Genomic DNA, 57,671 nt, shown 5'->3' on the forward strand with positions numbered 1-57,671 from the left:
TCTGAGTCACCCCTTGTTTGATTAAAATTTCGATTTGGTACCTTTGCTCTGGGCTGAGATGATTGAATTTCTGCATGACAACACTAATTTAATTCTTCAGCCTAAGGAAGGAAGCCTAGGCTTCCTTCCTTAAACCTTTAGTGTTGCACTTATTACTTGAATCTGGGAATCCTTTTACGAGGCAGAAAAACCCAAATTACCCTTTTTGCACTCATTTTATTTTTGGGGGTTGGGTGTTCTCCTTATTATTACCAGCCTTTCCAGCAGAGGGATGCTAGATTGGGGCCAGAGACTCCTATGAAGAGCGAGCTTTTGGAGCTTCCTCCTCCATCAGATCCCATTTATGTCGCGGTCTACAAGTTTAGAGATCAAACCGGACAGTACAAAGAATCCAATATCGGTGCGAGCTGGTCAACTGCAGTCACGCAAGGGGCTACCAACATCTTGATCAGAGCACTGGAAGAGTCGGGCTGGTTTATTCCTATTGAGCGGGAGAACATCAGCAATCTACTCAATGAAAGAAAGATAATTCGATCCAGTAGGGAGCAGTACGAGGGGACAACAGATATTCTTCTCCCTCCCTTACTCTTTGCTGGAGTTCTTCTCGAAGGTGGAATCATTTCCTATGAGACCAATATCTATACAGGTGGGGCAGGAGTAAGGTATTTCGGCGCAGATGCTTCTGCACGATATCGAGAGGATAGGGTCAGTATTTATCTGCGGGCTGTTTCTACCAATAACGGAAAGATTCTCAAGACCATATACACCACCAAATCGATTCTTTCTCAAGAGGTTTCCGCAGGGTTTTTCAGATATGTAAAATTCAAACGCTTATTGGAAGCAGAGACCGGTTATACTTATAGCGAGCCCACGGAAATGGCCATAACTGAGGCAGTGGAGAAAGCGGTCTACAGTATGATTATAGAAGGGGTGGAAGACCAACTTTGGAATTTTAAAGATACTTCTGATGCCACCCAAAAGGTAGTAGCCGATTACAATGAAGAGAAAAAAGCGAACATTCAAATTGATTATATCGGAAGAATGTACGACTCTAACCTGAGATCCAATTTTTTTATCGGGGGACTCGGAACACTTCAAACGTATGAAGGAGATTATTCTTCAAGTCCATTCACTCCGGGCTTCAGAGGAGAATTCGGTTTTGGATTTACTAAATCCTTATTCCTAAAAGGTGGGCTAGGATTTCAACAGATAGAAGTAACAGATATCTTCCGGTCCTCTGATGCTTTTGCAGATGTAGGCTTAACCTACCTAGGAAATCCTGATGGAAAGATTTCGCCGTATTTGGGCGTATCAGGAGGTTCTTATTTTGATTTGCAGCGAGAGGGGGTAGGGCTTTCAGGCCGTAGTTGGATGCCCTACGTCCGATACAATGCCGGAGTGGAATTTATGGTTTCCAACAAAACTGCCCTTGTGGTCGATGGATTTCTCAATCAATTGCTGAATGATTCTTACGATGAAGTTGTCTCTGGGTCATTTAACGATATGTTTTGGGGGGTTGGAGTAGGTTTAAAATTTTACATAGGCAATCAATCAAATAATGAATAAACTTAATTTTATCCTGATCTTTTTTTTGGCACTGGCCCTTTCCTCCTGTGAAGAGGAAAGATTTGATGTTAAAAAGTATGGTTCGGTTTCAGGAATTGTGGTGGATGGAAGTGATTACTCCGGGCTTTCTGGTGTTTTAATTACTACCACTCCTCCAAGTACAGCTATCCTTACCGATGAAAACGGAGCTTTTCAATTCGATAAAGTACAGGAAGGACCCGTAATTATTACAGCCCGAAAGGAGGATTATTTAACCGGGACAGTAAGTATAGCTGTCTTTGAAAATGAAAACACCAATCTTACGTTTTTCTTGAGTAAGGATGAAAATGACGTCGGAAATGTAGTTTTGTTTGATCCTGTACCAGGCAATGGAGCAGTCAATCAAAATTTGGATTTGACTTTAGGATGGAGAACAGATCAAAGCCAAGCCGATCGAACTTTGACTTACACTGTATTTTTGTTTGAATCCAACAGTACGAATCAAGAAATAATAGGTCAAAATCTCACCACAACCCAAGTTATTGCTTCAAACTTGAAGCCCAATACTACCTACTATTGGTATGTCTTGGCCAAGTTTGAAGGAAGAAATGTAGCCAATAGCCCAACTTGGACATTTAGGACAGGAACTGGATCGTAATTTTTATGCTGAGCTGCCTTTACATATCTTCTGCTGAACATGATCGAGAGGAAATCCTGTCCTTTTTGATTCAGTTAGGTAATGAGGTAGAATATACTTCGGACTTGTTTGGGGCTTTTGAGAAAATAGATTCAGGATCGGTAGATTTAGTTATTGTCAAATTCTTTTCGGAAAAGAATCCCATTCTTGATCTTTTCTTTGCCTTAAAGTCCAGAATGAGTCTTCGGGGAGTGTACTATTTTTTGCTGGTTCCCAGGGAGATACGAAAGGATCAGCTGATGGTTTACCTAGAAATGGGCTTTGATAATCTGTTTTTTTATCCCTACAATTTTGAATCCATCCAAGCAAAAATTCAAAATCTAATCAACAGAAAAAAAAACTATGATTGGTTTGAAAGTGAGGATTTTCATCAATGGATAAAATCCAGCCATAGACCAGTGGCATTTATTAGGAAAAACCTGATTTCATTTGCAAATGAGATTTTCCTTGAGCATTTGGCCATTTCAAATGGCAAATTAAGTCATCCGTTTTCAGAGTTGGTTAACTTTTCTTCAAATGAGGCTAACGAGATCGAAATCTCCAGATTTTTCAAGAATTTGACCCAGTCGGTTTTGCTCAGGCATGTACCCCTTTCATCCATAAAGACAGTGGATTTCCTTCTTTACAGAGGAAGAAATTCTCCAAATCATTCTTATTTGGCAGAAGTGGTCTGTCAGAGGTTTAATGAGTTTGAGATGGGCTTTGAAAAATATCTCAATTCCTCCTTGAAGGAGTTTACTGCCAGAGAAAAGGAGGTGTTGTTGCTTTCTGAAAAAGGCCTTCCAATGAAGGAAATTGCAGATAAGCTCTCCCTATCTGCGCGAACTGTCGAAAGACATCGGGCAAACATTCTAAAGAAGACCAATTCTTCAAATATTCTGGAGGCCATATCCAAGGTCAATCGGTAGTCGATTTTTACTTCCTAACCCATCAATCTTACAAGTCAGGGGAAAAGAACAAAAGTAAATAGATGAATTCCGGACATTGAAAAAATGTAATAAATGCTCCGATAAATAGGATTTTAACTCCCTTCCGACTGAATCAATTCAGCTAGCCTGTGTTCTATGCTTTTCCAAAAATTCCGATTCTGCAAAATTTCAATAAAGGCAGTTTGTCAATTGCTTATTTCAAGCGATTAGGGTTTGATTTGTTGCTCCTTTAGAAAAAGGGCATGTTTCTGTGCAGTTTCTAACTTTATCTCCCACCACTAGTGGAAGCCCATTCAGGGTAATTCCGACTTGAAGGGTAAGAAAATTGACGCAGAGATTCCTTTTTGTTTTTTTAAAGAATAAAAGGAAATATTGCCAATTTCGGGATAGAACTGAACGGGATGCCTACTCCTGTACGAAAAAAGAATAAAGCCCCTTTGAGAACAAAGAGGCTTTGGAATTTACTTCTTTGGAGGAAAATATCTCGGAAGATTTTTCAAAATATCCTCTGTCATTGCATTCAAATTAAAGTCCGGTTTCCATCCCCAATCTTCTTGTGCACGACTATCGTCTATGCTGTCTGGCCAAGAGTCCGCGATGGCTTGACGGAAATCAGGATTGTACTCAATCTGGAAGTCCGGTAGGTGATTTTTGATGCTTTCGAAGATTTCTTTAGGGGAAAAACTCATCCCTGCGAGATTATAGCTGGATCGGATTTTCACCGATTCCCGAGGAGCATTCATCAGGTCCAGCGTGGCCTTGATCGCATCGGGCATGTACATCATCGGTAAGTAGCTGTCTTCGCGAAGGAAGCAGTTGAATTTTTCGTCTGCGATTGCCCTGTGGTAGATGTCCACCGCGTAGTCGGTGGTGCCACCTCCCGGTAGGGATTTGTAGCCAATCAGGCCAGGATAGCGAAGACTTCTCACGTCCACGCCATGCTTTTCAAAATAGTATTCACACCATCGTTCTCCTGCCTGCTTGCTGATGCCATAGACAGTGTTGGGTTCTTTGACACAAAATTGAGGGGTATTGACTTTTGGCGTATTGGGTCCAAATACTGCGATGGAAGAGGGCCAATACAACTTATCCAACTTGAGGTCTTTGGCCAATTCAAGCACATAGAGTAGGCTGTCCATATTCAGGTGCCAGGCAAAAAGTGGGTTCTTTTCTCCGGTGGCGGAAAGTACCGCTGCTAGATGATAGATCTGAGTGATTTTTTCTTCTTTTATCAGATCGCGAACGCCTTCTTTGTTCAAAACATCCAACACTTCAAAACGACAATAATCAAACTCAGATTTAGCCGAGTCTCTAAGGTCTGTGGCAATGACTTGATCTCCGCCAAATTGGTCTGCCAAGGCTCGGGTAAGTTCTGAACCAAGCTGTCCTGCGGCACCGATAACCAAGATTTTTTCCATAGAAAGGTCTTTCGAAAAACCCCAAAAGTCGCCTTGAGGGTTTTTGTTTATATTTGGGTTTGTTAGCGCAAAAGTAGCAAAAAACCCTTCCCGTAATCGAAAAATTAAACGCATAGCTGGGGATTTTGACCAGCGGAATATCAATAATCCATTCACTAATTACATTCTCATGTACGATCAGTTTAAACCCAAATTAGAACAAGAACTTCAATCCATTCAGGATGCTGGACTTTTCAAAAAAGAACGCATCATAACCTCTCCACAGGCAGCTGAGATCACCATAGCTGGTGGGCAGAAAGTTCTGAATTTCTGCGCCAATAATTACCTGGGGCTTTCCTCTCATCCCAAGGTGGTCGAGGCAGCCAAGGCTGCCATTGATTCCCATGGGTTTGGAATGTCTTCCGTACGCTTTATTTGTGGTACACAGGATATCCATAAGGAATTGGAGCGAAAAATATCCGAATTTTTAGGCACAGAAGATACCATTCTTTATGCAGCTGCTTTTGATGCAAACGGAGGTGTATTTGAGCCGCTTTTGGGTCCTGAGGATGCGATCATTTCTGATGCACTTAATCACGCCTCCATCATCGACGGGGTGAGATTGTGTAAGGCGATGCGGTATCGTTACGAACACAACAATATGGGCGATTTGGAAAAGCAGCTTCAAGACGCCATCGCTGCCGGAGCAAAGCAGAAGATAATCGTGACCGATGGGGTATTTTCTATGGATGGGACGATCGCACAGCTGGACAAAATCGTGGAATTGGCTGAGAAATACGAAGCCTTGGTCATGTCTGATGAGTGTCACTCCACTGGATTTATGGGAAAGACAGGCCGTGGGGTCCATGAGCATTGTGGTGTGATGGGGAAGATTGACATTATTACCGGTACATTAGGGAAAGCTCTGGGTGGTGCATCAGGAGGGTTTACTTCCGGAAGAAAGGAAATCGTGGAGTTGCTTCGGCAACGGTCTAGGCCTTATTTGTTTTCCAATACTTTGGCACCATCGATTACAGGTGCATCTATTGCCGTATTTGATCTCCTTTCTGAGACCACAGAGCTTAGGGATAAATTGGAGGAAAATACCCAATACTTCAGAGCCAAGATGACGCAAGCTGGATTTGATATCAAGCCAGGGGAGCATGCCATAGTACCCATCATGCTATATGATGCAGTTCTTTCGCAAAAGATGGCTGAAAAGCTGTTGGAAAAAGGAATTTACGTGATTGGATTTTATTATCCGGTTGTTCCGAAAGGGCAGGCTAGAATCCGTGTTCAGATTTCAGCAGGTCACGAGCGGCATCATCTCGATCAGGCGATTGCAGCCTTTATTGAGGCAGGAAAGGAATTGGAAGTAATCTAATCAGGCAAAGGCCGGAGACAAATCTCCGGTCCTTTTTTAGGATTTGCTGGTCATGGCCAGTTTTTTCTTTTTGTTCAGATCGTATTCGGAAAGACTTTCGAATCGATCGTCCAAATCTTCATTATTGAGGAAATCATTCAGAATCTCTCGTACCTCCTGAAAGGAAAGGTTGTGAAGTACTTTTCCGTTCTTCATCATGGAGACTTGGCCGGTTTCTTCGGAAATGACCAAAATCAGGGCGTCGGTAGCCTCAGACATTCCTATTCCCGCCCTATGTCTCAGTCCAAACTGAGCGGGTACTTCTCTTTCTGTGACAGGGAGAATGCATCTTGCAGCTTTGATGCGACCGTTGTGGATGATGACTGCCCCGTCGTGAAGGGGACTATATTTGTTGAATATCGAGATCAATAGTCTTTTGGATAGTTCAGCGTCCAATATGTCTCCGGATTCTGCATAGAATTTGAGTTCAGAACTGCTGGTAATGACCATCAAAGCTCCGGTGTTACTTCCTGCCAAGGTTTTGGAAGCATCAATAATGGGGGAAATATTGAATGCGGAATTTTCTTTTTTTCTCCAAAAGAAAAGAATATCCCGCCAAATGGTATCATTGGATAAAAATGAGGATCTTCCCACCAAGAGAAGGAATTTTCGGATTTCAGGGGCAAATATGATGATAGCTGCAATCACCCCTACACCCATAAACTGACCAAGAATAGAAGAAAGCAATTCCATTCGTACGGCTCTCACCAAAAGGTAAATAAGGTAGATGGAGAGGAATCCCAAAAAAATCTTTATTGCTACACTTCCTTTAAGAAGTTTGTAGATTTGATACAAAAGAGCAGCTACCAACGCAATATCGATCATATTGACGATGGAAATATCTAAAAATCCAATTTTAAAAAGAATACTCAAGGGTATAGTTTTTCGTATAGTTTAATTGTTTCCTTTGCTTCTTTAACGTCATGCACTCTAAGTATGTTCACTCCTTGCATCAAGGCAGCCATGTGAAGTGCAGTGGTTCCATTCAAAGCTTCGGATGCGGTAATCTCAAGTGTCTTGTAAATCATAGATTTTCTTGAAATACCTGCCAGAATCGGTAATCCCAACGAACGAAATTGACTTAAATTTCTCAAAAGTTGGAATCCCTGTTCAGGGGTTTTGGCAAATCCAAATCCAGGATCTAAGATTACATCTTTGATGCCAAGTTTTTTAAAAAGATCTACTTTTTCAGCAAAATAGTACAAAATATCCGGAATCAGCTCGGAATAATCCGACAAACCCTTCATGGTTTGAGGGGTTCCGCGCATGTGCATGGCAATGTAAGGTATCCCCGACTGAGCCACCACAGAGAGGATTTCGGGATCGAGACTTCCAGCAGATACATCATTGATCAAATCTGCCCCAGCTTCTACCCCTATACGGGCCACTTGGCTTCTGAATGTATCCAAAGAAATAAGGGCTTCAGGAAAGGCTTCTTTGATCCATTGGATGGCCGGTATGACTCGGCTCATTTCCTCAGCACTTGAAATGTCAGCTGCACCGGGTCGCGTGCTGTAGCCACCAAGGTCAAGGATATCCGCACCTTCTGAAATCATTTGACCAGCTTTGGCCAAGATATGATCTCTTTCCATAGATACTCTGCTTCCTTCGAAGAAAGAATCAGGAGTAAGATTGAGTATACCCATAACTTTGGGCTTTTTTAATGGCAAAAGTCGTCCCTTGATTTGTAATGTATATTTTTGGAGAAATAATTTATCTTCGGTCCGATAAGGAGGATATCCCTGTAGCATTAAATAAAAAGATTTTGGAGACGAGAACCAGCAACGAATATAGCCAAGTAATCCATCGATGTAAAGAACTATTCAGGAAGAAAACCCTCGATTACGGGACGGCATGGAGAATTCTTAGGCTTTCCTCGATTACAGACCAGATTTTTATCAAAGCGCAACGGATTCGATCTGTTCAGGAAAAGGGAACTCAATTGGTCAATGATCCCTTGGAAGATGAGTTTGTGGGGATAATTAATTATTGTCTGATCGCCTTGATGCAAATCTCCCTTCAGGAGGAGGATCGATTGGAGATTCCTTTCCCTGAGCTAGAGCCGGTATACGATCGATGGGTCAAGGACACGAAAGGGCTTTTGAAAAATAAAAACCATGATTATGGGGAGGCTTGGAGGGATATGCGTATCAGTTCCATGACCGACATTATTCTCATGAAACTTTACAGGGTAAAGCAGATTGAAGATAATCATGGGAAAACGGTAGTTTCTGAGGGTATAGAGGCCAATTATCAGGATATGATCAACTATGCGGTTTTTTGCCTAATCAAGTTGGGGTACCATACAGGTCCCTCGGCATGACTTGGAATGCTGAATCTTTGCAATTGAAACAGATTTTAATCGATTCTAGATAAAGACAAAATGAACAAACAAGGTGTACTTTGGCTACTCAGACTATTGGTAGGAGGGCTTTTTATCTTTTCCGGGTTAATCAAAGTCAATGACCCGGTAGGCACTGCCATTAAGCTTGAGGAATATTTTGATGTCTTTTCCAATGATATCGCTGCGTTTTTTTATCTGTTCAAGCCCTATTCTCTTCCGATTGCAGTGGTATTGGTGGTCTCGGAGGTAGTACTCGGCGTGATGTTGATTTTGGGAGTTAAGCTCAGGCAAACAGTAGTTGCCATCGGAGCAATGATTCTTTTCTTTACTTTTCTCACCTTTTTCTCAGCCTATTTCAATAAGGTCACCGACTGTGGGTGCTTTGGAGATGCAATTAAACTCACCCCTTGGGAATCTTTTTACAAGGATGTGGTACTGATGATTATGATTTCCTTTTTGTTTTTTTTCAGAAAGGATTTATCCGTGGAATCCCCAAATTGGGCCAAAATCAGTTCTGTAATCGTTTTGGCGGGGTCATTAGGATTGGCGATTTATGCTATTCAGAATTTGCCATTCATCGATTTTAGAGCCTACAAAGCAGGCGTGAATATCCCTCAAAATATGCAGCCTTCAGCCCCTTTGCACTATACTTATGTAATGAAAAAAGGGGAGGAATTGGTGAAGCTGGATCAATACCCCAGTGAGGAAGGATATGAGTTTGTAGAGATGGTACTGAAAAACCCTGATGACCTTCCAAAAATTTCTGATTTCGCTGCTTGGAATGAGGAGGGAGATCAAACCGAATTCCTATTTTCAGGCAATAAAGTGGTAATCTTGAGCAGTAACCTAGCCAAGGTGAACGATAGCAACTTGGAGGCAATGAACCTTTTGGTGAAGTCCTTGGAAGGTGCTCCTGTGGATGTGGTTTTTATGGCTGCAGCGACTCAGGAGGAAATCGACCAGGTGATCAACAGACAGAATTGGAGCGTGGTAGGTCTACAAGCTGATGCTACAGTGGTCAAAACAATCATGCGTGCAAACCCGGGCATCATGATCCTCAAAGATGGAGTGGTGATGAAAAAATACCATCATAACAATACGCCTGAACCTACCGAAGTTCTTGACTTCTTTTTATGAACAGCAAGGTTGTGAAAGTGGTGCTAATCGGACTTCCGGGGGCAGGCAAAACGACCTTTGGAAAGCAATTGGCCAAGGAACTTAATTTCCTTTACCTCGATTCGGATGGATTGATTGAGCAAAAATATGAGTTGAAAATCCCAAGGATATTTTCCACTTATGGGGAAGGGAAATTTCGGGAATGGGAGTCGGAAGTATTAAAGGAGATCCTAACCAATGACCAATCAATTGTGCTAGCCACCGGGGGCGGAGCCCCTTGCTTCAATGATAATATGGACTTGATCAATTCCCTTGGGATTTCGGTCTATTTGGACGTTCCTCTGGACATCATTTCTCAAAGACTTTATTCCAGCAAGATTCAAAACCGGCCCATGTTTGAAGGCTTGGACAGTGGAGAAATTACCCTTAAACTGAAAAGTTTACTGGCTCAACGGGAATATTTTTACAATCAAGCAAAAATAAAACTCAGCGGGGAAGATTTTTCCGCTGAGTTTTTGATGTACGAATTAATCAATCAACTTAAAAGTTGAACCCTACGGTCAGCACTCCTGAGGTGATGGAGTTCCTTATTTCAGTCAAAGGTCCAAAATTGAAACCGTTTTCATCCAAGACCTGATAGCTACGATATAGTTGGTCGTATTGTTGATTCAGAATAGTCAGGTCAAGAGTGAAAGAACCTGACCTAATTCCTACTCCTCCGCTGATAATTTGGGTACTTTGATCGAATCCAGGAGAATTGGAATAAGGATCCCCTAGGAAAGAATATCCCCCTCTAATTCGGAACATATCCAACCAGATTTCACCGCCTACCCGATAGTTTATTGTACTGGAGTAAATGTTTCTGATTACTTCATTATCCGGTCCTTCGTCAAAATCTCTAGAGCTGATTCTAGCCGTACTGTAATCTACCCAGTCCACATCTGCTGATATAAATCCTTTTTTACCGAAGAAGAAGGTAGCCCCACCACCAATTTTGAGCGGGGTATTCAGTCCATAATTGCTGATTACAAGATCTGAAAATGCGTCTTCCTGGCCCAAAGTTACGTCCTCTGGTTCATAATAATAGTTATTGTAATCAGTGAAGACAGCTGCTTCATATTCTTCGTTTAGCCCATACCAGGTAGGAGTTTGGAATACAAATCCAAGGTTAAGATTATCCATGGGTTTATAAATCACCCCCAAATTCAAATTGACTCCGGCACCGTTGATAAAAAGGTTTTCTTGCAAAGATGAAGTTGCCAAGGGTTCATCCACAAATTCTTCATTGTAGATTTTAAAAGAGGAGAAATTTAAGGTCCGAATACCCAAACTTCCTCCAAAAAATAGCTTGTGATTGAAGTTTGCCCCATAGCCGAAGGTCATTTGATTAGCACTGCCTTCTCTGCGAATGTTTTCATCTTGAAACGGAAGACCCAAAACGAAGGAGTCGTAGACATTGGGGTTGGGTATGGGGTTACCCTCAGAATCAAAAGCAATTGGATTAATTTGATAGGTTTGGTAAGCCAGCCCGGTTAATCCGAAATTTTCGATTTGACTTTCTGGAATCCCAAATGCATCCTGCAGGTAAAAGTCGATGATTGAACTTTGTCCCAAGATATCGGAGAAGTATCCAAACTCGGTATTAAAGTTGGCTATTCTCTGAAAGCTCATGGCCCAGGCTCCTCCTTTGAATGCCTTAGTTTCCATGGGTCCTTTAGGTTTTGCTCCTACATAGCTTATATTGGGTAAGGAAAAATTGGAGGTGTTATATTCCCGCGACTGACCTAGATATTCGGTCCTTACACCCCAATCGGAATAGCCTAAACTAAGGCTGATTTCAGAAGAACGGAAGAAACCGAGACCAGCAGGGTTTCCAGCAATATTGGAAACATCACCCCCAAGGGACCATTGAGTCCCCCCTACACCTAAGATTCTTGCAGATCCTGAGGGAACCACTCTGCTGAATCGAAAGGCATCTTCAAAATATCCACTTTGGGCATTAGCTAAAGAAATACTCAAAGTCAAAAGCATAAAGATGCTAACTGAAATTCTCATTGGCATAACCATTTGATCTATTCAAATAAACGGGCTGACAGAAAATTTTGGATAAAAAAAAGGGGAATTAATTTCCCCTTCCTCCTCTGGATCCTCCGGAACTACCTCCAACGGATCCTCCAGAACTTCGGCTAGGAGCACTAAAGCTACTACCTCCCGAGCTTCTGCTTGGTGCACTAAAACCTCCTACGCTTGACCTGCTGGGTCCACTGGATCTGTTGTAGCTAGGACTAGCTGACCTGTTATAGCTTGGACTGGTGGATCTATTGTAGCTTGGGCTTGTAGATCTGTTGTAGCTAGGACTTGTAGATCTATTGTAGGTAGGTCTACCCGATCTATTGTAAGATGGATTAGTCGAATTATTGTAGCCAGGATTGGTAGCTCTACTTGGCGAAGTAGCATATCTTCCTGCTGGATAAGTAGCTCCTCTGGAATTTACACCTCGATCATATGCTGCGGAAGGTCTAGCTGAAGGGATAGAACTTCTGGTATTGACAGCTCGATCCGCAGCAGGCGAATTCACGTTTCTAACCGTACCTGTTCGGCTTCTACCTGTATTGTAGTAGTCGTTTTGTGAGTTGCCAAATTCTCTACTGGCTACCCTTGAATTTTCGCTTGCTGAAATTCTTCGGGGAGAGGTACCTGCCGTATTGGCTGCTCTTCTTGCTTGAGCTCTTGCTGTATTTGGCACCACGCCTGCCTGGTTGGAAGCAAGTCCTCCATTGGTAATTCCTGAGCCTCTGGTAGGTCGGGCACCATACACTATTCTTCTGCCTCCGTTTTCCCCACCTGGTAGGACATATATTGGGCGTCCAGGATAAATTGGAGCCCCCCAACCGTACATAGGATATCCCCAACCGAAGCCAGGAGCACCCCATCCCATCATCCATGGGTTACCCCATCCCATCATCCAAGGGTTGCCCCAACCCATCCCCATCCAAGGGTTGCCCCAGCCAAAGCCAATACCTAGGCTGAAACCTGGTCTCCAACCCCATCCGGGACCCCAGAAAGGATCGTAAAAACCCATACCCCATGGACTAAACATGCTTCCAAATCCAAAACCTACGTTGAAATTGATGTTGGGTGAATTTCCATTTTGATTTCCATTGGAAGAGTAGAAGTTGTCGTAAGCATTGATGTTACCCTGGGCAATTTGCTCTGATCCACCTTCATCGAAGTAGACAGTGCCAGACTGATCTACGCCTGAAGAAGCCTGATAGCGGGAGATATACTCTGGATTTACGTTTCGGGCACTAAAATTTTCCTGTGTCAAGGAATTTTCGCTTGCCAGTGTCTGGAACGTTTTGGGATTGTTGTTTTCTACTGCGTATTGGGTAGCTATTTTTACGTCTGACGCCATGAAGTAAAGATTGTCATTGGCGCCATTCATAGCCATTTTGTTGGTGCTACATGAGCTTATTGCAAGTGCACCGAGCAGTAAAGAAGCAGATATGATGGGTAATTTCTTCATTTTTGAAGTCGATTGTTACTTTCTTATACGAACTGACAGGACCGAGGTTTTACTTTTTGGTTTATATTTGCCAGCCCTAATTAAGCAAAATTAAGCACATTTTAATATTCCCCAAAAGCTAATGAGTAAAGGATTACCCAAGAGAAGTGAAGATTATTCACTTTGGTATAACGAATTGGTAAAAAAAGCCGACTTGGCCGAAAATTCGGCAGTGAGAGGCTGCATGGTAATTAAACCCTATGGATTTTCCATTTGGGAAAAAATGCAAGCCGAGCTGGATCGGATGTTTAAAGAAACAGGGCATACCAATGCCTATTTTCCTTTATTTATCCCCAAGTCTTATCTCAGCAAAGAAGCCTCACACGTGGAGGGGTTTGCCAAGGAATGTGCAGTGGTGACTCATTATCGCCTCAAAAATGCCGAAGATGGGTCAGGAGTAATCGTTGATCCAGAGGCCAAACTAGAAGAAGAGTTGATCGTGAGGCCTACTTCCGAAACAGTAATTTGGAGTACGTATAAAAATTGGATTCAATCCTACCGTGATTTACCTCTTTTGATTAATCAATGGGCCAATGTGGTTCGGTGGGAGATGAGGACAAGACTGTTTCTCCGAACTGCTGAATTCCTCTGGCAAGAAGGCCATACCGCACATGCCACCGCCGAAGAGGCCAAGGCAGAAACGCTTCAAATGATGCAGGTATATGCCTATTTCGCTGAGGAATTTATGGCCTTGCCGGTAATCAGAGGCAGAAAAACCGAAAATGAACGTTTTGCGGGGGCGGATGATACCTTGTGTATAGAAGCCATGATGCAAGACGGAAAGGCATTACAGGCAGGAACCTCTCACTTTTTGGGTCAAAACTTTGCCAAAGCCTTCGATGTCAAGTTTGCCACTAAAGAAGGGGGACTGGAATATGTATGGGGGACTTCATGGGGAGTCAGCACTCGATTAATGGGAGCCTTAATCATGGCTCATTCGGATGATAATGGGTTGGTTTTGCCTCCTAAATTAGCACCCAACCAAGTGGTAATCGTGCCTATTTATCGAGGTGAAAATGAACTGGAAGCAATTTCCGTTAAAGCGAAAGAAATCATGGCAGCTTTGAGATCAAAAGGAATTTCTGTCAAATTTGATGATAGGGATACATATAAGCCGGGGTGGAAATTCGCGGAGTATGAACTGAAGGGAGTTCCTGTGCGAATTGCCATGGGACCAAGAGATTTGGAAAACGGGACCATCGAAATTGCCAGAAGAGATACGCTGACTAAAGAGACTTTCCAGCTTACTGAAATGCCGGTCGAGGAAAAAATTTCTGCTCTTTTGGATGATATTCAAACCTCGATCTACCAAAAGGCTCTTACCTTTAGAAATGAAATGACCACTGAGGTTAACTCTTGGGAGGAATTTCAGGAAGTGCTGGATCAAAAAGGTGGATTTTTGTCTGCCCATTGGGATGGTACTTCAGAGACTGAGGATAAAATCAAAGAATTGACTAAAGCTACTATCCGTTGTATCCCTTTGGATAGGAAAGAGGAAAAGGGAAGCTGCATATTTTCAGGAAAGCCTTCCGAGGGGCGGGTTTACTTTGCCAAAGCTTATTAATAAATTACCCGGGTCTCCCGGGTTTTTTTATTTCCTGCTTTCCTTTCGATTGGATTCTTGTATTTTTAAGAATTCCTGAATCTAATTATGGAAATTCTAATTCTCTCGAGCCTCCTGATCATTGGGTTAATCCTACTATTGGTCGAGGTTTTATTTATCCCGGGTACGACCATCGTTGGCATCTTGGGTTTTGTAGTCAGTTTGGTAGGAGTAATCTATGCCTTTTCTCAATTTGGCTACGAAACAGCAATTTGGGTTACCTCGATTGCTGCTATCGCCAATCTTGCGGCAGTATGGTATGGGTTTAGTTCTGGGGTTTGGAATAAATTTTCCCTGAAATCCTCCATGACCGGTGGGGCATTTGATGGCAGAACTCAGGGTTTGCAAGTAGGAATGAAGGGAAAAGCAGTTTCGGATATCAAACCGATCGGAAAAGCGCTTTTTGGTGATCAAATGTTCGAGGTAAAATCAGAATCCGGTTTTCTGGAAGCAGGAAAAGATGTGGAAATAATCAAAGTAGAAACCAATAAAATTATCGTCAAATAAATATGGATCCATCAAGTTCAATTTTCATTTTGGTAGCCGCCTTAGCCGGAATTACCTTACTCTTTATCTTTCTTTATTTTGTTCCAGTCAATCTTTGGATAACAGCTCAATTTGCCAATGTCCGGGTGGGGATTGGGGAGTTGATCGGAATGCGCATCCGGAAAGTTCCGCCCAGTGTCATTGTCAATTCGTTGATTACCGCTACCAAGGCCGGGTTGGCATTGACTACCAATGAGCTTGAGACTCACTACTTGGCGGGAGGAAATGTGCCAAATGTTATTCGGGCTTTGATCTCTGCTGACAAGGCCAATATTAATCTTTCGTTCAAACAAGCTACAGCCATTGATCTCGCTGGGAGAGATGTGTTTGAGGCCGTTCAGATTTCGGTAAATCCCAAGGTGATCAATACGCCAAGCGTAGCTGCGGTTGCTGCTGATGGGATACAATTGATTGCCAAAGCTAGGGTGACAGTAAGAGCAAACATTGCCCAGTTGGTCGGGGGTGCCGGTGAAGAAACTATTCTGGCCCGGGTAGGAGAAGGAATTGTAACATCAATAGGCTCTTCCGTAAATCACAAAACGGTTTTGGAAAATCCGGATAAGATTTCCAAGCTGGTTCTGCAGCGGGGCTTGGACGCCGGGACGGCCTTTGAGATTCTCTCCATAGACATTGCTGATATCGATGTGGGAACGAATATTGGTGCCAAACTCCAGATTGATCAAGCCTCTGCGGATCTCAAAGTTGCCGAGGCTAAAGCAGAGGAGAGAAGAGCCATGGCGGTAGCTTTGGAACAGGAAATGAAAGCCAAGTCCGTAGAGATGAGAGCCAAAGTAATCCAAGCTGAAGCAGAAGTTCCAAAAGCGTTGGCTGAGGCTTTCCGAAATGGGAACTTGGGTGTGATGGACTATTACCGAATGGAAAATATCAAGGCTGATACCACCATGCGTGATTCCATTGCCAGTTCGGATAAAGATTCCAAAGATTCAGGTTCGGGAAAAAATGAGAAGAAATAAAAAAAGGGAGCGATTAAGCTCCCTTTTTTCGTTTCCCTTCTGCAGGTTCCGGAATCAGGACAACAGGAGTATAAGCTTCTTTTAGAAGAATTTCCTGATTGCTCCAATCAGTTATGATTTGCTGATATTCCATGGGGTAAACCACGTCACCAGAGGCACGGAAAGCTCCCGTTTTTCCATCTTTCGAAAGAAGGAAAATATCATTTTCTTCCACTTGGAGAAAGCTGAAATCATTTTGAAAAACCGGGATCCCTTCGTTGCTCAACAATCCCCGCTTCCCCTTTTCTTCGACCAAGAAATACCCATTTTTTATCCTGCATATTTGGTCGAATGCCGAGGTATTCAATTTTTCTCCCTTCTCATTGAGGAGGAAGAAACCTTCCCCTGACCTTACTATAGTTTTTCCCTCGTAGGTCTTTTTTACCTCTTCCCATTCGGTAGCTCCAATAAAGTTGCCTGACTTATCCATCAGCCCCCATTTGGACCCTTGTCTATATGGAGCAAGGTTTTCCGCAAAAGTCCCTACCTCATCAAAAGCAGGGGAAATCACCCAAGTTCCATTGGAGTTGAGGAACCCAAACTTGCCGGATTTTTTGGCAGGAAAAAGCCCCTCTGAACCCTCTCCAATCCATTCGGCATCGGATTGAGGGTTTACCAGCCAGCCTTTGGGTCCATAAAGTCCACTTTTTTGCTCTCTAAATCTGACAAAATAATTTTCACCGGAGATCCAAAGTACTTCTTCCATTCCTACTGCATCCAAGAATATCCCATCTTCCTTCATGATTCTTCTAAGCTTGCCATGGATATATTCCAAAATCAAATGTCCCGATTTGGTGATCTTATGAAAGGAGTTGTAAGTAACGTCAGCTTTGACCTCATCGCCTTTGATCAGTAAATATTGGTTGTCATTGTACCCATAAAAATGATTGTTTCGGGAATACTCCAACTGCTCCAGTGTAGGGGCCAAGACATAATCTCCTTCCTCATTGATGATCCCAAACCCAGACTCCTCTTTTGCCAAAAGATATCTTCCGTCATTTTCTTTCAGCAATTGATAGGGCCTTTGAGAATCTTTGGATAGCGGCAGATAATATGTCCCGTTTTTTTGAGCCAAAACTACCCCCAAATGGCTCAAATGAGCTTGGTCAAATGCGCCAATGGAAGTGGTTTTTCCGCTGCCTCTTTCAAATACAAAATAATTGTTTCCTTTTCTGCAGAGTAGCCGGGTAGTATAGGTGAGGATTTCGTCGTATTCGGATGGGAGGACCTGCTGCCCATATTCATGGTAAGCACCCAAGCCATTTTTTCCCTTCACTAAAATCCAAGGACTGAGATACTGATAGACTTCTTCCCCCTGCAGGGTAACGATCGGCTTGAGATCTTTGGACAAGAGAAATAGCTGATGGTCTTTTTTTCCGATGCGAACATTTTCAGAAAAGACATAAACTTCATCGTAAACTGCCCGGCTTTTTAATTTTCCCTGAAGATCATACACCTCCCAGGTCTGACCAAAGGAGGAAGAGGACATGACCACTAGGGCAAAGATTAGGGATACAAAAGCCAATCGCCTGTTTTTCATGGAATAGGGATGATTCAAATGGGCCTAAAGATAAAAAGGCCAAAGGATCTGCAAATCACCTTTGGCCATTTCTTTAAGTAGAAATGAAATTTATTTATCAGTGGTGATTTTTTCCAAGTCAAACAGGTCTGTTAGGATTTCGATCATTTCTTCTGCCTGATCCCGTTGGCAGGCTGCCTTGAGCTGGATCACAGGGATTTTGATGATTTTTTGCATCATACTTTTGGTAATCTTCTCAATGAGTACCTGTTCTTTGGGATCCGCATTTTTGAGATACCTGCTGATCTCTTCTTGCCGGATTTGTTCCAGGCTCTGCTTGAGCTTGTTGATGGTGGGGGACACCATCATTTCTTTTTTCCAGTTGAAAAACTCAGCTATGCTTTCTTCAATGATTGTTTCTACAGCTGGGATTGCACCAAGCCGTTTATCCAAGGCTGCGGAGGTTTTGCTGCGAATGTTGTCCACATTGTAAAGTATGGCTCCAGGTACATCTTCGACAGTAGTTTCTATACTTCTCGGCACCGAAAGATCGATAAATAGTTTATAGCTTTGAATGTCGAAGCTTTTTACCATCTCTTTGGTGATGAAGGGCTCGTTCTTCATGATTGAGCTGACAATGACATCTGCTTCTTGCATGGCTTCAAAAGCATGCTCGAAAGGCACTACTTCGAAACCCAATGGGGAGGCAATTTCCTCTGCCTTGCTATAGGTCCTGTTGGTGATTTTTACTTTGGCATGAGGAAGGTGAACCATGTTTTTTGCTACGTCTTCTCCGATTTCTCCTACGCCGATAAGTAAAATCCTTGGCTCAAAGGTATTGACAGTGAGACTTTCGATCAATTCGACTGTGGCATAAGAAAGGGAAGCAGCACCATCTCGGAAGGCTGTTTCCTGAACCACCCTTTTGTTGGTGAAAAAAATGGTATGCATCAAGCGATGAAGAAAAGGCCCTGCCATATCCAGATCGGCAGCGGCTTGATAGGCTCTTTTCACCTGATTGGATATCTGAATATCTCCTATCACCTGAGCTTCAAGTCCCATGCTTACCCGGAACAAGTGCTCGATGGCCTGATTATCTTCATTGAGCACTTCGAAGTAGTTCAGATAGTTGACCACATCAGTTACCCCTTTCTCCAACCCAATCAACTTGATGATTTCCGTGCTTAAGTCCAGTTCATGCCCATAATAGACTTCTGTCCGATTGCAGGTCGATAAAATCAGCGCATCACTCAGGCTGAAAAAATCCTTCGCTTTCTGAAGTATTCTTCTGATTTCATCCTCTGTCAAAGAAATATGCTCCCTTATTTGAACAGGAGCGGTTTTGTGGGATAAACTGATCGCTTTAAACTTGTTTGGCATGCCTACAATTTCTTGCATTGCAAAAATAACAGAGATCGGGCCGTGAAAGGTTTAAATTACACGAAGGAAAATTAATTTAGAATTTGTCTAAATTAATTCTGCTTTTTGTCCCATTTTTTGGATAGGGTATTGACTCCTTTTTGCTTTATCCCTAAATTATTCGATTGTTTGGCTAACCTATTTTTTAATGAAAAGGAAACTTGAATTTTGGTTCAAAACCTACTTTGGATTTTCCAGAAAGGAAACAGTGGGGTTTTTATTGGTGGTTCCTTTTTTGTCTCTTTTGAGCTTGTTCCCTTCGATGATCGCTTGGATAAAAAACCAAAGTGAAGCTGAGTATTTTTCCCACTACCTGCACCTGCTGGATAGTCTCGACCAAGCAGGTGTCGCTTTGGTATCTTCTCCACTTCCCGGCTTCAATCCTCAGGATACCGTAAAAACAGATAATAAACCCAATCAGCTGGAACGAATCCAAAGGATACCATTTTCTGAAGCAGACTCGATCACCTTGCAGATTGTACCCGGAATAGGGCCTGCCACAGCAGGAAGAATCATCAAATACCGGGAAAATTTAGGAGGTTTTGTGGCCAAAGCTCAGCTGATGGAAGTTTATGGGATGAAGACCGAAACTGCTGAAGCAGTCTGGGAATTTTTTGAATTTGATCCGGGAATCCGAAGGAAGATTCCTGTCAACCGGGCCGAGACAGCAGATCTTGCCAAGCACCCCTACATTTCCTATGCTGAGGCCAAAGTAATCGTTGCCTTCAGAAATCAGCATGGAGTATTTCAGAGCGCTGAGGATCTATTGAAAATCCGAATTTTCAAAAAGGACTGGGTAGACAAAATTAGCCCCTACTTGAATTTTGACTGATTTTTTGATTTCGGTGAAATAAAATTCAGGCATATTTGAACCATGCTTCGCCCAATCCAAGTCCAGTTACCCGTCCTCAATCTCCCTCCTCTGCAGGCAAAGATCAAAGAGGAAAATGGGAAGCTTCTGGTTTTGGATACTTTGAGGAAAAAATACCTGATCCTGACTCCTGAAGAATGGGTCAGGCAGCATTGGATCCATTTCTTAATTGAAGTCATGGATTATCCTAAGGGCCTATTTTCTCTCGAAAAGGGGTTGAAATACAATCAATTATCCAAGAGGACCGACTTGGTGGTTTTTGATAGGGAAGGAAATGCTTTTCTTTTGATCGAATGCAAAGCTCCGTCTGTAAAAATCAATCAAAGCACATTGGCCCAAGCGCTTACTTACAATATGCCACTAAATTGCCCTCATGTTATTTTATCCAACGGGTTGCAACATGTCTGCATGTCTTTTGAGGAAGAAAAAAGTGAGTTTATTCAGGTGAAAAACGTTCCGAAGGCTCCTTAATTTCTTCTTTCTAATTATGATTTCCTTCCTGTTTTTCCTACATTTCATCACCTACCGGTAGCACGATATCCAAACTATGAGTTCCCATTCCTCAAATACCCCCTGTGAGCTTTGTGCAAGTAGAAAGCACTCGCTGTTTTCAGACTTGCCTGAGCAGCACTTATGTACCATTTCGGATCATAAGAATCTCATTTCCCATCGAAGAGGGCAGATTTTGTACTATGAAGGAACCAATCCCCTTGGAATTTTCTGCATCAATTCAGGGGTAGTAAAGGTCTATAAAACGGCATCCAACGGAAAAGAACAAATCATCCATTTGTCCAAAAAAGGTGATTTTTTGGGCTATGCGGCCCTTTTGGGCGAGGATAATTATACCAGTTCTGCCATGATCATCGAAGATGCCAAAATCTGTTTTATTCCAAAAAATGCTTTTTTGGCAACCTTGACCAAGAATACAGAATTTTTCAAAAAGGTAACCAAGGCGATAAGCCATGAGCTTGGGGAGATGGAAGCCAAACTGACCGACGCCACTCAAAAGAGTATCCGTGAGCGTTTGGCATTTGTCCTTTTGCAGTTGGCAGATTCTTATGGAATAGAGGGAGGGGGAAGTCAGAAGATCGACTTGATTCTCAGCCGGGAAGAGATTGCGGGGATTGTAGGCACCGCCACGGAATCGGTGATTCGATTGCTTTCCGAATTCAAAAAAGACAAACTGATTGATTTGGATGGAAAGAAAATCATCATTTTGGATAAAAGAGGGTTGGCAAGGCTTTCAGATTTTTATGGTTGAAAAGAACCTTGATTCCCTAAAGGAAGTTTTGTTTTTATGATGCATTGGACAAGGCTCATCTTTCTATCAAGGGCAATCCTACTTTTGGTGCTTTTTTCTCTTCCGGAAAGGGCCATTGGCCAATCTTTAGCTTATAGGACTTTGCTGTCTGGAATTTATGAAAAGGATTTTCCATTGATCTATCCCGATGAGGTAGAGGATTTGGATAAGTTTCAGATCCTGGATACCAGGGAATGGGTGGAGTATCAAGTCAGTCATCTTCCTGGGGCAATATGGGTTGGATACGATACATTTTCTCTCGAAAACCTGAAGCGGATAGACAAAAACAAACCTGTCATCGTCTATTGCAGTGTAGGTGCACGTTCTCAGGAGGTGGGGAAAAAACTCAGGTCAGCGGGATTCTTGGAAGTTTACAATCTTTATGGAGGGATTTTTCATTGGGTAAATGAAGAAAATCCCATCGTAAGTCAGAGAGAAGCCACAGACCGGGTTCACACCTATTCCAAAACCTGGAGCATCTGGCTCAATAAAGGTCAGAAAGTGTACTGAAGCTTCATGTCTTTGTCCTGACAATTCGTCCTCTTATATCATCCCTGAGTGATTATACTTCGTATCTTCTGGAAACTTTACCCTTCCGACTCTTTTTTCTTTTCCATGTGAGCAAGAGAAAAAAAACAGGTAGGGTTAAACAATCAGATAAAACCAAAACCATGAAAATCTTAGCTTTCCGTTTTCTTCTTCTTTTGCTTTCGATCATTTCCTTTTCCTGCGGGAGATCTACCCTAGGCATGGCCGGTACCCAGCCACCCAGTCATCAGATGTGGAATGAACTCCTCCAAAGTCACGTCAAATCCGATGGAATGGTGGATTATAAGGGATTTATTAAGGAAAAAGCCAAACTGGAAAAATACTTGACCCTGCTATCCAGCCAGGCTCCTGACCGCAAAACTTGGTCAAAAAATGAGCAAATGGCCTACTGGATCAATGCTTACAATGCCTTTACGGTCAAACTGATCGTAGATAATTATCCTGTAGAAAGTATCCGGGATCTTGGCCCCAAACTAAAAATCCCATTGATCAAGGATGTTTGGCATTATAAGTTTTTTAAGATCGGAGGAAAAGAAAGTAGTTTGGATGAAATAGAGCATGGCATCTTGAGGAAGGAATTCGAAGAACCGAGGATTCATTTTGCCATTAATTGTGCTTCCATTTCTTGTCCTCCTTTGCTGAATGAAGCCTTCATGCCAGACAAACTGGAAAGTCAGCTCCAAAAAGTGGCCGTAGCATTTATCAATGACTCTTCCAGAAACAAGATCACACCCAATCAGGCGGAAGTATCTTCTATTTTCTCCTGGTTTTCCGGTGATTTTACCAAAAAGGGTAGCCTGATTGATTTTTTGAATCAATATTCCAAGGTAAAGCTTAATCCTAAAGCAAAGATTTCCTACATGGATTACAACTGGAATCTCAACGAGTAGGGGGCAATTTTCTTTATCTTTCCAAAAAAGTCCATTATGGCAATTAGACATATAGCAATTCTTGGAAATGGGATTGCCGGGATTACTTGTGCCAGACAGCTCCGTAAGGGTGATAATCAAGTCCGCATTTCGGTGATTTCAGGAGAGAGTCCCTACTTCTTCTCCAGGACTGCGCTGATGTATGTATTCATGGGGCACATGAAGTTTGAGCATACTCAGCCTTATGAAAATTGGTTTTGGGAGAAAAACCGAATCGACCTAATTCATCAATGGGTCACTGAGGTAGATTTTTCTTCGAAAAAACTCCTTTTTTCCAATGGAGATGACTTGGATTACGATGTGTTGGTTTTGGCTACTGGCTCAAAGCCGAATAAGTTTGGATGGCCGGGTCAGGATTTACAAGGTGTGCAGGGGCTGTATTCCAAGCAGGATTTGGAACTGATGGAAAAAAACACGAACAATAGGGTTAAACGTGCAGTGATCGTAGGCGGTGGTTTGATTGGGATTGAGATGGCCGAAATGTTGGCTTACAAGAAAATTCCAGTGACTTTTTTGGTTAGGGAAAAAGGATTTTGGGACAATGTTTTACCCAAAGAAGAGTCCGAATTGGTCAGTAGACACATTCGGGAGCATCATATCGACTTACGGTTGGAGACCGAGTTGAAAGAGATACTTTCCGATTCGAATGGCCGTGTCCAAGCAGCGATTACTTCCAAGGGAGAAGAGGTTTCCTGCGAATTTGTGGGATTGACTGCAGGAGTGAGTCCGAATGTGGATTTCCTCAGAAATACAGAATTGAGGGTGAATCGAGGAGTGAAAGTGGATGCTTTCTTTCAAACAAATATCCCGGATGTCTATGCCATCGGGGACTGTGCGGAATTTGAAAATCCGCCAGCTGCAGACAGAAGAAACATCGAGCAAGTCTGGTACACCGGACGAATGCATGGAGAAACCTTGGCCCATAACCTTTGCAAAAAACCTATTCCCTATCAACCCGGAATCTGGTTCAACTCGGCCAAATTCCTGGATATCGAATACCAAACCTATGGAACTGTTCCTCCAAATTGGGACGATTCTGAGGTCAAAAGTTTCTATTGGGAGCATGCTTCAGGAAAAGTCAGTTTCCGCATGCTTATGAATTCAGCTCATCAAATTCTTGGCGTGAATAATTTTGGCTTCCGGCTCCGACATGAGTTCTTCGATCAGGCCATCCGGGAAAAGTGGTCAGGTGAAAAAGTGATTGCCAAACTCGACAAAGCCAACTTCGATCCGGAGTTTTTTGCTCCTTACTACATGGAGATCCAAAAGGCCTTCAAAGCGCAATTCGGTGGAAATTTCCAGCCTGCCAAAAAATCATTTATCCAAAAACTATTCGGAGCAAGCGTATGAAGACGATCGAAAAAATAGGATTGGGATTGTTTCTGATCGGATTGACTGTATTTACGGCGGTTCCGTTTTTGGGAAACTATACCCTGAGTGAAGAATTGGTTTTGGCCAATACCAAGGATATCCATCAAGAGAAAATGGCCGAAATCCTCGCTCCGATGTATGGTCAAGAATATGGCTCTAACTTCTCCTTTCTAACTGCTTTTGGAGAAAACTTTACTACCTACAATGACAACTTGAAAGCCCAGCAACTCTGGGATCAGGTCATTTGGGATGATTATGGGTTTGCCTTGGCAAAAGCTGCACTGCAAAGCCCTGTGAGAGACAATCCCTTGCTTTGGTTGGCCTTGTCCATTGGTTTGGCTGTCTTGGGGGGCTATTTGTATAATTTCCGTCAGTATGCTGATCAACCGGCAGGAATCAAAAACAACGGAATTTTTCACTCCAGACTCAAGAATAAGGGCTGGCTTGGAATGACCACAGGAGGATTTCTGATAGTATTTTATGTGGTGCTTTATTGGTTTCCCGCTTACCTGGTAAATTTGGTGTGGATGGTTGACCCTATTTCCAGATTGCTATCAGGCGGTCCTGCTAGCCAGTGGTTTTTGTACGGCTTGGTGTACACGCTGGCTATTTTGGTGATGGGAGTGCGAATGTTCCGGAAATACCGAGGTAATAAGTACCAACAACTCCGCACCGCTTCGGTCATGTTTTTTCAAACAGCTTTTGCCTTTTTGATTCCCGAAATCCTCGTCCTTTTAAATCAACCTTATTTCGATTTCAAAAATATTTGGCCGCTCGATTACGATTTCTTCTACGATTACCAGATTTCGACCTTTCTCTCCGGTGGAGGCATGGGAATGTTTATGCTGATTTGGGGGATTATGCTGATTATCGTAGGGGTACCGGTATTTAGCTATTTCTTCGGAAAAAGATGGTATTGCTCCTGGGTTTGCGGTTGTGGAGGCTTGGCGGAGACGGTCGGAGATCCTTTTCGTCAGCTTTCTGACAAGTCACTAAAAGCTTGGAAATACGAGCGTTGGATAATTCACAGCGTTTTGGTTTTGGCCGTGGTGATGACTGCCGTGACGATAGCCAACTACTTTTCCGGCTTTAGCTTTTTGGGAAATGTCACCAATCAGCTCCATTCGTTTTATGGTTTTGCAATCGGTTCTGCCTTTGCAGGAGTAGTGGGGACAGGATTCTATCCATTTATGGGAAACCGGGTATGGTGCCGATTTGGATGTCCTTTGGCAGCTTACCTTGGTATCGTGCAGCGCTTTAAGTCGCGTTTCCGAATCACAACAAATGGCGGTCAGTGCATTTCCTGCGGCAATTGCTCGACGTATTGCGAAATGGGAATTGACGTCCGTGCCTATGCCCAGCGTGGACAGAACATTGTGCGTTCCTCCTGTGTTGGGTGTGGCGTGTGCTCGGCTGTGTGTCCTCGTGGGGTGTTGAAGTTGGAAAACGGGCCGGAAGAGAACCGAATTATCGATTTGCCTATTATTATTGGCAACGATTCCATCAAGCTCAATGCCTAAATGATTATCCATTATTTCCTTTGCGGGCTGTATTTCTTGGGAATGCTGTTTATCCTGATTTACAGTTTGGCGCAGGGACATTTGTTGTTTCATTTTCTGAAAGCCCGAAAAGAATGGGCTTCCACACCTCAAGTCACGCCTTCCATCTGGCCAAAAGTCACCGTTCAGCTTCCCGTTTACAACGAACTCTATGTCGTCGAGCGCCTGATTGATGCTGCCGCAAAGTTGAATTACCCAAAGGAATTACTCGAAATCCAAATTTTGGACGACAGTACCGATCAGACAGTGGACTTGATCCAAGCCAAACTGAAAGAATACCCCGAAATCAACTTCCGCTACTTGCACCGAACGGTTCGAAAAGGATTTAAGGCCGGAGCACTTCGTGAAGGATTGAAGCAAGCTTCGGGAGAATTCATCGCCATTTTCGATGCGGATTTTGTGCCCGATCCTGACTTTTTGATGAAAACGATTCCTTTTTTCTCCTCTGAAAAAATCGGGATGGTGCAGACTCGATGGACGCACCTGAACAGAGACTATTCTCTCCTGACCCGATTGCAGGCCTTTGCTTTGGATGCGCATTTCTTCATCGAGCAGATGGGGCGAAACAGACAGGGTGCCTTTATCAATTTCAATGGTACAGGTGGAATCTGGCGGAAGAGCTGCATCCTCGACGCAGGCAACTGGCATGATGATACGTTGACCGAAGATTTGGACCTGAGCTATCGAGCCCAGAGAAAGGGTTGGCAGTTTGTCTATCGACCCGAGATCGAATCTCCTGCTGAACTCCCGCCCATCATGTCGGCCATCAAATCCCAACAATTCCGCTGGACAAAAGGTGGGGCCGAATGTGCCGTAAAGCATGCAGGAAAGGTGAGTCAGGAAAAATTACCTTTTCGGATCAAGTTTCATTCCTTTGCCCATTTATTCAATTCCACGATTTTCATTGCGGTCTTGCTGACCAGTCTGAGTAGCATTGGCGTGTGGTGGGCAGGAGTGCAGGGACTAATTCCCGAGTGGATGGTAAGGCTTTCGGGGATTTTCCTGATTGGATTTGTATTGATAGCTGGAGTGTATTTGGCTTCTTATTTTATTGCCAGAAGGTCATTTCTCTCTTCTTTTTTGGGAGTGATTTGGCAGTTGCCGCTGTTCCTTTCCGTGTCCATGGGGCTCGCGTTGCACAATGCCCAAGCAGTTTGGGAAGGGTTGACCGGAAAAAAATCCCCCTTTATCCGAACTCCAAAATTCAATCTCGAATCCGGAAAAGTTTCGCTTAGTTCCAATCGATACATTTTGCATCGCATGCCGTTCACCACCTGGTTTGAAGGGGTATTGGCCTTGGTATTTTGGGTGATGGTGGGATTGGCTTTTCGTGAGGGAAATTTCCTTTTCCTTCCGTTTCATGCCATGCTCGCCTTTGGATACACCATGGTGTTTGTCTCCTCCTTTAAATCCTACGGCCTCGGTCACTAATATTTTCCATGAATCACCCGCCGATAATTGACGTCATCATTCCTGCGTACAACGAGGAAAAGTCCATCCCCAAAGTCATTGCCGAGATTCCAAAGTTTGTCCGCCACATCGTCGTGGCCAATAATAATTCTACCGATCAAACCCAACAAGCCGCAGAAACAGCAGGGGCCAAAGTCGTCTTTGAACCCCAAAAAGGCTACGGAAAAGCCTGCTTGACTGCGATGGACTGGCTCAAAAAGCAGGAAATCCAACCCGATATCGTGGTCTTTTTGGACGGAGACTACAGTGACTATCCGGAGGAAATGAGGGAATTGGTACAACCGATTTTGGATGAAAAGGCCGACATGGTCATCGGCTCAAGAGCTTTGGGACAACGGGAAAGCGGTTCCATGACTTTTCCTCAAGTCTTTGGCAATTGGCTGGCGACGACGATGATGAAGTACATCCAAGGCGCAAAATTCTCTGATTTGGGGCCTTTTCGGGCAATCGTTTGGAAAAAGTTGTTGGACTTAAATATGATCGATCAAAATTTCGGTTGGACCATCGAGATGCAGATCAAAGCTCACAAAGCCGGTCTGCGCTACACTGAAGTGCCGGTCAACTATCGCAAACGCATCGGTGTGTCCAAAGTAAGCGGCACGGTCAAAGGTGTGATTGGAGCGGGGTATAAGATTATTTTTACGATATTTCGTTATTGGTAAAACTCAACTGATCCAAGCCATGCAAAATCTTTCAATTTACTTTCCTGCAATCCAAAAGCTTTGTAAATCTCAGGGAGTAAAGTCCCTTTATGCGTTTGGATCGGTTTTGACTGATCGCTTTGGGCAGGAAAGTGATGTGGATTTGATTGTGGATTTATACGAGAATGATCCACTGGATTACACCGAAAAATATTTCAACCTAAAATTCGGACTGGAAGAAATCCTTGGAAGACCGGTGGATTTGTTGGAAGAGAGATCGGATTTGAATCCCGTGATCAAAAAGGAAATCGAGCGTTCCAAGAAGATGATCTATGAAGGATAAGATCTTGAGTAGGTTGTTGGATATAAAGATAGCCATAGACCAAATTTTTGATTTTTTGCCAATGCCCAGAGATTACTTTGAGTTTAAAAAGGATCTCAAAACCCAGAAGGCGGTTGAGCGAAATATTGAGATCATCGGCGAGGCAGTCAGTCAAATCCTTAAAGCATATCCTGAAATCGAGATTTCTAATTCAAGGAAAATTGTGGATACTAGAAATAGAATCATTCATGGTTATGACTCTGTTTCTTCAGAAACCATTTGGGGAATTTCCATTAAAAACTTGCCTAAACTCAAAGATGAAATCGAGCTACTCATTAAGCAATTTGAAACCAAAGACGAATAATGGTCTAAACCTGATTTTATCTTGGATGATACTCACTGTTTTTGCAGCATGCAGCTCCTCCGGCCGTGAAGGAGTCGAAGAAGAGCAATTTGCCAAGTATTGGTATCAGGGAAAGGCGGAAATCAATGTCTTTGACTTGCAGCAAAGTCGCTACGGAGAGGTTCGTCCCGGCAAAGCGGTGATGATTTTTGTTACAGAAGATTTTTCCAGAACCAAGCAGGTGAAAATGGATAATCCCCAAGATCGCCCCTCTGATGCTCAAAAAGTGATGAAACTGAATATGACCCGTGAGTTTGTCACTGGAGTTTATCCCTATCAAACCATGCTTTCGGTATTCACTCCGGTGTATGAGGAAGTTCCTTCTCCCAAATTGACGGCCTCGGTAACCGAATGGTGTGGACAGTCCTTTACCCAGCTGAATTATAAAAGTGGAAAATACAATGCAAAGCTGTTTTCTTACTTTGAGGAAGAAGGAGACACCGAAGTAAAGATCAACGGACTGCCTGAAGAGGAACTTTTCAATCTGATCCGGTTAAATCCTGATCTCGTTCCTATGGGAAATAGGGCCTTAATTCCAAGCTTGATTTTTCAACGATTCGCACACATCCCTCTAAAAGCTGAACAGGCAACCATTTCTAAAAAAAGCTTGGGTTCCAATCAGTCTGAAATCGAGGTAATGTATTCACAACTGGGAAGAAAAGTGACCATTAGCTATCAGGACTTTTTTCCTTATGAGATTTTGGAATTTACCGAAACTTGGACCAAAGCCAACGGGCAGCAGGAAGTGACTAAGGCAGTAAGAAGACAGATGCAGCTTATGGATTATTGGAATAAGAATGAAAAGGTCTTTGAGCCACTTCGTAAGGATTTGGGGCTTTGAATCCGGCAGCAAAAAGTAGCCTAAAATACGGGCTTGTTTTCGTAATGGGGGGAATCTTGTTTTTCCTTGCGCAGCTGCCGAGAGAAGCGTTTGGCTTGACTTTTTTGCTGTTTTCATTGGCTTTTGCGGGGATGTTGGGGCTGTTTTTTTTAGCAGGGGAAAAGAACAGCTTTCGCAACGTGTTATTCGCAGGACTGCTGCTTCGATTGGCTGTATTTCCATTTGTTCCACAGTGGTCAGATGATTTTGTTCGATTTCTCTGGGATGGGGAAATGCTGAAAATCGGCCAGAATCCTTACGATCAAACGCCTCGGGATTGGCAAGAGGGAAACTTTGATCCTGACAATGCCTACAGAAATTTACTGTATAATAACCTGAATTCTCCCGATTACTATTCCGTCTATCCACCGCTAAATCAGGCGATTTTCTGGTTGGGAGCAAAAGCTTCAATGGGATCTGTTTCGAATGGCTATTTGACTCTCCGCCTGATTTTGCTTTTGGGTGAAATTGGGGTTTTTGTACTGCTTTGGAAGTTATTGATAGCTTTTCAGCTTCCGATCAAGCGGATATTCTGGTATTGGTTTAATCCTTTGGTAGTTTTTGAGATCTCCGGAAATCTCCATTTTGAGGGCTTGGTGTTGCTATTTCTTTTGGCCTCGATTTGGGGAATTCAAAAAGGTAAATCGGGTCTTTCCGGCGGTTTTTGGGGTTTAGCCATAGGAATGAAGCTCCTTCCTCTGATGCTGGGTCCTGCATTCTTGGCTTTTGGCAAAACAAGAAAGTCGCTGTGGTTTTGGGTTGGAACTGGACTCGCTACCCCGATCAGTTTCACCCCGCTTTTGATAGATGCATCTTGGATCAACTTTCTGAAAAGCATTCAGCTTTATCAGGGCAAATTTGAGTTTAACGCATCGATCTATTACTTGCTTCGTGAAGTGGGGTATTGGATTGAGGGATATAATACGATCGCTTTATTGACGAAGATTCTCAGTCTTAGCACTATCCTCTTGATCGGGTATTTTTCATGGAAAAGGCAGCCAAAAACTATCATCGAACTTGTCGATTTGATAGTGTTGATTTACTTGGTTTACCTCATCCTACAGCCTGTGGTGCATCCTTGGTATATCCTGCCGGCCTTGGGATTGAGTGTGATTCGGGGCAAAATGACGGTTTTGCTTTGGAGCTTTGGAGCGATTTTCTCCTACCAGGCCTATGGAAATGCTGATTTCAAGGAGCAGTCCCTCTTTCTGATTCTGGAGTATGGCCTGGTAGTTCTGGGGATCTATTTGGATTACTTCTTAAAAAAAATTAAACCACATAGGTACATAGAAAACATAGATGATATGCTCAATTAAAGGACTTATGTGAGTCTTATGTGTCTATGTGGTAAAAAACAACCCTTTTTTGAGATGAGACGCTTCATTTTTCTGTCTGTAAAACCGAAATCAATTAGTCTTAAGCCAGTTTTTTCGAAAAAATCAAATGACTTTAATCTCTAATTTCGCCTTATGAAAGTATCCCTTCGACTTCTTATCCTACTCAGTTTTCTAACTCAGTTTTCCTGTACCCAAAGTTCTGAGCAGCAAGCCCAAGTCCTGTTGGAAAAATCCATTGAAGCACATGGGGGTCAAGAAGCTTGGGAGAATATTACCCAACTTAAATTCCGGAAATGGACCCGTCTTTTGGACGAAAACGGCAACGTGGAGTCCGAGCTCGATCAGTGGTATGAATTTCGGTTTAAGCCCTTTTTCGAAGGAAAAATCACTTGGGAAAAGGATAGTATTGAGCATATGATCAGTTGGGATGGAGCTAAAATCCGCTATCAAATGGGTGGGAATGAAGTGCAGAATGAGGGCTTTTTAGCGGCCAAAAAAAAGGATTTTGACGCTGCTTTTTACACCGTGGCTCAGCCTTGGAAATTGATGGACGAAGGTGGGAAGCTGATTTATGAAGGAAAAAAGACCTTGGAAAATGGTTCGGAAGTGGAGGCAATTCGGGTGGATTATGGGCCTGATTCGGACATTTGGTGGTACTTTTTTGATCCGGCTACTTTTCTCATGGTAGGTAATGAGGTTCAACTCAAAGACCACCGAAGTCTGGTCTATGACCTTTCGGAAGAAAATGTCGGTGGATTGAAACTTCACGGAAAAAGAGAGAGTTGGAGAGTCGATGAAAAAGGCCAAAGGGTATTTCTCCGCGCAGAGTACAAGTATTCCGAGTATCAGATTGAAAAACAGTAGAAATACATTAGAAATAAAACCTCTTTCAGAGGTTGAAATAAATGGAAATATTTCCCGAAGGGTATTTCTCCGAGCGGAGCGAGGTTTATCTCCAAGTATTTCAACAATATTTCCATCGTATTTCCCCTTATCTTTAAGACTATGAAATTCACCCATCTCCTGCTTTTCTCAGTGATTTTTTTATCGGTCATTGCTTGCAAGCAGCGAACTGAAGCCGAAAAAATCGTGGACTCCGCTATCGAAGCGCATGGAGGCGACACCTATACGGAAGTCAAAATTGAATTTGATTTTCGGAATATCCATTACACCATTTTCAAGACGCCCTCATCGTTTGAATACATCCGTGAGTTTACCGACTCTACTGGGGTAGTGCGAGATGTTTTGAATAATTCAGGATTTATCCGGACTGTAAATGGAACCAAAATCGACACCTTAACTGAAGAGCGAATTGGGGCTTTTTCCCGCTCCGTCAACTCTGTGGCTTATTTTGCCTTCCTTCCCTATGGGCTCAATGATCCTGCAGCGGTCAAAACCCATCTTGGAGAAACGGAACTCAATGGAAAGGCCTACGATCTGATCAAAGTGACTTTTGTGCCTGAGGGAGGAGGAGAGCACTTTGAAGATGAGTTTTTGTATTGGTTTGGAAAGGAAGATCACCTGATGGATTTCATGGCTTACAGCTACCATACCGATGGAGGTGGAGTGAGAATGCGGGAAGTCAGCGGAGTAATGGAAGTGGGAGGGATTCGCTTCCAAAACTATCTGAATCTCAAGCCGGAAGATAAAAATACCCCAGTCGAAAATATGCAGGACTTGTATATTTCCGGTAAATTGGAAAAACTTTCTGAGATCAATCTGGAAAATATCCGAGTTGAAGCACTTCCAAAAAACTAAGCAATGCCAAAGCCTACTCATGCGAAATACCTTTTCAGTTCAGTGGGCTTTGTTTTTTTTATGGCCTTGATATGGTGGGCTCTTCCAGATAAGGATTTGATCAAAGCCGAAGAAAAGTGGAAAGGGGTATGTTGGGTAGGCAGCAGGCAGCCACTCGCCGGTGGGGAAGTGGAAGCCCTTTTTTCGACAGGGGCCAATGCCCTATCTCAAACTCCTTTTGGATGGCAATCTGCCAAGAACTCGCCGGAAATCCGCTGGGACATGAGCAATGAGCGCCGTTGGTGGGGAGAGACTCCGCTGGGGATCAAGGCTACTCTGGATTCCACTTCCCGCTATGGGATGATGAATATGATGAAGCCACACCTATGGGTTAGAGAAGGCTGGGTGGGAGAGATCGAGATGCAATCTGAGGAGGACTGGAAAAGCTGGTTTGCGAACTATCAAGCCTTTATTCTCGATTATGCCCGATTGGCAGAGGAATTAAGAATGCCCATGCTCTGTGTCGGGACAGAGTTGGAAAAGACTTCTACCAGAGAAAAGGAATGGAGAGCCATCATAGCTGAAATCCGAAAAGTGTATTCCGGAAAATTGACGTATGCCGCCAATTTCACCGAATTCGAGCAAGTCAAATTTTGGGATGCGCTGGATTACATTGGTGTCCAAGCCTATTTCCCCCTTGCCAAAGGTCATGATCCCTCGCTTTCTGAATTGAAAGCCTCTTGGCAAAAGCATCTTCCAAAAGTAGAGACTTTGGTTCGACGCTTTAAAAAGCCTGTAATTTTCACCGAGATCGGCTATTGCAACACCGTCGATGCTGCCATCCAACCTTGGGTATGGCCGAATGAACGTCGGGAAACCGAATTTTCGGAGGAGGTTCAGGCGCTATGCTACGAAGCATTTTTTCAGACAGCATGGGAAAAGGATTGGTTGGCAGGTGTATTTTTCTGGAAATGGTACCCGCAAAGGCACCAAAGAGAGCCGGATTTTACACCTCAAGGCAAACAAGCCGAAAAGGTGATGCAAGCCTATTTTTCTGGTAGGTGAATATCACCTCCTTATGTGACTTTTGTCATCGTATTTGTTTTTTGAGGGTTCTAGATTTACCCATGTGATTTTTAAACGACTAGAGCTATGCAAAAGAACATGGGAGCAACTGACAAGACCATCCGGCTGATCGCAGCTGTTGCATTGGTCATTCTGTATTTTACTGGAATTCTTGAGGGAACCTTAGGAATTATTGCCTTGGTGGTTGCGGGGGTTTTCGTGTTGACCAGTTGGGTGAGTTTCTGTCCTCTTTATCCCATTTTGCGAATCAATACTTGTGCAAAGAAAAAGGTTACATAGGTTATAGATAATTGATAGTGCTTTCAAATTGAGGGAAAGACCGGAAACGCATGTTTCCGGTTTTTTTATTTTCGGATGTGATCTTCTTTAAAAATTTTAGTAAATAGACCAAACAATCGACCCTAAATCTTATGAATAAAAGAAGAGAATTTCTGAAATCAGCAGGTATCACTGGACTTGGACTTTTTGGTGCCGGTGGGGCTCTTGCAGAATCTATGAACATGCTGCCATTGGAAGCAAGGTATGGAAGTTCAAGAATTCAGACTTTCAATATGTGTGGCTATGCCGCACCAAAAATAGAAACTGTCCGGGTCGGGATCGTGGGGCTTGGAATGAGGGGCCCCGGAGCAGTGGATAGGCTTAGCAAAATAGAAGGCGTGGAAATCAAGGCACTTTGTGATTTGCTCCCTGAGCGGGCAGAAAAAGCTAAGAAATCCCTAGAGGATACTCCCCATCGCCCTGATTTGTATTCAGGTAGTGCCTTTGCTTGGAAGAAAATGTGCGAAAGGCCTGATTTGGATTTGATTTATATCGCTACTCCTTGGGAATGGCATGTGCCCATGGCTGTTTTTGCGATGGAGTCTGGAAAGCATGCTGCGGTAGAAGTGCCTGCAGCTAGGACGCTGGAAGAGTGCTGGCAGCTGGTGGAGACCTCTGAACGCACCAAGAAGCACTGCATGCAACTGGAAAACTGCTGCTATGATTTTTTTGAATTGATGACATTGAAGATGGCTAGAGAGGGCTTTTTCGGAGATGTAGTCCATGTGGAGGGTGCCTACATCCATGATTTGCTTTGGTTGAATTTTGACAAGGAAAAAGGATATCAGGGGATGTGGAGACTGGAGGAAAACTTCAGAAACGGAAATCTGTATCCAACCCATGGCCTGGGTCCTATTTGCCAGATTCTCAATATTAATCGAGGTGATCAGATGGATTATTTGACCTCTTTGTCATCAGATGATTTTCAAATGAAGAAAAAAGCCGTTGAATTAGCTGAGCAGGATCCATTTTGGAACTCCTACGCTGCAAAAAACTATCGGGGAAATATGAATACGACTGTGGTAAAGACCAAACATGGAAAAACCATCATGATCCAGCATGACGTGACTTCTCCCCGTCCTTATTCCCGACTTCATGTGGTGAGCGGAACTGAGGGATATGCTCAAAAATACCCCGAACAAAAAGTATCCAAGGGGCATAGCTGGATGAAGGAGGAAGAAATGAAGGAATTGCAGGCAAAATATACTCCGGAGATCGTGCAGAAAGTGGGGGAATTGGCCAAACAGATCGGTGGCCATGGAGGGATGGATTTTATGATGGATTGGAGATTGATCGACTGTCTGAGAAACGGACTTCCTCTGGATCAGGATGTATATGATGCGGCGCTTTGGAGCTGTATCACACCTATGAGCGAATGGTCTGTAGCCAATCGATCCAATTCTATCGATGTCCCTGATTTTACCGGAGGAAATTGGAAGACCAACAAGCCGGTACCCATTACGCTTGAGGGGGGAGGCACTACTCAGGTGAGGGTGTAAAAAAAGGAGGCCATGGCCTCCTTTTTACTTTAATGCTTTTTTGACCAGCTCTTCCAGCTTTTTCCGGTCATCTTTTGAGCTGGATAAATCGATCAAGGCAACTTTTCTAAAGTCAATCGGGTGGCTTTCACTTTGGAGACTGATGTATCCTGATTCCAAAAGTTTACCATCGATCTTTACATCTGAATCCACTGGAGCCACATTTCCTCCTCCTATTTGAGGCTGGTAGTAGCTGATGACGGTGTCTTTGCCGACCAAATGATGTACCTCTTCTGCCCCCAATACGATAAAGTGAGCAGTCACCCATTGATCTCCGTGATAGGTTTCGGATTGGGAATTGATACAGTGAGGGGTAAAAAGCGAATCGGTCATGACTACATGGGTTCCCGGAGTGCAAAGATTACAGGTGCTTCTTTTATCCTTTCCGTTTCCTCCAAGAAACTGGCCCTCTATCGAAATCGGAAAATCCTGATCTTTCAACATGGTTCTGGGATCTTGGCTGTGTAGCATAGCTCCGCTGTTTCGTATTGCCCAGCCTTCTCCTCCGGGACATTGATCTCCCACAAAGCGGTATTCCACTTTTAGCAGATAATAAGAAAAGGGGGTATTGAAAAAAATATGACCGTATTGCTGGTCAAAACTGGAATATCCATCGTATCGGACCTTTAGTAGGCCGTCTTCTACCCGAAAGGTATTGGCGAAATTTTCCCCAAGGTCATGGGTTCTGATTTTGACAGTCCAATCATTCAGGTCTTTTCCATTAAATAGTGTAATCCAAGAAGGTTGATTCATTTTGGCATACCCGCCAAAAACAAAAAGCAATCCTAAAAAGAGGAGGACTGGTTTTCTCATTCTTCTTTTTTCATCCTTAGTACAGCCCAGATAGGATAGTGGTCAGAGAAGGCTACTTGATTCAGAACTTTATATTCTACCAGTTCAAACTTCCTGGAATCATACCAAATATAGTCAATTCTACCTGCCCCATCTCCGGTTCCATAGGTCGCCTGCTCATTACCGGCTTCTCGTCCAGCTTCTTTCCAATGGGAAGGAATAGATCTGTATTCTTCAGAATCCGGGGTAAAATTCAAATCACCCACCCAAATAACCGGTTTGTCCAATGTCTCCGCATAAGAAAGGATGGAATCCAGCTGGGCTTTTCTATTTTCGGCAAATTCATGGCAGAGATGAGTGCCTCCAAAATAAAATTCTTCCAAGGTTTTTAGTTCTGCTTTCACCCAAGCCATGGCACGGGGCTCTCCTCCTGCAGGATTGGGCAGGGGTAGAGTATGGTAGGCAGCACCTTTTTTGGCCAGAAGCCCTTCGCCATATCCACCTTCTTCAAAATCCATTGCCTTGCCAAAATATCCTTTGTATCCAGTCTCGCGAGCTAGCTGACGCATGAAATCCAGCTTGCGTTGGTAAATTCTTTCGGATCTTAGGGTCATACTATCGACTTCTTGAAGTGCGACTACTTCCGGTTGATTAAGAATGAGCAGATCAGAGATCAAATGAAAAGTACTGTCTCCTTGACGATTAGGGTTTTCCCCATGGTAGATATTGTAGGTGAGAATTTTGATCTCCTGAGCGGGACTGAGCTGCATAGTGAACCCCACCAAAAGGAGAAGAAAGAAAAATTGCTTCATACCCAAATGTATCAAAATGTATTCCATCCCAACAAGTTTTTTTACAGATAGAAATAATTTTGATTTGGATTGGAAAATTCTCCCATTTCCTGAGGATATTAGGTCAAGAGTAGGTCAAATAGAGGATCTTACCCAGAATAGTTTGTGGTTTTTAAAGTGTTGAATAACAAAAGGTTGAAATGAACAAAGCAGTCAAAATTCTGTTTTTCTTTTTTTTGATTGTCATTTTGGCCCTGCTTGGAGCGGGGTTTTATGCGGAGACTTGGGTCAATTCCAACCTTGCCTCCATTATCAATTCCCAGCCAGAAAGGAAATACGATCTCAAATTTGAAAATGCGGACTTAGATCTTTTTGGGAAAAAAATCAAGCTTGAAAATATCACCATTTATCCGGCAAAAGAGTTGCCCACCTCCTATATCGAGGGGAGCATGCGGGAAGCTATGCTTCTCAATGTTGATCTGATGAAATTGGTTTTTCAGAAAATTGGAATCATCGAAAAGCTGGAGTTTATCCAGCCTGATTTCATTGTGCACCATATCCCGGATAGCCTTAATCAGTATCACTCTGCCAATTCACTTCAGGATCTTTTCGGTGACCTTTTGGCCAGAGGAGAAATCCGTAATTTCACTTTAGAAAATGCTTCTGCCTCTTTGAAAGAAGGAGAAAAAGAGACGGGTTTTTTAAGCAATCTCACCATATCTGTCAAAGGCTTGGCGACGGATTCTGTTTTAGTCAAACAATTGATTCCTTTTCAGTTTGATGATTTGCAGATCCATTTGGATAGTTTGGTTTATCAGCTCAAAACCGGACAGAATTTTCATTTGGGAAAAGCCTCTTTTGATTCCAAGATCAATAAAATAAAGTTTGAACACATCGGTCTGGAGTACCTGCAAAGCTTGGAGAAAGTCTCCTATGGTCTGGATTATCAAAAAGATCTGATCAATGTTCGGGCAGATTCTTTGGTTTTCTTCGGCATTGAAGCAAACACCAACTTTTATTCGGATTTGGACGTGAGAGCCGATAAGCTTCTTGTAGCTGGACTTAATCTGACTGACTTCAGGAATAAAGCGAAGCCTCGCCCTCCTGCTGAAATCAAACCGATGTTTCAGGGGATGATTCAGCGATTGGAGTTTCCTCTCAAGTTGGATACACTCGTGATTTCCAATGGCCACATTGCTTATGGAGAAAATGTGCCTCAAAATGGACAGTCTTGGCAAATTCACTGGGATAATCTGGAAGGTCACCTGATCAATCTGACCTCAATTCCCGAGTTTCAGGAAGAGTTTGGTCACTTTGACGCTCAAATTTCAGGCAATGTCAAAGGAAGTGGAAAACTGAATTTTTCGCTGAGCGTGCCTTATCAGTCGGAGCGATTTACCCTGGAAGTAAGCTTGACCGATTTTGACCTTACTACCCTCAATTCAACCCTTAAACCCATCATGAACGGAAGTGTGAGTTCGGGATTTATGGATCGGCTAAAATTGATTATTCATGCCTCTGAGCGTAGTGCTCAGGTAGATATGCTCTTTGATTACAGGGATTTAAAGGTGGAGATGTTGGCAAAAAAGGGAGGTAAAAAGAACATAATCGTCTCTTCCCTTGCCAACTTGGCCCTTAATCATTCCAATCAACCAGATACCAAAAACTATTTGTCTCCTTCTTTTCAGATTGAACGAAACAGGTACAGAGGGCCTTTTAATTTACTTTGGCAGAGTACCAAAGAAGGAATGATGAAAATAGTCCCAGGGAGTGCAGTTCGAACCCTTCTTGAGGCCAAAGAGGATTGAAGATTTCCTTTTGAGGTAATTGGAGACGATTGGTCAAGGAAAATAAATGATTTTTTGTTTAGTTTGATTAATTTAGTTAAATGGAAAGTTTTTCTACAGACAGGCTTGACCTAGCTGAGCGTTTTGTCAATACCACGGGAGCTCATCTTTTTTTGACCGGGAAGGCAGGTACCGGAAAAACAACATTTCTAAGGGAACTTGCAGTCAAAACCCATAAAAAATTCGTTGTCGTCGCCCCGACAGGAATTGCTGCGCTTAATGCAGGGGGTGTCACGATTCATTCCCAGTTTCTGTTGCCTTTTGGTTCTTTTTTGCCGGTGAGAGAGCCGGAGGGTAACTATACCGACCGCTTTGGTTTTGTTTCCCATTTGACTTTGGCCCGAAGGCACCCGCTCAATCAACTCCGTCGCGATGTGTTGAAATCCATCGATCTATTGGTAATTGATGAGGTGAGTATGCTCCGAGCAGATATTTTGGATGCCATCGACTACCGAATGAGGAGTGTACGAAGAAGGTTCAATGTCCCTTTTGGAGGGGTTCAGGTACTTTTTATCGGAGATTTGCATCAGTTGCCGCCGGTGGTAAAAGAGGAGGAGTGGGCCGTATTGAAGCAGTTTTACGCCTCTATGCATTTCTTTGAAGCTAGATGTCTCAAAGGTGCCGGAATGGTTTACCTGGAACTGGACCGCATTTTTCGGCAGCAGGACGAAACATTCATTCGTGTGCTCAACCATCTTCGGGATAACAGACCTACCCTAGATGATATCCGTCTGCTGAATTCCCACTACAAAAGTCCGGATGAAATACGGCAATTGAAGGATTGCATTACCCTGACCACTCACAATTACAAGGCAGATGAAATCAATCGGAGGGAATTGAATTTTTTGAAAAAAGAATCCTTTTTCTACCAAGCTGAGGTGGAAAGAGATTTTCCCGAAAATCTATTTCCCTTGCCTAAGGAGATTGAGCTGAAAGTCGGAGCAAGGGTGATGTTTATCAAAAATGACACTTCCGGACTTTCTTCCTATTTCAATGGAAAGCTAGCCACAGTCCTCAGCCTGGAAGAGGATCAGATTGTGGTGGAAATGGATGGAAGTGGAGAGGAATATATTCTTAAAAAAGAGCTTTGGGAAAACAAAAAATACCAAATACACCCCGAAACTAAAGAGCTGGAAGAGGAGGTGATTGGGACTTTTTCACAATATCCCATCAAACTCGCCTGGGCTGTGACCGTGCATAAAAGTCAGGGATTGACCTTTGACCGGGCAATCATCGATGTGGGCCAAGCCTTTGCTCCGGGGCAGGTGTATGTGGCCTTGAGTCGATTGAGGAGCTTGGATGGCTTGGTTTTGGGTACCCGAATCCGGGAAGATGTCATCTATACGGACTCCAAGGTGGTGGACTTTGTCAAATCTACCGACCAGCAGCAAGACCTGAATCAACTCCTTCGTCAACGTCAGGGAAATTATCTTCAGGAATTAATCGAGCAGACTTTTGAATTTGAAAGCTTATTGCAGGCTATCCGATTATTTGCCAAAGAGCACGACAGTTCGATGGAGTTTGAAGATCCGGAAATGCAAAAAGCTATTCCGGAGATATTCGCTCATTTGGAAAAAGAGCTGGAAAATACCCGAAAGTTCCGCATGCAATTGATCCAGCTTTTGCTGCAAAAGGATAAAGAAAAGCTTCAGCTTCGTTTGGAAAAGGGAATGGCTTACTATCAGGATTTTCTTAGAAGACCTATTGAAACTATTCTTCTTCAGGAATTGAAAACCGAGGCTCTCAGCAGGATCAAAAGCTATCAAAATGATCTGGGTGAACTGGAATTAGACTTGCTCAAAAAGTACATTCAGATCTCAAGAGTAGGGAAATTGATTCATCATATCCTTCACGGGGAGTCCACGGGGAAGATTGGTGATTTTGATCAGGAAGCCGGCCAGATGCGAAAAGAAATGCTGGATAAACTCAGGATGGAAAATCCAGACCTTATGCTGCAACACAAAACCAAAACAGGTCGAAAACGTGCCAAAAATCCAAAGCCTGCCTTACCTACCGAAGGCAAGGAGAAAAAAGAGGATACTAAATCCTGGAGTATCCGGCTTTTTCTCGAAGGGAAAAAGCCGGAAGAGATTGCTGAGGAAAGGGGCTTTGCCTTGACCACCATCTATGGACATCTGGCTCATGGGGTGCAAAAAGGTCAGATTCCGCTCGAAGATTTGGTGGATAAATCCACCATAGCGGAAATCCGGGCTGTAGACGGGAAATATGATGGGTTAAAGGAATACTATGAGCATTTTCAAGGAAAATACGAGTATAGTACTCTCAAACTCGTTCTTAGCTCCCCCTTAGCCAAATAGGAAAGAGACTCAATAGATTGGCTCGGTCAAAACACTTAGAATTGCCAAAATTCCTTCCTTATAGTTTCCCAAACGGATATTTTCATTTGGGCTATGTTGATTGTTGTCTGCATTAACAGTGGGGATAGTCACCGCGGGAATCCCCAAAGCATCCACGAAAGGAGAAATAGGAATAGATCCTCCAGAAATTCGGATTTGAACAGGTTCTTGCCCAAAGGCTCTGGCCATGGCTTTCCTTAACCAAGCTCCGGTTGGGGAATCCATCGGCGTTCGGAAAGCTTGGTAGGAGATAGAGGTATTTACTTTCACAATTTTTGGATGATTCATCCGCTCTTCATCTGATGGGTCCTTTTCCACGATATAAAACCCCTGATTCCTGATGTGTTCTTTGATCAACCCGAAGAGTCTTACCGGATCAGACTCTGGGACCAATCGCATATCCAATTCTGCAACGGCGATATCGGGCACAATGGTCCTGGCTTCAGGCCCCACCCAGGCAGACTTCATTCCCCGGATATTCAAAGATGGATATTGAATACTCTCCTGATAGGTCTGTCCGACTTGGTCTGTTCGTCCCAGACCCAACCGTTTTTTGATCACAAATTCATCATCAGGTACTGCCTGAAGAATTGCTTTTTCGGAGTCTGTTAACTTGATTCCATCGTAAAATCCAGGTATGACCACCCTTCCCTCGGCATCTTTCATGGAAGCGAGGAGTTGGCTCATCAATAAGGCAGGGTTGGGGGCATAGTTGCCATAGTGCCCACTGTGCTGAGGGACACGGGGGCCATAGGTGGTCAGAAACAATTCTGAAATTCCTCTTGCTCCATAGCTCAGGGTTGGTAAGTTGGAAGTATGTCTTGGACCATCCATGATCAGCATCAAATCTGCCTTTAATTTTTCTTGGTATTGAATTACAGCTGCAGGAAGTCTTGGCGAGCCTTGTTCTTCTTCAAAATCCAAAATGATTTTAATGTGGTAGTCTGGAGCCAGATTTTGATCCAATAAGGCATCCCATGCGGTAAGGAACATGGCAAAGGGTCCTTTATCATCAGAGGTCGATCTTCCGTAGATCCTCCAATCCGGATTGTATTCAGCCTGAAGCCGATCCATAGGAATAATTTCCCAGCTTCCGTCTGCTTTTTGCTCCTTTAAAGTAGGTTTATAGGGATCATCCTGATTCCACTTGCTTCTATCTACAGCCTGCCCATCGATATGGAAGTAGAAGAGGGCTGTTTTGGTAGCACTTTCTTGTTTTTTCTCTGCCAAAAGCAAAGGAATCCCTCCTGTATCCAAACGCTCCGAGCTCCATCCTCTACTGGCAAAAGCCTTTTCGCACCACTGAATGTTGGGCTCGATCTGTTCTGGATAATAGGCATCATTGGGGATGGATACCAATTCGTTTAGTATCTGAATTCCTTTTTGCCAATTGGCCTCTGTGAGTGTTTCGAGTTGGGATTGGTCAGGAGTCTGGGCAGAAAGGGTAAAGAAAATTCCGAAAACAGGAAGAAGAATGAGCTTTTTCATGTATGATATTTTGGGTAAAATAGGCAAAAGCCCCCCTTCATCCAAGTTCATTTTCTACAAGTCCTTCTTTGAATAGAATCAAAAAAAAGCCGCGATTGCGGCTTATAGTTTAGTAAGTGTATTTGACAAAAACTCGCTTGCTGATAGTCTGCTGATCGGGATTGATTACCATTTCCGGAGCTGGAGATGCATCAGCCATGACTCTTACATTCATGTCGTATCGCGGTTGGGGAGAATAGTTGGGCTCCATGCCTACATAGAAAACCCGCATTCCTTGAAGTTTTAAAGTACTTCCAATTAGTAAAGCCCTGCTTTCAGCATCCTTTAGTGCTTCTGCCAACAGGGTGTTTTCCAAAGACTTTCGTGTACTTTCAGCAATGCCAAAGTGGAAATTATAGCTCATGTCCCCTGAGGATTGAATAGCATCGGAGATTTTGTGTAAGTCCTCATTGACCGGGGTGGTTACGATCCGAAGTGTCTGTCGGGCCACATAGCCGCTATCTCTCGAGGAACCACTCCTGTAGATTCTGTTGACGTCTACGGAGTAGTTGTCCGCGATCAGCTGATAGTTTTTAATTTTAGCCTTTTTTAAGCCGTCAGCTAAGATCTGAGCTTTTTTATTCAGTATGGTTACCGCATCGTTGACACGTAGAGATTTTTCTTCAAGACTGATGGTAAAAACCGCCTCATCAGGAGCGATTTTTCGTTCAGCGTATCCTTCCACTTCGATGAGTGGAACCTGCTGGGTCAGCTGCTGGGCAAAAGTTCCAAATGCGAGCCCAAAGAAAAGGGCGAGTGAGAGAAGATGTTTCATAAGAATATTTGTTTGCTTTTTTCAATTCAAAAGCTGCTCCATTAAAGCTAAAGACAGCCGAATTTTAGAGTTTTTAAGACTTAACTATCTCAAATTCCACTCCAAAAATTCCAAGGTACTGATTTCAGGACCTCCTCCTCGATTGGCTGAACCAGCTTGAACCCATATTTTTCCGTCCAAAAATGCTGCTCCGGTACCATGCCTTCCTTGATTAAGATTGGGCAATTTGCTCCAAGTATGGGTGCGGGTATCGAGAACTTCCACTTCGGCATGGGCAGGAGTCTGCACGCCGCTTTCTCCATTTAGTACGACCAAATAAGATCCTATGCCCAAGTTGGAATTGCCGGCCCGCTCGGTGGGAATCCCGTTTTCGATGGTGTTCCAAGTTTGGGTTTTGAAATCAAAATAGTCTACTTCTTTGATAGTGGTGTCGATTACACGTCCGATTTTGGCATGCGAAGTACGTCCTCCAGCTAGGTACATCCTATCACCAACCATAGCTGCACTCACATGGTCCCTGGCTCGGGGAGCATCAGGGAGTACAGTCCATTTCCCGGTTTTGGGATCCAATTCATCAAACCAAGAGACAAACCCGTCCCAATGTCCATCCTGAATTCCGCAGACCATATAGATTTTGTTTTCGCGAACAAATACACCCGCTGAGCCTCTCATTCGGTCCTTTGGAAGTGCAGGCCCATTTCTCCAAGTTTTTGTTTTTGGATTGAATATCAGAATATTAGGAATGGGGGTTTCATGAGGATAGCCACCTGTAAGTGCACCGACCACCCAGATTTCGCCTTCATAGCTGATGGCTTGGAAATGGTGGATTTCCATGGGGGCGTCGGCCAGTTTGGTCCAGGTATTGGTTTTTGGATCATACTCTTCCACGGGTCGTTCCCCTCGGCCACCCAGAGAATAAAGCTTTCCATTACAATCCACAAAGGAGTTTTCGTGCCGCGGAGTAGCTTCCGTTTTTGGGGTAATCGTCGTCCAGGATTCCTGAGCAAAAAGGCTTAGTGAAATTAGACAGAAGGTTAGGATTAAGCTGGGTTTCATAGTTTCACAATTTCGGAAATGGGATTTCGGATTTCGGTACTGCTCCAAGCAGATTTACTTTTTTTAAGTGATTGATTTTTAATAAATTAATTATTCTTTTTTTCAAATCTATGACCTTAAAATCAAATCCCTATGAAAGAGCAATTGAAAATTCGTTTCAAGAAATTTGCTTTAAGTGTTATTCAACTTTGTGACACCCTTCCCAAGAAGAATGCGACTTTTATAATCAGTAATCAAATCATAAGGTCATCTACTTCTATGGGTGCGAATTACAGATCGGCATTACGAGGTAGGTCTACTGCTGAATTTCTTTCCAAATTAGGTATAGTAGAAGAGGAATCCGACGAAACTCTATATTGGCTGGAACTGATTTCTGATTCTGGTCTGGCAAGTCAGGAAATAATAGAACCACTTTGGAAAGAATGCAATGAATTGCTAGCCATCGTAGTCTCCACGATAAATACTACGAGAAAAAATCAAAAAACCTCAAAGTAATAGGTAATAACTCTGAGGTTCTTTTTTCGAAATCTGAAATCCGAAATCGTCTATTTTCCTAAATCCAATATATCCCGAATCTTATTGATCTCGGCCATTTCGTCAAATAATGCCTGCTTATCGTCCGAAGCAATTTTGTTTCTGAAATCAGTCAGGTTTTGGATATATCCATCCAAAGCGGCCAATACATTTTCCTTGTTTTCGGTAAAAATCGGGGCCCACATCGCAGGGCTGGATTTTGCCAAACGTACGGTGGAGGCAAATCCCGATCCTGCCATATCAAAGATATTTTTATCATCCTGCATTCGCTGTAAGACCGTCTGACCCAGCATAAAGGAAGAAGCATGGGAAAGGTGTGATACGAATGCCAAATGACGGTCATGCTCTTCAGGATCCATAAATCTCAGCTTCAGGTTAAGTGCATCAAAAAGTGCATAAGCCTTTTCCTTCAGATGCAAATCCGTTTTTTCCAATTCACAGATGATATTGACTTTGCGGTTTAGAAGATCGGCAAAAGCAGCCTTGGGACCCGAATACTCTGTACCTGCGATCGGGTGAGCAGCTAGATATTGCTTTCTTTTCGGATGATTGGCCATCATGGCGCAGAGTTTTGCTTTGGTCGATCCCACATCAAAAACAAGGGTGTTTTCCCCCACTTGATCCAAAGTCTGGAGCAAAAGATCTCCCAAGGTATCTGCAGGAGTTGCCAAAATCACCAAATCTGTATCCGAATCCGGAGTTTCTTTGGCTTCGGTAATGATGCCTAAAGTTAAGGCGTCCTTCAGGTTTTGAGGGTTGGTATCGTGACCGGTGATTTTGATTTCAGGGAATTTCTGACGAGCGCCGAGACCAAAAGAACCTCCTAATAGTCCTAGTCCGATGATGTGTATTTTTTGCATAAGGTTAAGGTTTGATACGGTTGATAGCTTCCAAGATTTTGAATTCAGGCATGCAGAGCGAAAAACGCACGTAATCCTTTCCTGCTGTGCCGAAGATTTTTCCTGGGGTGATAAAGATGTTTTTTTCATAAAGGAGCCAATCGACAAGCTCCTCAGGAGATTTCTCTCCGTTGACTTTACACCAGACAAAAAGACCTGTGGACTGGGTGTCGTAGCTGAGGCCGAGAAGATCAGCCAGTTTCCAAACGAGCTTTCTGCGATTGGTGTAGATTTCGTTTTGGTCAGCAAACCAATTTTTTCCTAAAGAAAGGGCTGCAATTGCTCCTTTCTGAAGTCCCAGAAACATGCCTGAATCCATATTGGACTTGACTTTCAGTACCGCATCGACAAAATCAGCTCTACCGCAGAGCATTCCTACTCGCCAACCCGGCATGTTGAAAGTTTTGCTGAGTGAGTTGAGTTCCAAAGCGACGTCTTTTCCTCCCGGAATACTCAAAACACTCAAAGGCCCTGGATTCAGGATATGGCTGTAAGGATTGTCATTGACAAGTATGATATCATGCTTTTGGGCAAAAGCCACCAATTCAGTCAGGATTTCCACTGACCCCGAAGCTCCCGTTGGCATATGAGGATAATTGATCCACATCAATTTGACCTTGGACAGATCTTTTTGCGCTAGCTCCTCCAGATTGGGTCTTCCTTTTTGCTCCAAATCCAAGGAGAAAAAGATAGGTTCGGCTTCCAATAACCGAGTCACAGAGGTGTAGGTGGGATAGCCTGGGTTGGGGATCAAGACTTGATCTCCAGGATTTAGAAAGGCCATGCTGATGTGCATGATTCCTTCTTTGGAGCCCATTAAGGGCAGGATTTCTTTGTTGGGAAGCAGCTCAACCCCAAACTCGCGGTGATAAAACGAAGCCATCGCAATCCGCAATTCGGGAATGCCCTGATAGCTTTGGTAGCCGTGGGCTTGGCCGTTTTCAGCCGTGTTTTTGAGTGCTTCGATCACGCTGCGATCGGGAGCGAGGTCGGGCGAACCGATCCCCAAATTGATCACCGGTTTTCCTTCGGCGATAAGTTGGTTGACTTCCCGGAGTTTGGCCGAAAAGTAATATTCTTCGACACTATTGATTCTGTTTGCAAATCCCTTCATCCTTTTCTGCTGCTGTATTCTCCAAATATTTTTAAATCTCCAAAATCCTTGATTACCAAGTCCATTGCTTCCCTGAATTGGTTGTAATCTCCGAATTCAGCATCGATAAAAAAGGCATATTCCCAGGGTTTTTCCATAACCGGGATTGACTGGATTTTGCTCAGATTCAGGCCTTTTTCTGCTAGCATAGTGAGCAATTTGGCCAAACCTCCGGCTTCATTTCGTATCGTTATTTTGAAAGAAGCCTTGTTGGGAAGGATTTTAGTCTGGATTTTTTCCTTTTGTAAAATGATAAAACGGGTGAAATTGTCTTTCACCGTCTGAATGTCTCTGGCCAAAATCTCCAATCCATAAATCTCAGCTGCGATCTCACTGGCGATTGCTGCGATTCCTGAAAGTTTTTCTTCAGAAATCCGCTTGGCTACAGACGCAGTATCCACATCATCGAATTGTTGAATATGAGGGTGCTTTGCTAAAAACGCCTTGCATTGTAGCAAAGCCATCGGGTGAGAGCGAACCTCGAAAATTTCCTGAATCTGTTGTCCAGGCAAGGCCATCAGTTGATGGGCAATGGGTAAATAATACTCGTCTCGAATAAACAGGCCGTACCGATCGATCAAATCGTAATTGGGAAGGATAGCTCCTGCAATCGAGTTTTCAATAGCCATCACACCAAAATCCGCTTCTCCCAATGCCACTGATTTGGCTACCGGTTCAAAGGTGTTGAATGCTACTATTTCGGAATCCAGCCCAAAGTTTTTTAAAGCCACTTGATGATGAAAAGATCCGGGAACTCCCTGAATTGCAATTTTTCTACTCATGCTTCTGTCAGGTTATTAGCTTGGACTCCTGTCAGAGCCACATGCTTCCAGAAACTTGGATAGGATTTATTGACCACGTCTGGCTCTTCAATCAGCACTTCTGTTTTGGTCAAAAGAGGCATAAATGCCATGGCCATTCGGTGATCGTCATACGTGTGAATCTGCACTTGATGTGGCATGGTCACAGAAGGAATGACTTGGAATACTTCAGGTTCGATTTCCTTCAGTTCTGCGTTAAACTTGGCCAATTCTTGCTGCAAGGCGTAAATCCGGTCGGTTTCTTTGATTCTCAAGCTTTCTAATCCGGTGAATTTGGCATTTTGTCCCAAGATGGCACAAGTCACTGCGACGGTTTGAGCTAGGTCTGGGCAATGGGTGAAATCCCAGTTTTTCAGTCCTTTTACAGCTTGTTTTTGGAGGAGTAAACCTCCATTTTGGAAGGTGGATTTTACACCCAAATGATCCATGATTTCCACAATGGCGGAGTCGCCTTGAAGACTGTTTTCTTTCAATCCTTCTAGGAATAACTCTCCAGAATCTGCACAAGCCAGGAGGCTGAACCAATAGCTTGCGCCGGACCAGTCGCTTTCCACGGCAAATCGGGTAGGGGTATAGGATTGATGTGGAACGTGGATTTTGTTTCCTTCCCAAGAGTAGCTGATTCCGAATTGAGCCATCAATTCGAGTGTCATCTCGATATAAGTCCGACTTCCTACTTTGCCTTCGAGCTCGATTTCCAAGCCCAAAGGCAAGATCGGAGCAATCATCAGCATGGCAGAAATGTATTGACTGGATACATCCCCACGGATTTTCACCTTGTCAGTGGTCTGCATGGGAAGTCCGTGAATGGCGAGGGGTGGGTAACCTTCTTTGTTTAGGTAATGGATATCGGCTCCGATAGTACGAAGTGCATCCACCAAGATGCCGATGGGACGTTCACACATTCGGGCAGTTCCGGTCATGACTTTTTTCTGATTGGTGACCGTCGTGTAGGCCGTTAAAAAACGCATGGTTGTACCTGCATCGAGCACGTCAAAAACCGGCGGACTCGTTTCCAGCAAGCGAATCATGGTTTGGGTGTCACGAGCTTCGGCGAGGTTGGTGATTTCGTTTTTGCCCAAAGTCAGGGCATCGATCACCAAAGCGCGGTTGGATTCACTTTTGGAAGAAGGAAGAGGAATGGATAAGGAATCGAATTCGCTTTTTTGGGCAAGGCGAAGGAGTTGCATGGTTGGAATAGTCTAGGCTGTAGCCGCTTGGAGTTGGTGGTAATACAGAATGGCATTTTTGATTTCTTCCCGGGTCACTGGAATGTTGTAGGTACAATTGCCAATGGATTCGAGAAGGGAAAAAAGGATAATCGAACCCTCGTTTTTCTTGTCTTGGGTACAGAGATCGAGAATTGGGTCGAGTTCGTTATGGGAAAAATCAACTTTTCCATACACTTGAAGCAGAAAACGGCTCATTTCTTCGAACTCTTCAAAGCTGAATCCAACTTTTTCGAAGGAAAGAAATCCTTCAGCGATCATGCCCAAAGCTATGGCTTCCCCGTGGAGCAGGTGATTTTTGGTGTCCAGAAAATAGGACTCGAAAGCGTGACCGATGGTATGACCGAAATTCAGGATTTTCCGAAGCCCGTTTTCTTTTGGGTCTGCTTCCACGACGGCTTTTTTGATTCCTACCGAGTGACGGATTAGCCTATCCCAATCTTGGTTTTCCCAGTTCTGGGCTTGAAGTTTCTTGAAATAGGCTTTATCCCGAATCAACCCGTGTTTGATGATTTCCGCATAGCCGGATCGAAGTTCGGCTTGAGGCAAAGTCTTTAGGAATTCAGGGGCGATTACGACCGTTTCGGGTTCATTGAATACGCCGAGATGGTTTTTCAGCCCGTTGAAATCGATGCCTAATTTTCCTCCCACACTGGCATCTACTTGAGAGAGCAGCGTAGTGGGGCAGTTGATAAATCGGATTCCTCTTTTGTAGATGCTTGCGCAAAAGCCACCCATATCGCCAATCACACCACCGCCAAGATTGATCATCAAGGCTTTTCTGTCCAAGGCTTCCTCAGTCATTCGGTTCCAAATCATGGAGGAGGTGTCCAGATTTTTATGAATTTCTCCGGGAGAAACAGAGATGAAAACCGTGTCTTTTGGGAGAATTTCCTGAATGATCGGCAGGCAATGTCTTTGCGTGTTTAAGTCAGTCAGTACCACCAATCTGGAGTAGGAAAGCTCGGATAAAATCTCCGAAATGGACTGCTTACTATCAGCTGAGAAAATGACGGATTCCACGGATTGACCGGTTTGGTGAAAGGACTAAGTTAGGAAAGCGGTCCCAAATGAGACGGCCTTCCTGAGTTTGAGAGCAGATTTATTTTTTAACCGGTTCGGCCTCACGTAGTTGTTTTTCCTGACGCTTTACAGATTCTTCATGGATACAATAAAGCAACTCTTTCATAAACTTCTCGCTGAGATGTTTTTTCACACCTTTTTGAGTTCGGGATTCCATTACTTCTTTCCATCGGTCAGATTGAAAAACTGTCAAATGGTGTTCTCGCTTGTGATTACCGATCTGATCGATTACGGCAAATCTTTCCTGAAGAATATCCAAAAGCTGATCATCCAAGTGGTCTACAGCCCGACGAAGGTCTTGGAGACGCTCATCTGGCTTCATGTTTTCCAAAGGAGTTTTGAAATCGATGGAAAGGATTATTTCTTTCAGTCTTTTCGGAGTCACCTGCTGCTTGGCATCGGACCAAGCCTTATCCGGATTGTGGTGAGTCTCGATCATCAGCCCGTCCAAACCGAAGTTCATTGCGCTCTGAGCCACTTCCAATAGACCGTCTCTTCGGCCTACGATGTGGGATGGGTCGTTGATGACTTCCATTCCGGTCCATTCTCTTTTGAGGTGAATAGGCATGGACCAGTTGGGCTTGTTTCTGTAGCGCTTGTCGTATGCGTCGGAGAAGCCTCGGTGAATCGCAGCAAGTTTGTCAATTCCTACTGCGTACATTCTCTCCAATGCACCCATCCAAAGTTCCAAATCCGGATTCATTGGGTTTTTGATCATCACCGGAATATCCACTCCTCTCAAGGCTTCTGCGATCTCTTGGACTGCAAAAGGATTCACCGTAGTTCGCGCTCCGATCCAAAGCACATCCACTTTGTGCTTTAGTGCCGATTCTACGTGAGCGGCATTCCCTACCTCTGTGGTAATAGGGATATTGAGCTGGTGGCGCACGATCTCCATCCACTTCAGGCCCTCTTCGCCTACTCCTTCGAAAGATCCCGGCCGGGTTCTTGGTTTCCAAATTCCCGCACGGAAGAGCTGGGGAACCATATTTTCTTCCTTCATTTCTTTGCAGATCTGCTCGATCTGCTCTGGTGTCTCTGCGGAGCATGGTCCTGCGATGATGAGTGGAGTGGTTAATCCCAATCCCCAGTCTTTGATTTGTTTGTGTGGCTTCATACGGCTTGAGCGTTTTAAATGAAAAAAGCCCGGGTCTTTCGAACCGGGCTTTTGTGTTTTTATTTTCTTTTAGTTTTTGGCTAGACAATACACAACTCCGATTCGATTTTGACTTCGAAAGTAAAAGTAAAAGAAAGTAAAATAGATCGCTGCTGTGATTAACATGTCGTAAATGTAAAAGGGGATTTTTTAAATCCAAAATTATTTTTTGAAGAAATCGTTGAAGACTTTCAATCGAAAAGGATGGAAGTTTGAAAATATTTCAATTAGCTGGGGTTTTTCAATTCTTTTTGGAATTATATTTTAAAATAAATTTAAATAGAAGAATAAAATTTTAAATTGTACTCAAAGAAAAATTTTTGTATTGATTATTTTGCTTTTGTCAAATATGTCTGACGGTATTGAAACATTTTTCACAAGGAAATCTGTTTAAATTGAAGATTGACTAACTTAAGAGACATGAATTACAAAGACTATATTGAAATCAGGCCAGATAAGAGATTTGGAAAGCCTTGTTTGAAAGGAACCAGAATCAGTGTTTATGATGTGCTGAATTGGTTGGCCAATGGAATGACAAAAGCAGAAATCATGGAAGATTTTGAAGAAATATCTGAGGAAATGATAAATGCTTGTCTTGCTTTTGCCGCTGATAAAGATCATGCAATGATTTTGTCAAGTTGAGGCTTCTGTTTGATCAAGATATTTCACCAAAAATCTTAAAAAAGGGTATATGGTTTGATTTTGAAGTTCAGCATGTAAGATTTGTTGGATTGGAGGACTCTTCGGATTTGGAGATTTTCCAGTTTGCTAGATTGAAAAATTTTTCAATTGTAACCTTTGACTCGGATTTTTTTGATTTGAGTATTTTGAAAGGTTTTCCTCCTAAAATCATTTGGATAAGAACTGGAAATCTCACCACGAAGTCAATTTTTGAGATTTTTCTGAATCACAAAAATCATATTATCGAGTTCTTGGAAAATGAAGATTCTGGGGTTTTGGAAATTATCAACCCCTGATAACTATCAAGAATCCAAAATCTCCGTCTGCCTTCGAATCGACTCCTGATGGATGATTCGATAAATCTCTTCGACCGCTTCCGGATTCAAACCTAGTTTTTTGCCCCATTCCGGCCTGGATTCAAACACTTCCTGCCAGCGTTCTCGCTGAAAGGCAGCCACATTGTTTAGCTTTTTGTAATCGCCGATTTTTTCTACCAAGTGCATTCTTCGAGCAAATGCCTCTAGAATCTCCCGATCCGCCTCATCGATTTGGTGACGGATTTCCTCGAGTTGGTGCAGGGTTTCTGGTGCCTCAAAATGAACTTTTCTGGTTTTGAGTTTTCGGATGAGTTCCCCAAGAGCTTTAGGAGTAAGCTGCTGTGCCGCATCCGTCCAGGCTGCATCCGGCTGAATATGCGATTCGATCATCAAGCCGTCAAAGTTGAGATCAAGAGCTTTCTGGGAGATTTCAGGAACCAAAGATCGTTTACCGGAAATGTGACTCGGATCGTTAATCATAGCGATTTCGGGTCGAAGCGTCCGGAATTCGATGGGGATTTGCCACATGGGAGAATTTCTATGAACCTGATCCCGGTAGTTTGAAAAACCGCGGTGAATAGCACCCAAGCGGGTCAAGCCCACACTTTCCAATCGCTCAAAAGCTCCCAGCCAAAGGCCTAAGTCAGGATTTACAGGGTTTTTTACCAAAATAGGAACATCCACTCCCCGTAGGCTTTCCGCAATTTCCTGAACGGTAAATGGATTCACTGTGGATCTTGCTCCAATCCAAAGTACATCGATGCCTGCTTTTAGCGCTTCTTCTACGTGACTGGCAGAAGCTACTTCTACCGCAAATCTGACTTGAAACTCCCTTTTCACCTCGCTGATCCAAGGCAGGGCCAAGGCACCTACTCCTTCAAATCCATTCGGCCGAGTTCTCGGTTTCCAGACACCGCCACGGATGACCTGGATTCCTTCCTGCACCAGTTGGGATACGGTGGCGTGAAGTTGCTCGGGAGTTTCCACACTGCAGGGGCCAGCGATAACGAAAGGTTGCTTTTCAGAATTTAATTCCGAAAAAGGGAAGAGGTTTGTCATACTTGGGTTCATGCTTGCAAAACTACCGTACTTATGCCAAAGTTTCTTTGGAATAAAAATTCTGTTTTTTCGCTTGATTCACTGGGGCAAATCCCGAACAAACGGGAAGCGCCTTTGGTTTTTTTGATATCTTTGCAGCCTTAAATGAGCGATATGCCCGTCAAACCCAAAATTTCTTTTGAGAATCTGGAAGTGGCCTTTGCTTCCAAATCCGACGCAGAACTCAGGAAAATGTATCTGATTTTTGCGACGCTTAATAATAACCTAATCTCCGACTTGGGGATTGGCCTAGCCAACTTGGCTTTTAAACTCAAGCTTCCTGTCAAAGGAATCATGAAAAAGACCATGTTTGGGCACTTCTGCGGTGGGGAAACGATCGCAGAAAGCATTCAGGCCGCCAGTAAACTGGCTAAATATGGCGTCCACGCGATTCTGGATTTGTCAGTAGAAGGAAAAGGGGATGAGGAGTCATTTGACCGAACCTGTGATGAGATCCATCGGACGCTCATCGAATCAGCCAAGACGGATTACATGCCTTTTGGGGTGTTCAAAGTGACCGGTTTGGGTGATTATCATATCATGGAAAAGATTCAGGCAGGAGAAAAGCTCACTCCAAGCGAAGAGAAGGCTTTTGCAAAAATGAAAGGAAGAGTGGACAAACTCTGCAAGGCAGCTCACGATTTGGGTTTGAAAATACTTGTGGATGCAGAGGAGTCCTGGTTCCAAAATGTGATTGATGACTTGGCTTACGAGGCCATGGAAAAATACAATCGGGAGCGCTGTGTGGTATACAATACCTATCAAATGTATCGCCATGATTCGCTAGAACGATTGAAAAAAGCCCATCAAGTGGCTTTGGACAAAGGGTATTTATTCGGTGCCAAGCCTGTTCGTGGTGCCTACATGGAAAAGGAAAGAGAAAGAGCGGAAGAAATGGGCTATCAGGATCCGATTCAGCCCAACAAAGAAGCTACGGACCGAGATTACGACGCGGCTATTCAATACAGCGTGGAAAATGGAGTTTACCTGGTCTGCGCCACACATAATGAGAAAAGCAGCCTTCAACTGACCAATTGGATGAACCTCCATGGGATCGATCCTCAATCAGATCGGGTGTTCTTTTCTCAGCTCTATGGGATGAGTGACAATATTTCTTTCAATCTGGCTAAAGCGGGATATCGGGTGGTCAAATATGTGCCCTATGGTCCGGTTGAAAAAGTAATGCCTTACCTCACCCGTCGGGCAGCAGAAAATACCTCGATCGCAGGTCAAAGCAGCCGGGAGTTTGAGCTGGTGAAGAGGGAAATGAGAAGACGGAAGACGGAAGACGGAAGACCGAAATCCTAACTTCTGTCTCCTGTCTTCGGTCTTCCAGCCTATTCAAATTTAGAATTTCAAATTTCAAATAAACATAAATGCAACTTCTTAGCGAACAGGAACTCGAACGCAGAAAGGACCGGGAAGAACTCTACGCCTTGGGAATCAATCCCTATCCGGCGGAGTCTTTTCCCATCAATGTAACTGCGGAAGACATCCATAGAAACTACGAAAACAGAAAGACGGACTATAAGGACATTTCCATCGCGGGTCGATTGATGAGTCGCAGAATCATGGGTTCTGCCTCTTTTGGAGAGATTCAGGATTCCACAGGTCGCCTTCAGATCTATGTTCGTCGGGATGATATTTGCCCTGAAGAGGATAAAACGCTTTACAATAGCGTATTCAAAAAACTGCTGGGTATTGGAGATTTTGTAGGACTGAAAGGATACATTTTTACCACACAGACGGGAGAGATTTCGCTCCACGTGACTGAGCTAAAAGTTCTTTCCAAGGCAGTAAAGCCACTTCCTGTCGTAAAAAGAGACGAGGAAGGAAATGTCTACGATGGCTTTACTGATCCTGAGCAGCGTTATCGTCAGCGATATGTGGATTTAACTGTTAACCCGGAGTTCAAGAAAACCTTTATCACCCGTTCGAGAATTATTTCCAACATGCGTCGCTATTTTGACGATCACGGATGGTTGGAAGTGGAGACGCCGATTCTTCAGGCGGTTCACGGTGGCGCAGCTGCCAGACCTTTCATGACGCATCACAATACCTTGGATATGCCGCTTTTCCTACGAATTGCCAATGAGCTTTACCTCAAGAGGCTGATTGTAGGTGGATTTGACGGGGTGTATGAGTTTGGGAAAATGTTCCGAAACGAGGGAATGGACCGAACTCACAATCCTGAATTCACTTCCATGGAGATTTACGTGGCTTACAAGGATTACATCTGGATGATGGAGATGGTGGAGGAGTTGCTGGAAAAAGTGACCGAATCTATCCACGGAAAGACCGTCGTGAAAGTCGGTGGTAAGGAAATTGACTTCGCTGGGCCGTACAGAAGACTGACGATGTTTGACTCCATCAAGGAATATGCGGGAGTCGACGTAAGCGAAATGGATGAGGAAGGATTGCGGAAAGTTTGTGCTGAACTCGGTATCGAAGTGGATGCTTCTATGGGTAAAGGCAAACTGATCGATGAGATATTTGGAGCCAAAGTAGAGGCCAATCTGGTACAGCCGACCTACATCACCGATTATCCAATCGAAATGACGCCTTTGGCGAAAAAGCACAGAAGCAAGCCAGGCTTGGTGGAGCGATTTGAGCTTTTTGTCAACGGAAAAGAAATCGCTAATGCCTATTCCGAGCTGAATGACCCGATTGATCAGCGGGAGCGATTTGAGGAGCAATTGAAACTAGCCGCTCGCGGGGATGACGAAGCGATGGCCATGGATGAGGATTTCCTCCGCGCACTCGAGTATGGAATGCCACCTACTTCTGGTTTGGGCATCGGAATTGACCGATTGACCATGCTGCTGACGGATAATTCTACGATTCAGGAAGTCTTGTTCTTCCCTCAGATGAGACCGGAGAAAAAAGCCGTCGAGCTCACTGAAGAGGAAAAGGTCATCATGGATTTGCTGGGGAAAAATCACCCTGCCTCCCTTCCAGACCTCAAAGCCCAATCCGGACTGAGTGGTAAAAAATGGGATGTGTCCATGAAAGGACTTTCCCAAAAAGGCTTGGTCAAAGTGACGAAGGAAGGGGAGATTCTGACGGTGGATTTGGTAGGTTAAACCCCATCGAATGCGATATAACAAAGAAAGCTGGACCAACATCCAGCTTTCATTTTTTTAGCTTTCTGACTATTTATACACTGTCATCTACTCCAAAACCATCTCCCTCAGCTCTACCACTCTCCTCAGCTCCCGGATTTCCTTTTGCACATTTTTCCGAATCAGCAAAGTCAGGATAATTCCCGGAATGAAGTACGAGCAGACCATAGCAGCCATCCAAAAAGAAGAAATGTAGTTTGAAAACTCGGGCAAGAGCAACATAAAGCCCAAAGTGTAGGCCCCCAAAGTCAGGTAAGTGCCCGGCCCATGAATTCGGAGTCGGAGCCGGAGATATTTTCTCTCGGATTCCAGATTCTCTACCGCCGATTGGGTGATTTCTTTCTTCCTTCCCTGATTCAAACTGTAAGCTTCAAGAAGGATTCGAATAAGAAAAAATCCCAACATCAGGCCTACGCCCAAGTGACTGAGTGTTTCCCGAAAACCAAAGTAAAACAGCAGGAAGTAACACATCATCAGGAAGGTTGAGCCTAAAATCAGGAGTGTGCTTCGCTGGAATTTGAAGCTTTCTCCATTCAGCCGTTTTGCCTCATCGATGAGGTTTTGGGTAGGAGGAGGAGTGGGGAGGTCGACTGCGGATTTTTGCCAGCCGGATTTGAGCATATTTCCTAATTCATTCATGATCGATCAACTTTTTAAGTCTGAGTTTGATGCGGTGGATTTTGACTCGGAGATTTCCTTCGGTGATCCCGAGGATGGTTGCTATTTCCTCTTGGGGAACATCATCAAGAAGAAGTCCGGTTACCAGTCGGTCGATTTCGGAGAGTTTACCCATAGCTTCAAAGAGCATCTTACTCGGGTCAGTTTCGGTGAATTCGATTTCTTCGGTCGTTTCTTGGTCTCTCATGATTTCTCCTAGTTTTTGATCTTTGTTTTTCTGCTTTTTCAGAAAATTCAGGCAAGTATTCACCGTGATTCGGTAGATCCAGGTTTTGGGCGTAGCATCCTGACGAAACTTACCCAGATTGTTCCAAACCTGAATAAACAC

56 protein-coding genes (1 of these 56 running past the window's edge) are annotated in these 57,671 nt (G+C 43.6%); 35 read left to right on the forward strand and 21 right to left on the reverse strand.

What is annotated here, in order from left to right; translation table 11 throughout:
• The first annotated feature begins 297 nt into the window (after positions 1-297).
• From AAA943_RS18095 to AAA943_RS18105, 3 genes are read left to right on the forward strand one after another with little or no spacing between them, the layout of a single operon-like run.
• Complete coding sequence (locus AAA943_RS18095) at positions 298-1,566, forward strand: CsgG/HfaB family protein (RefSeq protein WP_338225704.1); 1,269 nt, start codon at positions 298-300, stop codon at positions 1,564-1,566.
• Positions 1,559-2,203 (forward strand): carboxypeptidase-like regulatory domain-containing protein, encoded by a 645-nt coding sequence (locus AAA943_RS18100; RefSeq protein ID WP_338225705.1) that lies wholly within the window; start codon positions 1,559-1,561, stop codon positions 2,201-2,203. The genes AAA943_RS18095 and AAA943_RS18100 overlap by 8 nt, the downstream gene beginning before the upstream one ends.
• Positions 2,204-2,208: 5 nt before the next feature.
• Positions 2,209-3,150, forward strand: a complete 942-nt coding sequence (locus AAA943_RS18105) for a helix-turn-helix transcriptional regulator (protein WP_338225706.1) — start codon at positions 2,209-2,211, stop codon at positions 3,148-3,150.
• A gap of 482 nt (positions 3,151-3,632) precedes the next feature.
• On the opposite strand, the gene AAA943_RS18110 is transcribed toward AAA943_RS18105, so the two are convergent.
• Entirely contained in the window at positions 3,633-4,589 is a 957-nt protein-coding gene (locus tag AAA943_RS18110; RefSeq protein ID WP_338225707.1) for an NAD-dependent epimerase/dehydratase family protein, read from the reverse strand.
• A 169-nt stretch (positions 4,590-4,758) separates the two neighbouring features.
• Here AAA943_RS18110 and kbl point away from each other — a divergent pair, with 169 nt between their 5' ends.
• A complete protein-coding gene (gene kbl / locus AAA943_RS18115; RefSeq protein ID WP_338225708.1) occupies positions 4,759-5,952 on the forward strand; it encodes a glycine C-acetyltransferase in 1,194 nt (397 codons plus the stop codon).
• A 36-nt stretch (positions 5,953-5,988) separates the two neighbouring features.
• On the opposite strand, the gene cdaA is transcribed toward kbl, so the two are convergent.
• Both cdaA and folP read right to left on the reverse strand, forming a co-directional pair.
• A complete protein-coding gene (cdaA, locus tag AAA943_RS18120; protein WP_338225709.1) occupies positions 5,989-6,864 on the reverse strand; it encodes a diadenylate cyclase CdaA in 876 nt (291 codons plus the stop codon).
• On the reverse strand, positions 6,861-7,637 hold the full coding sequence (gene folP / locus AAA943_RS18125) for a dihydropteroate synthase (protein WP_338225710.1): 777 nt from the start codon (positions 7,635-7,637) through the stop codon (positions 6,861-6,863). Before folP ends, cdaA begins: the two co-directional genes overlap by 4 nt.
• A gap of 119 nt (positions 7,638-7,756) precedes the next feature.
• On the opposite strand from folP, the gene AAA943_RS18130 reads away from it, so the two are divergent.
• The 3 genes from AAA943_RS18130 to AAA943_RS18140 are packed head-to-tail and all read left to right on the forward strand — an operon-like array spanning position 7,757 to position 10,002.
• A complete protein-coding gene (locus AAA943_RS18130) occupies positions 7,757-8,314 on the forward strand; it encodes a DUF1599 domain-containing protein (protein ID WP_338225711.1) in 558 nt (185 codons plus the stop codon).
• Positions 8,315-8,374: 60 nt separating this feature from the next.
• Positions 8,375-9,472 carry a BT_3928 family protein gene (locus tag AAA943_RS18135; RefSeq protein ID WP_338225712.1) on the forward strand — a complete coding sequence of 366 codons (1,098 nt, stop codon included), beginning with the start codon at positions 8,375-8,377 and terminating at the stop codon, positions 9,470-9,472.
• Complete coding sequence (locus tag AAA943_RS18140) at positions 9,469-10,002, forward strand: shikimate kinase (RefSeq protein ID WP_338225713.1); 534 nt, start codon at positions 9,469-9,471, stop codon at positions 10,000-10,002. The genes AAA943_RS18135 and AAA943_RS18140 overlap by 4 nt, the downstream gene beginning before the upstream one ends.
• On the opposite strand, the gene AAA943_RS18145 is transcribed toward AAA943_RS18140, so the two are convergent.
• Positions 9,992-11,506 (reverse strand): OmpP1/FadL family transporter, encoded by a 1,515-nt coding sequence (locus AAA943_RS18145; protein WP_338225714.1) that lies wholly within the window; start codon positions 11,504-11,506, stop codon positions 9,992-9,994. The genes AAA943_RS18140 and AAA943_RS18145 overlap by 11 nt on opposite strands.
• A 67-nt stretch (positions 11,507-11,573) precedes the next feature.
• Positions 11,574-12,977 carry a hypothetical protein gene (locus tag AAA943_RS18150; RefSeq protein ID WP_338225715.1) on the reverse strand — a complete coding sequence of 468 codons (1,404 nt, stop codon included), beginning with the start codon at positions 12,975-12,977 and terminating at the stop codon, positions 11,574-11,576.
• Between the two features lie 121 nt (positions 12,978-13,098).
• On the opposite strand from AAA943_RS18150, the gene proS reads away from it, so the two are divergent.
• From proS to floA, 3 genes are all read left to right on the forward strand, one after another.
• Positions 13,099-14,580, forward strand: coding sequence for a proline--tRNA ligase (gene proS, locus AAA943_RS18155; protein WP_338225716.1), 1,482 nt, complete (start codon positions 13,099-13,101; stop codon positions 14,578-14,580).
• 87 nt (positions 14,581-14,667) lie between these two features.
• A complete protein-coding gene (locus AAA943_RS18160; RefSeq protein ID WP_338225717.1) occupies positions 14,668-15,126 on the forward strand; it encodes an NfeD family protein in 459 nt (152 codons plus the stop codon).
• Between the two features lie 2 nt (positions 15,127-15,128).
• A complete protein-coding gene (gene floA, locus AAA943_RS18165) occupies positions 15,129-16,139 on the forward strand; it encodes a flotillin-like protein FloA (protein ID WP_338225718.1) in 1,011 nt (336 codons plus the stop codon).
• 13 nt (positions 16,140-16,152) lie between these two features.
• Here floA and AAA943_RS18170 read toward each other — a convergent pair whose 3' ends face one another.
• Both AAA943_RS18170 and hemA read right to left on the reverse strand, forming a co-directional pair.
• On the reverse strand, positions 16,153-17,718 hold the full coding sequence (locus tag AAA943_RS18170; RefSeq protein WP_338225719.1) for a WG repeat-containing protein: 1,566 nt from the start codon (positions 17,716-17,718) through the stop codon (positions 16,153-16,155).
• A 90-nt stretch (positions 17,719-17,808) separates the two neighbouring features.
• Positions 17,809-19,077, reverse strand: a complete 1,269-nt coding sequence (gene hemA / locus AAA943_RS18175) for a glutamyl-tRNA reductase (protein ID WP_338225720.1) — start codon at positions 19,075-19,077, stop codon at positions 17,809-17,811.
• Between the two features lie 187 nt (positions 19,078-19,264).
• Here hemA and AAA943_RS18180 point away from each other — a divergent pair, with 187 nt between their 5' ends.
• From AAA943_RS18180 to AAA943_RS18265, 18 genes are all read left to right on the forward strand, one after another.
• Positions 19,265-19,948, forward strand: coding sequence for a ComEA family DNA-binding protein (locus AAA943_RS18180; RefSeq protein ID WP_338225721.1), 684 nt, complete (start codon positions 19,265-19,267; stop codon positions 19,946-19,948).
• Between the two features lie 42 nt (positions 19,949-19,990).
• Positions 19,991-20,458 carry a type I restriction enzyme HsdR N-terminal domain-containing protein gene (locus tag AAA943_RS18185; RefSeq protein WP_338225722.1) on the forward strand — a complete coding sequence of 156 codons (468 nt, stop codon included), beginning with the start codon at positions 19,991-19,993 and terminating at the stop codon, positions 20,456-20,458.
• Positions 20,459-20,534: 76 nt separating this feature from the next.
• Positions 20,535-21,248, forward strand: a complete 714-nt coding sequence (locus AAA943_RS18190) for a Crp/Fnr family transcriptional regulator (RefSeq protein ID WP_338225723.1) — start codon at positions 20,535-20,537, stop codon at positions 21,246-21,248.
• A gap of 87 nt (positions 21,249-21,335) precedes the next feature.
• Positions 21,336-21,797 carry a rhodanese-like domain-containing protein gene (locus AAA943_RS18195; RefSeq protein ID WP_338225724.1) on the forward strand — a complete coding sequence of 154 codons (462 nt, stop codon included), beginning with the start codon at positions 21,336-21,338 and terminating at the stop codon, positions 21,795-21,797.
• A 161-nt stretch (positions 21,798-21,958) separates the two neighbouring features.
• A complete protein-coding gene (locus AAA943_RS18200) occupies positions 21,959-22,726 on the forward strand; it encodes a DUF547 domain-containing protein (RefSeq protein WP_338225725.1) in 768 nt (255 codons plus the stop codon).
• Between the two features lie 36 nt (positions 22,727-22,762).
• Positions 22,763-24,115, forward strand: coding sequence for an NAD(P)/FAD-dependent oxidoreductase (locus tag AAA943_RS18205; protein ID WP_338225726.1), 1,353 nt, complete (start codon positions 22,763-22,765; stop codon positions 24,113-24,115).
• Positions 24,112-25,656: a 4Fe-4S binding protein gene (locus tag AAA943_RS18210; protein ID WP_338225727.1), complete on the forward strand. Its 1,545-nt coding sequence runs from the start codon at positions 24,112-24,114 to the stop codon at positions 25,654-25,656. Before AAA943_RS18205 ends, AAA943_RS18210 begins: the two co-directional genes overlap by 4 nt.
• Positions 25,657-27,126, forward strand: a complete 1,470-nt coding sequence (locus tag AAA943_RS18215) for a cellulose synthase family protein (RefSeq protein ID WP_338225728.1) — start codon at positions 25,657-25,659, stop codon at positions 27,124-27,126.
• Positions 27,127-27,134: 8 nt separating this feature from the next.
• Complete coding sequence (locus AAA943_RS18220; RefSeq protein WP_338225729.1) at positions 27,135-27,827, forward strand: glycosyltransferase family 2 protein; 693 nt, start codon at positions 27,135-27,137, stop codon at positions 27,825-27,827.
• Between the two features lie 19 nt (positions 27,828-27,846).
• Positions 27,847-28,149 carry a nucleotidyltransferase family protein gene (locus AAA943_RS18225; protein WP_338225730.1) on the forward strand — a complete coding sequence of 101 codons (303 nt, stop codon included), beginning with the start codon at positions 27,847-27,849 and terminating at the stop codon, positions 28,147-28,149.
• Positions 28,139-28,492, forward strand: coding sequence for a HepT-like ribonuclease domain-containing protein (locus tag AAA943_RS18230; RefSeq protein ID WP_338225731.1), 354 nt, complete (start codon positions 28,139-28,141; stop codon positions 28,490-28,492). Before AAA943_RS18225 ends, AAA943_RS18230 begins: the two co-directional genes overlap by 11 nt.
• Positions 28,493-28,517: 25 nt before the next feature.
• Positions 28,518-29,372 carry a hypothetical protein gene (locus tag AAA943_RS18235; RefSeq protein WP_338225732.1) on the forward strand — a complete coding sequence of 285 codons (855 nt, stop codon included), beginning with the start codon at positions 28,518-28,520 and terminating at the stop codon, positions 29,370-29,372.
• A 56-nt stretch (positions 29,373-29,428) separates the two neighbouring features.
• On the forward strand, positions 29,429-30,727 hold the full coding sequence (locus tag AAA943_RS18240) for a glycosyltransferase family 87 protein (protein ID WP_338225734.1): 1,299 nt from the start codon (positions 29,429-29,431) through the stop codon (positions 30,725-30,727).
• A 153-nt stretch (positions 30,728-30,880) separates the two neighbouring features.
• Complete coding sequence (locus AAA943_RS18245; RefSeq protein ID WP_338225735.1) at positions 30,881-31,612, forward strand: hypothetical protein; 732 nt, start codon at positions 30,881-30,883, stop codon at positions 31,610-31,612.
• Between the two features lie 141 nt (positions 31,613-31,753).
• Entirely contained in the window at positions 31,754-32,506 is a 753-nt protein-coding gene (locus AAA943_RS18250; RefSeq protein WP_338225736.1) for a DUF6503 family protein, read from the forward strand.
• Between the two features lie 3 nt (positions 32,507-32,509).
• Positions 32,510-33,550 carry a glycoside hydrolase family 113 gene (locus AAA943_RS18255; RefSeq protein ID WP_338225737.1) on the forward strand — a complete coding sequence of 347 codons (1,041 nt, stop codon included), beginning with the start codon at positions 32,510-32,512 and terminating at the stop codon, positions 33,548-33,550.
• An 87-nt stretch (positions 33,551-33,637) separates the two neighbouring features.
• The gene (locus AAA943_RS18260) at positions 33,638-33,850 is read left to right on the forward strand and encodes a YgaP family membrane protein (RefSeq protein WP_338225738.1); all 213 of its coding nucleotides are present in this window, start codon (positions 33,638-33,640) and stop codon (positions 33,848-33,850) included.
• Positions 33,851-33,981: 131 nt separating this feature from the next.
• Positions 33,982-35,388 carry a Gfo/Idh/MocA family protein gene (locus AAA943_RS18265; protein ID WP_338225739.1) on the forward strand — a complete coding sequence of 469 codons (1,407 nt, stop codon included), beginning with the start codon at positions 33,982-33,984 and terminating at the stop codon, positions 35,386-35,388.
• A 24-nt stretch (positions 35,389-35,412) separates the two neighbouring features.
• Here AAA943_RS18265 and AAA943_RS18270 read toward each other — a convergent pair whose 3' ends face one another.
• Together AAA943_RS18270 and AAA943_RS18275 are read right to left on the reverse strand one after the other, a co-directional pair.
• Positions 35,413-36,180, reverse strand: coding sequence for a 3-keto-disaccharide hydrolase (locus tag AAA943_RS18270; protein ID WP_338225808.1), 768 nt, complete (start codon positions 36,178-36,180; stop codon positions 35,413-35,415).
• 56 nt (positions 36,181-36,236) lie between these two features.
• Positions 36,237-37,058: an endonuclease/exonuclease/phosphatase family protein gene (locus AAA943_RS18275; protein ID WP_338225740.1), complete on the reverse strand. Its 822-nt coding sequence runs from the start codon at positions 37,056-37,058 to the stop codon at positions 36,237-36,239.
• Positions 37,059-37,210: 152 nt separating this feature from the next.
• Here AAA943_RS18275 and AAA943_RS18280 point away from each other — a divergent pair, with 152 nt between their 5' ends.
• Positions 37,211-38,818 carry a DUF748 domain-containing protein gene (locus AAA943_RS18280; RefSeq protein ID WP_338225741.1) on the forward strand — a complete coding sequence of 536 codons (1,608 nt, stop codon included), beginning with the start codon at positions 37,211-37,213 and terminating at the stop codon, positions 38,816-38,818.
• Positions 38,819-38,898: 80 nt separating this feature from the next.
• The gene (locus AAA943_RS18285) at positions 38,899-41,175 is read left to right on the forward strand and encodes a helix-turn-helix domain-containing protein (protein ID WP_338225742.1); all 2,277 of its coding nucleotides are present in this window, start codon (positions 38,899-38,901) and stop codon (positions 41,173-41,175) included.
• Positions 41,176-41,184: 9 nt separating this feature from the next.
• On the opposite strand, the gene AAA943_RS18290 is transcribed toward AAA943_RS18285, so the two are convergent.
• The 3 genes from AAA943_RS18290 to AAA943_RS18300 form a co-directional block, all read right to left on the reverse strand.
• A complete protein-coding gene (locus AAA943_RS18290) occupies positions 41,185-42,702 on the reverse strand; it encodes a M20/M25/M40 family metallo-hydrolase (RefSeq protein WP_338225743.1) in 1,518 nt (505 codons plus the stop codon).
• Between the two features lie 109 nt (positions 42,703-42,811).
• Positions 42,812-43,516 (reverse strand): SIMPL domain-containing protein, encoded by a 705-nt coding sequence (locus AAA943_RS18295; RefSeq protein WP_338225744.1) that lies wholly within the window; start codon positions 43,514-43,516, stop codon positions 42,812-42,814.
• 84 nt (positions 43,517-43,600) lie between these two features.
• Positions 43,601-44,572 carry a Kelch repeat-containing protein gene (locus AAA943_RS18300; RefSeq protein WP_338225745.1) on the reverse strand — a complete coding sequence of 324 codons (972 nt, stop codon included), beginning with the start codon at positions 44,570-44,572 and terminating at the stop codon, positions 43,601-43,603.
• A 132-nt stretch (positions 44,573-44,704) separates the two neighbouring features.
• Here AAA943_RS18300 and AAA943_RS18305 point away from each other — a divergent pair, with 132 nt between their 5' ends.
• Positions 44,705-45,067: a four helix bundle protein gene (locus tag AAA943_RS18305; protein ID WP_338225746.1), complete on the forward strand. Its 363-nt coding sequence runs from the start codon at positions 44,705-44,707 to the stop codon at positions 45,065-45,067.
• Between the two features lie 50 nt (positions 45,068-45,117).
• Here the strand turns inward: AAA943_RS18305 and AAA943_RS18310 are convergent, their stop codons facing one another.
• The 6 genes from AAA943_RS18310 to AAA943_RS18335 form a co-directional block, all read right to left on the reverse strand.
• The gene (locus AAA943_RS18310) at positions 45,118-45,966 is read right to left on the reverse strand and encodes a prephenate dehydrogenase (RefSeq protein ID WP_338225747.1); all 849 of its coding nucleotides are present in this window, start codon (positions 45,964-45,966) and stop codon (positions 45,118-45,120) included.
• Between the two features lie 4 nt (positions 45,967-45,970).
• Positions 45,971-47,119 carry a pyridoxal phosphate-dependent aminotransferase gene (locus tag AAA943_RS18315; protein ID WP_338225748.1) on the reverse strand — a complete coding sequence of 383 codons (1,149 nt, stop codon included), beginning with the start codon at positions 47,117-47,119 and terminating at the stop codon, positions 45,971-45,973.
• A complete protein-coding gene (locus AAA943_RS18320; RefSeq protein WP_338225749.1) occupies positions 47,116-47,940 on the reverse strand; it encodes a prephenate dehydratase in 825 nt (274 codons plus the stop codon). The genes AAA943_RS18315 and AAA943_RS18320 overlap by 4 nt, the downstream gene beginning before the upstream one ends.
• Positions 47,937-49,169 carry a 3-phosphoshikimate 1-carboxyvinyltransferase gene (locus tag AAA943_RS18325; RefSeq protein WP_338225750.1) on the reverse strand — a complete coding sequence of 411 codons (1,233 nt, stop codon included), beginning with the start codon at positions 49,167-49,169 and terminating at the stop codon, positions 47,937-47,939. The genes AAA943_RS18320 and AAA943_RS18325 overlap by 4 nt, the downstream gene beginning before the upstream one ends.
• A gap of 12 nt (positions 49,170-49,181) precedes the next feature.
• Entirely contained in the window at positions 49,182-50,231 is a 1,050-nt protein-coding gene (aroB, locus tag AAA943_RS18330; RefSeq protein WP_338225751.1) for a 3-dehydroquinate synthase, read from the reverse strand.
• Between the two features lie 79 nt (positions 50,232-50,310).
• On the reverse strand, positions 50,311-51,408 hold the full coding sequence (locus AAA943_RS18335) for a chorismate mutase (RefSeq protein WP_338219260.1): 1,098 nt from the start codon (positions 51,406-51,408) through the stop codon (positions 50,311-50,313).
• Positions 51,409-51,867: 459 nt separating this feature from the next.
• On the opposite strand from AAA943_RS18335, the gene AAA943_RS18340 reads away from it, so the two are divergent.
• Entirely contained in the window at positions 51,868-52,089 is a 222-nt protein-coding gene (locus AAA943_RS18340) for a DUF433 domain-containing protein (protein WP_338225752.1), read from the forward strand.
• Entirely contained in the window at positions 52,086-52,424 is a 339-nt protein-coding gene (locus AAA943_RS18345; protein WP_338225753.1) for a DUF5615 family PIN-like protein, read from the forward strand. The genes AAA943_RS18340 and AAA943_RS18345 overlap by 4 nt, the downstream gene beginning before the upstream one ends.
• A gap of 6 nt (positions 52,425-52,430) precedes the next feature.
• Here AAA943_RS18345 and AAA943_RS18350 read toward each other — a convergent pair whose 3' ends face one another.
• The gene (locus AAA943_RS18350; protein WP_338225754.1) at positions 52,431-53,504 is read right to left on the reverse strand and encodes a chorismate mutase; all 1,074 of its coding nucleotides are present in this window, start codon (positions 53,502-53,504) and stop codon (positions 52,431-52,433) included.
• Between the two features lie 153 nt (positions 53,505-53,657).
• On the opposite strand from AAA943_RS18350, the gene AAA943_RS18355 reads away from it, so the two are divergent.
• Positions 53,658-54,851, forward strand: a complete 1,194-nt coding sequence (locus AAA943_RS18355) for a proline dehydrogenase family protein (RefSeq protein WP_338225809.1) — start codon at positions 53,658-53,660, stop codon at positions 54,849-54,851.
• Between the two features lie 68 nt (positions 54,852-54,919).
• Positions 54,920-56,626, forward strand: coding sequence for a lysine--tRNA ligase (gene lysS / locus AAA943_RS18360; protein ID WP_338225755.1), 1,707 nt, complete (start codon positions 54,920-54,922; stop codon positions 56,624-56,626).
• 87 nt (positions 56,627-56,713) lie between these two features.
• On the opposite strand, the gene AAA943_RS18365 is transcribed toward lysS, so the two are convergent.
• Positions 56,714-57,304 (reverse strand): hypothetical protein, encoded by a 591-nt coding sequence (locus tag AAA943_RS18365; protein WP_338225756.1) that lies wholly within the window; start codon positions 57,302-57,304, stop codon positions 56,714-56,716.
• On the reverse strand, positions 57,297-57,671 hold the 3' portion of the coding sequence (locus AAA943_RS18370) for an RNA polymerase sigma factor (RefSeq protein ID WP_338225757.1). The gene runs 123 nt beyond the window's last position; 375 of the gene's 498 nt are visible here — the last part of the coding sequence; its start codon lies off the right edge, out of view — the gene reads right to left on this strand; it ends in the stop codon at positions 57,297-57,299. Before AAA943_RS18370 ends, AAA943_RS18365 begins: the two co-directional genes overlap by 8 nt.

The organism is Algoriphagus confluentis (genome assembly GCF_036245625.1).
In the GTDB taxonomy this organism is placed as follows: domain Bacteria; phylum Bacteroidota; class Bacteroidia; order Cytophagales; family Cyclobacteriaceae; genus Algoriphagus; species Algoriphagus confluentis.

Coding starts and splice junctions, on each gene's coding strand:
- AAA943_RS18290 (WP_338225743.1), bottom strand. CDS start 42,702: ATGAAAAAGCTCATTCTTCTTCCTGTTTTCGGAATTTTCTTTACCCTT.
- AAA943_RS18325 (WP_338225750.1), bottom strand. CDS start 49,169: ATGCAACTCCTTCGCCTTGCCCAAAAAAGCGAATTCGATTCCTTATCC.
- AAA943_RS18275 (WP_338225740.1), bottom strand. CDS start 37,058: ATGGAATACATTTTGATACATTTGGGTATGAAGCAATTTTTCTTTCTT.
- AAA943_RS18215 (WP_338225728.1), top strand. CDS start 25,657: ATGATTATCCATTATTTCCTTTGCGGGCTGTATTTCTTGGGAATGCTG.
- AAA943_RS18205 (WP_338225726.1), top strand. CDS start 22,763: ATGGCAATTAGACATATAGCAATTCTTGGAAATGGGATTGCCGGGATT.
- AAA943_RS18110 (WP_338225707.1), bottom strand. CDS start 4,589: ATGGAAAAAATCTTGGTTATCGGTGCCGCAGGACAGCTTGGTTCAGAA.
- AAA943_RS18200 (WP_338225725.1), top strand. CDS start 21,959: ATGAAAATCTTAGCTTTCCGTTTTCTTCTTCTTTTGCTTTCGATCATT.
- AAA943_RS18365 (WP_338225756.1), bottom strand. CDS start 57,304: ATGAATGAATTAGGAAATATGCTCAAATCCGGCTGGCAAAAATCCGCA.
- AAA943_RS18305 (WP_338225746.1), top strand. CDS start 44,705: ATGAAAGAGCAATTGAAAATTCGTTTCAAGAAATTTGCTTTAAGTGTT.
- AAA943_RS18095 (WP_338225704.1), top strand. CDS start 298: ATGAAGAGCGAGCTTTTGGAGCTTCCTCCTCCATCAGATCCCATTTAT.
- folP (WP_338225710.1), bottom strand. CDS start 7,637: ATGGGTATACTCAATCTTACTCCTGATTCTTTCTTCGAAGGAAGCAGA.
- kbl (WP_338225708.1), top strand. CDS start 4,759: ATGTACGATCAGTTTAAACCCAAATTAGAACAAGAACTTCAATCCATT.
- AAA943_RS18285 (WP_338225742.1), top strand. CDS start 38,899: ATGGAAAGTTTTTCTACAGACAGGCTTGACCTAGCTGAGCGTTTTGTC.
- AAA943_RS18170 (WP_338225719.1), bottom strand. CDS start 17,718: ATGAAAAACAGGCGATTGGCTTTTGTATCCCTAATCTTTGCCCTAGTG.
- AAA943_RS18180 (WP_338225721.1), top strand. CDS start 19,265: ATGAAAAGGAAACTTGAATTTTGGTTCAAAACCTACTTTGGATTTTCC.
- AAA943_RS18190 (WP_338225723.1), top strand. CDS start 20,535: ATGAGTTCCCATTCCTCAAATACCCCCTGTGAGCTTTGTGCAAGTAGA.
- AAA943_RS18105 (WP_338225706.1), top strand. CDS start 2,209: ATGCTGAGCTGCCTTTACATATCTTCTGCTGAACATGATCGAGAGGAA.
- AAA943_RS18185 (WP_338225722.1), top strand. CDS start 19,991: ATGCTTCGCCCAATCCAAGTCCAGTTACCCGTCCTCAATCTCCCTCCT.
- AAA943_RS18135 (WP_338225712.1), top strand. CDS start 8,375: ATGAACAAACAAGGTGTACTTTGGCTACTCAGACTATTGGTAGGAGGG.
- AAA943_RS18350 (WP_338225754.1), bottom strand. CDS start 53,504: ATGACAAACCTCTTCCCTTTTTCGGAATTAAATTCTGAAAAGCAACCT.
- AAA943_RS18225 (WP_338225730.1), top strand. CDS start 27,847: ATGCAAAATCTTTCAATTTACTTTCCTGCAATCCAAAAGCTTTGTAAA.
- AAA943_RS18270 (WP_338225808.1), bottom strand. CDS start 36,180: ATGAATCAACCTTCTTGGATTACACTATTTAATGGAAAAGACCTGAAT.
- AAA943_RS18265 (WP_338225739.1), top strand. CDS start 33,982: ATGAATAAAAGAAGAGAATTTCTGAAATCAGCAGGTATCACTGGACTT.
- AAA943_RS18150 (WP_338225715.1), bottom strand. CDS start 12,977: ATGAAGAAATTACCCATCATATCTGCTTCTTTACTGCTCGGTGCACTT.
- AAA943_RS18140 (WP_338225713.1), top strand. CDS start 9,469: ATGAACAGCAAGGTTGTGAAAGTGGTGCTAATCGGACTTCCGGGGGCA.
- floA (WP_338225718.1), top strand. CDS start 15,129: ATGGATCCATCAAGTTCAATTTTCATTTTGGTAGCCGCCTTAGCCGGA.
- AAA943_RS18295 (WP_338225744.1), bottom strand. CDS start 43,516: ATGAAACATCTTCTCTCACTCGCCCTTTTCTTTGGGCTCGCATTTGGA.
- AAA943_RS18145 (WP_338225714.1), bottom strand. CDS start 11,506: ATGAGAATTTCAGTTAGCATCTTTATGCTTTTGACTTTGAGTATTTCT.
- AAA943_RS18255 (WP_338225737.1), top strand. CDS start 32,510: ATGCCAAAGCCTACTCATGCGAAATACCTTTTCAGTTCAGTGGGCTTT.
- AAA943_RS18280 (WP_338225741.1), top strand. CDS start 37,211: ATGAACAAAGCAGTCAAAATTCTGTTTTTCTTTTTTTTGATTGTCATT.
- AAA943_RS18250 (WP_338225736.1), top strand. CDS start 31,754: ATGAAATTCACCCATCTCCTGCTTTTCTCAGTGATTTTTTTATCGGTC.
- AAA943_RS18320 (WP_338225749.1), bottom strand. CDS start 47,940: ATGAGTAGAAAAATTGCAATTCAGGGAGTTCCCGGATCTTTTCATCAT.
- AAA943_RS18260 (WP_338225738.1), top strand. CDS start 33,638: ATGCAAAAGAACATGGGAGCAACTGACAAGACCATCCGGCTGATCGCA.
- AAA943_RS18340 (WP_338225752.1), top strand. CDS start 51,868: ATGAATTACAAAGACTATATTGAAATCAGGCCAGATAAGAGATTTGGA.
- AAA943_RS18300 (WP_338225745.1), bottom strand. CDS start 44,572: ATGAAACCCAGCTTAATCCTAACCTTCTGTCTAATTTCACTAAGCCTT.
- lysS (WP_338225755.1), top strand. CDS start 54,920: ATGCAACTTCTTAGCGAACAGGAACTCGAACGCAGAAAGGACCGGGAA.
- AAA943_RS18220 (WP_338225729.1), top strand. CDS start 27,135: ATGAATCACCCGCCGATAATTGACGTCATCATTCCTGCGTACAACGAG.
- AAA943_RS18230 (WP_338225731.1), top strand. CDS start 28,139: ATGAAGGATAAGATCTTGAGTAGGTTGTTGGATATAAAGATAGCCATA.
- AAA943_RS18160 (WP_338225717.1), top strand. CDS start 14,668: ATGGAAATTCTAATTCTCTCGAGCCTCCTGATCATTGGGTTAATCCTA.
- AAA943_RS18100 (WP_338225705.1), top strand. CDS start 1,559: ATGAATAAACTTAATTTTATCCTGATCTTTTTTTTGGCACTGGCCCTT.
- AAA943_RS18335 (WP_338219260.1), bottom strand. CDS start 51,408: ATGAAGCCACACAAACAAATCAAAGACTGGGGATTGGGATTAACCACT.
- AAA943_RS18355 (WP_338225809.1), top strand. CDS start 53,658: ATGCCCGTCAAACCCAAAATTTCTTTTGAGAATCTGGAAGTGGCCTTT.
- hemA (WP_338225720.1), bottom strand. CDS start 19,077: ATGCCAAACAAGTTTAAAGCGATCAGTTTATCCCACAAAACCGCTCCT.
- AAA943_RS18210 (WP_338225727.1), top strand. CDS start 24,112: ATGAAGACGATCGAAAAAATAGGATTGGGATTGTTTCTGATCGGATTG.
- proS (WP_338225716.1), top strand. CDS start 13,099: ATGAGTAAAGGATTACCCAAGAGAAGTGAAGATTATTCACTTTGGTAT.
- AAA943_RS18235 (WP_338225732.1), top strand. CDS start 28,518: ATGATACTCACTGTTTTTGCAGCATGCAGCTCCTCCGGCCGTGAAGGA.
- AAA943_RS18315 (WP_338225748.1), bottom strand. CDS start 47,119: ATGAAGGGATTTGCAAACAGAATCAATAGTGTCGAAGAATATTACTTT.
- AAA943_RS18310 (WP_338225747.1), bottom strand. CDS start 45,966: ATGCAAAAAATACACATCATCGGACTAGGACTATTAGGAGGTTCTTTT.
- AAA943_RS18245 (WP_338225735.1), top strand. CDS start 30,881: ATGAAAGTATCCCTTCGACTTCTTATCCTACTCAGTTTTCTAACTCAG.